The sequence below is a fragment of the Pseudomonas aylmerensis genome, from assembly GCF_001702265.1.
GTDB classification, from domain to species: domain Bacteria; phylum Pseudomonadota; class Gammaproteobacteria; order Pseudomonadales; family Pseudomonadaceae; genus Aquipseudomonas; species Aquipseudomonas aylmerensis.
This window is the reverse complement of the sequence record NZ_MAUE01000028.1, coordinates 56776-114260: the sequence shown is the minus strand read 5'-3', so window position 1 is coordinate 114260 and position 57485 is coordinate 56776. Positions and strand designations below refer to the sequence as shown.

The 57485-nt window shown below is 62.1% G+C and carries 52 protein-coding genes and 1 pseudogene (2 of these 53 only partly in view); 11 read left to right on the top strand and 42 right to left on the bottom strand.

The window, feature by feature from the left end:
* From acnA to BBG20_RS20075, 8 genes and pseudogenes are all read right to left on the bottom strand, one after another.
* Positions 1-2645 (bottom strand): annotated as a pseudogene (gene acnA, locus BBG20_RS20110) (aconitate hydratase AcnA); it reaches 10 nt to the left of the window's first position.
* Entirely contained in the window at positions 2642-3835 is a 1194-nt protein-coding gene (gene rocD / locus BBG20_RS20105) for an ornithine--oxo-acid transaminase (protein WP_065906365.1), read from the bottom strand. Before rocD ends, acnA begins: the two are co-directional and overlap by 4 nt.
* Positions 3836-3965: 130 nt before the next feature.
* On the bottom strand, positions 3966-5084 hold the full coding sequence (locus tag BBG20_RS20100) for a succinylglutamate desuccinylase/aspartoacylase family protein (RefSeq protein WP_065906360.1): 1119 nt from the start codon (positions 5082-5084) through the stop codon (positions 3966-3968).
* Positions 5085-5280: 196 nt separating this feature from the next.
* A complete protein-coding gene (locus tag BBG20_RS20095; protein WP_065906358.1) occupies positions 5281-6534 on the bottom strand; it encodes an OprD family porin in 1254 nt (417 codons plus the stop codon).
* A 111-nt stretch (positions 6535-6645) separates the two neighbouring features.
* Positions 6646-8289: an ABC transporter ATP-binding protein gene (locus BBG20_RS20090; RefSeq protein WP_065906355.1), complete on the bottom strand. Its 1644-nt coding sequence runs from the start codon at positions 8287-8289 to the stop codon at positions 6646-6648.
* Positions 8286-9164: an ABC transporter permease gene (locus BBG20_RS20085; RefSeq protein WP_016977188.1), complete on the bottom strand. Its 879-nt coding sequence runs from the start codon at positions 9162-9164 to the stop codon at positions 8286-8288. Before BBG20_RS20085 ends, BBG20_RS20090 begins: the two co-directional genes overlap by 4 nt.
* On the bottom strand, positions 9161-10102 hold the full coding sequence (locus BBG20_RS20080) for an ABC transporter permease (protein ID WP_065906353.1): 942 nt from the start codon (positions 10100-10102) through the stop codon (positions 9161-9163). The genes BBG20_RS20085 and BBG20_RS20080 overlap by 4 nt, the downstream gene beginning before the upstream one ends.
* Before the next feature lie 2 nt (positions 10103-10104).
* Positions 10105-11667, bottom strand: a complete 1563-nt coding sequence (locus BBG20_RS20075) for an ABC transporter substrate-binding protein (RefSeq protein WP_065906351.1) — start codon at positions 11665-11667, stop codon at positions 10105-10107.
* A 378-nt stretch (positions 11668-12045) separates the two neighbouring features.
* Here BBG20_RS20075 and BBG20_RS20070 point away from each other — a divergent pair, with 378 nt between their 5' ends.
* Positions 12046-12960, top strand: coding sequence for a LysR substrate-binding domain-containing protein (locus BBG20_RS20070; protein ID WP_065906350.1), 915 nt, complete (start codon positions 12046-12048; stop codon positions 12958-12960).
* A 24-nt stretch (positions 12961-12984) separates the two neighbouring features.
* Positions 12985-14418, top strand: a complete 1434-nt coding sequence (locus BBG20_RS20065; protein WP_065906347.1) for a serine hydrolase domain-containing protein — start codon at positions 12985-12987, stop codon at positions 14416-14418.
* Between the two features lie 214 nt (positions 14419-14632).
* Here the strand turns inward: BBG20_RS20065 and BBG20_RS20060 are convergent, their stop codons facing one another.
* Genes BBG20_RS20060 through BBG20_RS20045 form a run of 4 tightly spaced genes read right to left on the bottom strand, consistent with a single transcriptional unit; the run spans position 14633 to position 16440 of the window.
* Positions 14633-15100, bottom strand: coding sequence for a periplasmic heavy metal sensor (locus BBG20_RS20060; RefSeq protein ID WP_065906345.1), 468 nt, complete (start codon positions 15098-15100; stop codon positions 14633-14635).
* Positions 15097-15522, bottom strand: coding sequence for a hypothetical protein (locus BBG20_RS20055; RefSeq protein WP_065906343.1), 426 nt, complete (start codon positions 15520-15522; stop codon positions 15097-15099). Before BBG20_RS20055 ends, BBG20_RS20060 begins: the two co-directional genes overlap by 4 nt.
* Positions 15519-16097, bottom strand: coding sequence for an RNA polymerase sigma factor (locus tag BBG20_RS20050; RefSeq protein WP_065906341.1), 579 nt, complete (start codon positions 16095-16097; stop codon positions 15519-15521). The genes BBG20_RS20055 and BBG20_RS20050 overlap by 4 nt, the downstream gene beginning before the upstream one ends.
* Positions 16098-16128: 31 nt before the next feature.
* Positions 16129-16440 (bottom strand): YXWGXW repeat-containing protein, encoded by a 312-nt coding sequence (locus BBG20_RS20045; RefSeq protein WP_065906340.1) that lies wholly within the window; start codon positions 16438-16440, stop codon positions 16129-16131.
* 226 nt (positions 16441-16666) lie between these two features.
* Between BBG20_RS20045 and BBG20_RS32960 the strand changes: the two genes are divergently transcribed.
* A complete protein-coding gene (locus BBG20_RS32960; RefSeq protein WP_162946075.1) occupies positions 16667-16807 on the top strand; it encodes a hypothetical protein in 141 nt (46 codons plus the stop codon).
* On the opposite strand, the gene BBG20_RS20040 is transcribed toward BBG20_RS32960, so the two are convergent.
* Positions 16804-17052 carry a DUF1652 domain-containing protein gene (locus BBG20_RS20040; protein WP_065906338.1) on the bottom strand — a complete coding sequence of 83 codons (249 nt, stop codon included), beginning with the start codon at positions 17050-17052 and terminating at the stop codon, positions 16804-16806. The two genes, BBG20_RS32960 and BBG20_RS20040, sit on opposite strands and share 4 nt — an antisense overlap.
* 248 nt (positions 17053-17300) lie before the next feature.
* Between BBG20_RS20040 and BBG20_RS20035 the strand changes: the two genes are divergently transcribed.
* On the top strand, positions 17301-18245 hold the full coding sequence (locus tag BBG20_RS20035) for a sensor domain-containing diguanylate cyclase (RefSeq protein ID WP_065906447.1): 945 nt from the start codon (positions 17301-17303) through the stop codon (positions 18243-18245).
* 264 nt (positions 18246-18509) lie between these two features.
* Here BBG20_RS20035 and BBG20_RS20030 read toward each other — a convergent pair whose 3' ends face one another.
* From BBG20_RS20030 to BBG20_RS20005, 6 genes are all read right to left on the bottom strand, one after another.
* Positions 18510-18770, bottom strand: a complete 261-nt coding sequence (locus BBG20_RS20030) for a hypothetical protein (protein ID WP_065906336.1) — start codon at positions 18768-18770, stop codon at positions 18510-18512.
* A gap of 3 nt (positions 18771-18773) precedes the next feature.
* Positions 18774-19220 carry a GNAT family N-acetyltransferase gene (locus BBG20_RS20025; RefSeq protein WP_065906334.1) on the bottom strand — a complete coding sequence of 149 codons (447 nt, stop codon included), beginning with the start codon at positions 19218-19220 and terminating at the stop codon, positions 18774-18776.
* Positions 19221-19319: 99 nt separating this feature from the next.
* On the bottom strand, positions 19320-20219 hold the full coding sequence (locus tag BBG20_RS20020; protein WP_065906332.1) for a helix-turn-helix transcriptional regulator: 900 nt from the start codon (positions 20217-20219) through the stop codon (positions 19320-19322).
* 36 nt (positions 20220-20255) lie between these two features.
* Complete coding sequence (locus BBG20_RS20015) at positions 20256-20951, bottom strand: fumarylacetoacetate hydrolase family protein (RefSeq protein ID WP_065906330.1); 696 nt, start codon at positions 20949-20951, stop codon at positions 20256-20258.
* Positions 20952-21220: 269 nt separating this feature from the next.
* Positions 21221-21550, bottom strand: coding sequence for a hypothetical protein (locus BBG20_RS20010; protein WP_065906328.1), 330 nt, complete (start codon positions 21548-21550; stop codon positions 21221-21223).
* A gap of 92 nt (positions 21551-21642) precedes the next feature.
* Positions 21643-22083, bottom strand: a complete 441-nt coding sequence (locus tag BBG20_RS20005) for a carboxymuconolactone decarboxylase family protein (RefSeq protein ID WP_065906326.1) — start codon at positions 22081-22083, stop codon at positions 21643-21645.
* A 183-nt stretch (positions 22084-22266) separates the two neighbouring features.
* Here BBG20_RS20005 and pdxR (BBG20_RS20000) point away from each other — a divergent pair, with 183 nt between their 5' ends.
* Positions 22267-23652, top strand: a complete 1386-nt coding sequence (gene pdxR / locus BBG20_RS20000; protein ID WP_065906324.1) for a MocR-like pyridoxine biosynthesis transcription factor PdxR — start codon at positions 22267-22269, stop codon at positions 23650-23652.
* A 70-nt stretch (positions 23653-23722) separates the two neighbouring features.
* On the opposite strand, the gene BBG20_RS19995 is transcribed toward pdxR (BBG20_RS20000), so the two are convergent.
* Both BBG20_RS19995 and BBG20_RS19990 read right to left on the bottom strand, forming a co-directional pair.
* Positions 23723-26221, bottom strand: coding sequence for a TonB-dependent siderophore receptor (locus BBG20_RS19995; RefSeq protein WP_065906322.1), 2499 nt, complete (start codon positions 26219-26221; stop codon positions 23723-23725).
* A 1108-nt stretch (positions 26222-27329) separates the two neighbouring features.
* Positions 27330-27767, bottom strand: coding sequence for a DUF3995 domain-containing protein (locus BBG20_RS19990; RefSeq protein ID WP_065906320.1), 438 nt, complete (start codon positions 27765-27767; stop codon positions 27330-27332).
* A 92-nt stretch (positions 27768-27859) separates the two neighbouring features.
* On the opposite strand from BBG20_RS19990, the gene BBG20_RS19985 reads away from it, so the two are divergent.
* Together BBG20_RS19985 and BBG20_RS19980 are read left to right on the top strand one after the other, a co-directional pair.
* Positions 27860-28249, top strand: coding sequence for a DUF2946 domain-containing protein (locus BBG20_RS19985; protein ID WP_065906318.1), 390 nt, complete (start codon positions 27860-27862; stop codon positions 28247-28249).
* 93 nt (positions 28250-28342) lie between these two features.
* Entirely contained in the window at positions 28343-30469 is a 2127-nt protein-coding gene (locus tag BBG20_RS19980) for a TonB-dependent receptor (protein ID WP_065906316.1), read from the top strand.
* A gap of 599 nt (positions 30470-31068) precedes the next feature.
* Here BBG20_RS19980 and BBG20_RS19975 read toward each other — a convergent pair.
* A complete protein-coding gene (locus BBG20_RS19975) occupies positions 31069-32085 on the bottom strand; it encodes an ABC transporter substrate-binding protein (protein WP_065906315.1) in 1017 nt (338 codons plus the stop codon).
* Positions 32086-32218: 133 nt separating this feature from the next.
* Positions 32219-32668, bottom strand: a complete 450-nt coding sequence (locus tag BBG20_RS19970) for a hypothetical protein (RefSeq protein ID WP_065906313.1) — start codon at positions 32666-32668, stop codon at positions 32219-32221.
* Between the two features lie 418 nt (positions 32669-33086).
* Here BBG20_RS19970 and BBG20_RS31965 point away from each other — a divergent pair, with 418 nt between their 5' ends.
* From BBG20_RS31965 to BBG20_RS19960, 3 genes are all read left to right on the top strand, one after another.
* Positions 33087-33359 (top strand): hypothetical protein, encoded by a 273-nt coding sequence (locus BBG20_RS31965; protein ID WP_083221447.1) that lies wholly within the window; start codon positions 33087-33089, stop codon positions 33357-33359.
* Positions 33360-33471: 112 nt separating this feature from the next.
* Positions 33472-33702, top strand: a complete 231-nt coding sequence (locus BBG20_RS19965; protein WP_034104424.1) for a hypothetical protein — start codon at positions 33472-33474, stop codon at positions 33700-33702.
* 69 nt (positions 33703-33771) lie between these two features.
* Entirely contained in the window at positions 33772-34008 is a 237-nt protein-coding gene (locus tag BBG20_RS19960) for a DUF2789 domain-containing protein (protein ID WP_065906311.1), read from the top strand.
* Positions 34009-34015: 7 nt separating this feature from the next.
* Here the strand turns inward: BBG20_RS19960 and BBG20_RS19955 are convergent, their stop codons facing one another.
* The 14 genes from BBG20_RS19955 to BBG20_RS19895 all read right to left on the bottom strand — a co-directional run bounded on the left by BBG20_RS19955 (position 34016) and on the right by BBG20_RS19895 (position 49742).
* Positions 34016-34219: a hypothetical protein gene (locus tag BBG20_RS19955; RefSeq protein ID WP_065906309.1), complete on the bottom strand. Its 204-nt coding sequence runs from the start codon at positions 34217-34219 to the stop codon at positions 34016-34018.
* A 115-nt stretch (positions 34220-34334) separates the two neighbouring features.
* Complete coding sequence (locus tag BBG20_RS19950) at positions 34335-35567, bottom strand: methyl-accepting chemotaxis protein (RefSeq protein ID WP_404940347.1); 1233 nt, start codon at positions 35565-35567, stop codon at positions 34335-34337.
* Between the two features lie 545 nt (positions 35568-36112).
* Complete coding sequence (locus BBG20_RS19945; RefSeq protein WP_010564800.1) at positions 36113-36517, bottom strand: TraR/DksA family transcriptional regulator; 405 nt, start codon at positions 36515-36517, stop codon at positions 36113-36115.
* 338 nt (positions 36518-36855) lie between these two features.
* Positions 36856-37878 (bottom strand): ABC transporter permease, encoded by a 1023-nt coding sequence (locus BBG20_RS19940; protein WP_065906306.1) that lies wholly within the window; start codon positions 37876-37878, stop codon positions 36856-36858.
* A 59-nt stretch (positions 37879-37937) separates the two neighbouring features.
* Entirely contained in the window at positions 37938-39491 is a 1554-nt protein-coding gene (locus tag BBG20_RS19935; protein ID WP_065906305.1) for a sugar ABC transporter ATP-binding protein, read from the bottom strand.
* Between the two features lie 65 nt (positions 39492-39556).
* On the bottom strand, positions 39557-40486 hold the full coding sequence (locus BBG20_RS19930) for a sugar ABC transporter substrate-binding protein (RefSeq protein ID WP_065906304.1): 930 nt from the start codon (positions 40484-40486) through the stop codon (positions 39557-39559).
* Positions 40487-40534: 48 nt separating this feature from the next.
* Complete coding sequence (locus BBG20_RS31960; protein WP_083221446.1) at positions 40535-40714, bottom strand: hypothetical protein; 180 nt, start codon at positions 40712-40714, stop codon at positions 40535-40537.
* Positions 40715-40842: 128 nt separating this feature from the next.
* Complete coding sequence (locus tag BBG20_RS19925) at positions 40843-41871, bottom strand: Gfo/Idh/MocA family protein (protein ID WP_065906303.1); 1029 nt, start codon at positions 41869-41871, stop codon at positions 40843-40845.
* 136 nt (positions 41872-42007) lie between these two features.
* Positions 42008-43018 (bottom strand): Gfo/Idh/MocA family protein, encoded by a 1011-nt coding sequence (locus tag BBG20_RS19920; protein WP_065906293.1) that lies wholly within the window; start codon positions 43016-43018, stop codon positions 42008-42010.
* A 19-nt stretch (positions 43019-43037) separates the two neighbouring features.
* Positions 43038-44969 carry a 3D-(3,5/4)-trihydroxycyclohexane-1,2-dione acylhydrolase (decyclizing) gene (gene iolD, locus BBG20_RS19915; protein WP_065906291.1) on the bottom strand — a complete coding sequence of 644 codons (1932 nt, stop codon included), beginning with the start codon at positions 44967-44969 and terminating at the stop codon, positions 43038-43040.
* Positions 44970-45117: 148 nt separating this feature from the next.
* A complete protein-coding gene (locus BBG20_RS19910; protein WP_065906290.1) occupies positions 45118-45939 on the bottom strand; it encodes a TIM barrel protein in 822 nt (273 codons plus the stop codon).
* A gap of 25 nt (positions 45940-45964) precedes the next feature.
* Positions 45965-46753: a 5-deoxy-glucuronate isomerase gene (gene iolB, locus BBG20_RS19905; protein ID WP_065906288.1), complete on the bottom strand. Its 789-nt coding sequence runs from the start codon at positions 46751-46753 to the stop codon at positions 45965-45967.
* Entirely contained in the window at positions 46750-47643 is an 894-nt protein-coding gene (gene iolE, locus BBG20_RS19900) for a myo-inosose-2 dehydratase (protein ID WP_065906286.1), read from the bottom strand. The genes iolB and iolE overlap by 4 nt, the downstream gene beginning before the upstream one ends.
* A gap of 161 nt (positions 47644-47804) precedes the next feature.
* A complete protein-coding gene (locus BBG20_RS19895) occupies positions 47805-49742 on the bottom strand; it encodes a bifunctional 5-dehydro-2-deoxygluconokinase/5-dehydro-2-deoxyphosphogluconate aldolase (protein ID WP_065906285.1) in 1938 nt (645 codons plus the stop codon).
* A 284-nt stretch (positions 49743-50026) separates the two neighbouring features.
* Between BBG20_RS19895 and BBG20_RS19890 the strand changes: the two genes are divergently transcribed.
* Entirely contained in the window at positions 50027-50935 is a 909-nt protein-coding gene (locus BBG20_RS19890) for a MurR/RpiR family transcriptional regulator (RefSeq protein ID WP_065906283.1), read from the top strand.
* Between the two features lie 242 nt (positions 50936-51177).
* On the opposite strand, the gene BBG20_RS19885 is transcribed toward BBG20_RS19890, so the two are convergent.
* From BBG20_RS19885 to pdxR (BBG20_RS19865), 5 genes are all read right to left on the bottom strand, one after another.
* On the bottom strand, positions 51178-54282 hold the full coding sequence (locus BBG20_RS19885; protein ID WP_065906281.1) for an efflux RND transporter permease subunit: 3105 nt from the start codon (positions 54280-54282) through the stop codon (positions 51178-51180).
* The gene (locus BBG20_RS19880; protein WP_065906276.1) at positions 54279-55493 is read right to left on the bottom strand and encodes an efflux RND transporter periplasmic adaptor subunit; all 1215 of its coding nucleotides are present in this window, start codon (positions 55491-55493) and stop codon (positions 54279-54281) included. The genes BBG20_RS19885 and BBG20_RS19880 overlap by 4 nt, the downstream gene beginning before the upstream one ends.
* Positions 55486-56715 (bottom strand): TolC family protein, encoded by a 1230-nt coding sequence (locus BBG20_RS19875; protein ID WP_065906274.1) that lies wholly within the window; start codon positions 56713-56715, stop codon positions 55486-55488. The genes BBG20_RS19880 and BBG20_RS19875 overlap by 8 nt, the downstream gene beginning before the upstream one ends.
* A gap of 96 nt (positions 56716-56811) precedes the next feature.
* Complete coding sequence (locus tag BBG20_RS19870) at positions 56812-57150, bottom strand: hypothetical protein (RefSeq protein WP_065906272.1); 339 nt, start codon at positions 57148-57150, stop codon at positions 56812-56814.
* A 26-nt stretch (positions 57151-57176) separates the two neighbouring features.
* Positions 57177-57485, bottom strand: the 3' end of a protein-coding gene (gene pdxR / locus BBG20_RS19865) for a MocR-like pyridoxine biosynthesis transcription factor PdxR (protein ID WP_065906270.1). The gene runs 1113 nt beyond the window's last position; 309 of the gene's 1422 nt are visible here — the last part of the coding sequence; its start codon lies beyond the right edge, outside the window; the stop codon is at positions 57177-57179.

Genomic DNA, 57485 nt, shown 5'->3' with positions numbered 1-57485 from the left:
AGCGCTCCTGGGCGGGTTCGTTGCACGGTCTTGCGGATCACAAACGGCAGCACACCGCCGTGCTCAAGGTACCCAAGCTCTTGCAACGAGTCGAGGCGCAAAACCAGCCGGTGCGTGACAACACGGCCATCGGCGCGATCGATCTGCAGGGTGATCTGGTTCTCGCCAACCTGCAGGTGTTCCAGCCCCAGGAACGTCAAGCGCTCGCTGCCATCCAGCGCCAGGTCCTGCACCGTCGTCCCGGCGCTGAACACCAACGGCAACACGCCCATGCCGATCAGGTTACTGCGATGAATGCGCTCGATACTGCGCGCCACCACCGCCTTGATCCCCAACAGGCTCAGCACCTTCGCCGCCCAATCCCGGCTGGAACCGGCGCCGTAGTTGCTCCCGGCAAACAGCACGGTGGGCGTGCCGGCGTAGCTCTGCGCGGCCAGGTACAACGGCTGGTAGTCCGTGTGGTCGGCATTCCACGCCCACACACCTCGGCGTGGTGTTTGTGTCGGATCCAGCAGGTTGTTCAAGCGCGGGTTGGTGAAGGCCCCGCGCACCATCACTTCGTGGTTGCTGCGCCGTGTCGAGTACTGGTTTAAATCCGCCTCGGCCTCCCCCCTTTCGCGCAGCCAGGCACCGGCCAGGCTCTCGGAAGGGATGGTGCCCGCCGGTGAAATATGGTCCGTGGTGACGTTATCACCAAGCACCACCAACGCCCTCGCGTTGCGCACCGACAGGCGCGCCGCCGGCACGGGCGGCACCTGCGCCAGGTACTGCGGGCGGCGCAAATAGGTGGAATCCGGGTTCCAGGCAAATCTCACGCTGGCGTCGGCCTCCAGCGCCTGCCAGTGCGGCGTGCCCTGCCAGAGCAGTTCACTGCGTTGCTGGAACAACACCGGGCGCACCACCTGCGCCACGTGCGCCGCCACCTCGGCATCACTGGGCATCAGCTCCTCCAGATACACCGGCGTGCCTTGGGCATCCAACGCCAGCGGACTGCTGGACAGGTCGATATCAATGCTCCCGGCAATCGCATAGGCCACGCACAGCGCCGGCGAGGCCAGGTACCCGGCGGGGACTTTGGGGTTGACCCGTCCTTCGAAATTGCGATTGCCCGACAGCACCACCACCCCCTTGAGGCCTTGCTCGGCAAAGGCCTCCACATGGGCCTCCAGGCTTCCGGAATTGCCGATACAGGTCATGCAGCCAAAGCCCGCCAGGTCGAAGCCCAGCGCCGCAAAATCCTCCAACAAACCCGCCGCATCCAGATAGTCCGCCACCACCCGCGAACCCGGCGACAGCGAAGTCTTCACCCAGGGCTTGCGCCCCACGCCACGTGCCCGTGCACGACGTGCCAGCAATCCGGCCTGGATCATCTGCGCCGGGTTGGCCGTGTTGGTGCAACTGGTGATCGCCGCCATTACCACCGCGCCGTGGGTCAACGGTGCTTCAAAGGACGGCTCGAAGAATTGCTGCCCGGCCTCAGCGTGCACATGCTGATGAAACGAGGCGCCCGCCTGCGCCAGCGACTGGCGCTGATGGGGTTGGTGTGGCCCGGCCACACTGGGTTCAATCCGGGCCAAGTCCAGCTCGATCAGTTCATCGAACTGCGGCTCGGGCTCGCCGGCCTGGCGCCACAGCGACTGTGCCGCCATATAGGTCGACACCTTGGCCAACAATGGCGCCGGCCGCGCACTCAATTCCAGGTAGGCAAGGGTCTCGTCATCAAACGGGAAAAACACTACCGTCGCGCCATACTCCGGCGCCATGTTCGCCACGGTGCCCCGCGCCGCCCAACTCAACGACGCCAGCCCCGGCCCGGTGAACTCGACAAACTTGCCTACCATGCTGCGCTGGCGTAGCAACTCGGTCACGCTCAATGCCAGGTCCGTCGCCGTCACACCGGCCCGCAAGGCATTGCTGACGCGAACCCCCACGACCTGGGGAAAGGCAATCGGCACCGGCTCACCGAGCATCGCCGCCTGCCCTTCGAGCCCGCCCACGCCCCAGCCCAGCACGCCGATGGCATTGATCATCGGCGTATGGCTGTCGGTGGCAACCATGCAGTCCGGGTGCAGCAGCACGCCACCCCCGGCGGTCGGGCTTTCCCATACCACCTGGGCGATGGATTCCATGTTCATCTGGTGGATGATCCCCGTCCCCGGCGGGATCACCTTGAAGTTGTCCAGGCTGGCCTCGGCCTATTTGATAAACCGGTAGCGCTCGCTGTTGCGGCGAAAGTCGATGTCGAGGTTGGCGTCCACCGCGCCGGCTTCGGCGTAGTGCTCGACAATCACCGAGTGGTCGATGGTCAACACGGCCGGGATCGCCGGGTTCACCGCCGTCGGGTCGCCACCCAGTTCCGCGACCACATCACGCATGCCGGCAAAGTCCGCCAGGGCCGGCAGGCAGGTGGTGTCGTGAAACATCAGGCGGTTGGGCTGGAACGGCACCTCGCAGTCCGGCCCGCTGCCGGTGGCTCGCGCCAGCACCGACGGCAATGAGGCCGGGGCACAGCGGGCGATGTTTTCCAGCAGGATGCGCAGGCAATAAGGCAGCCGATGCAGCTGCACCGGGGTCAGCAGTTTATGCAGATCGATATAGGCGTAACGCTGCCCGCCGATGTCCAGATGGTTGAGAACGTCGCTCATAGTTGGCCGAACACCCGTTCGATACGCGCCAGGCCCCAATCCAGTTCCTCACGGGTGATGGACAACGGCGGCGCGATACGCAGCACGTTTTCATGGGTCTCCTTGGTCAGCAGGCCTTCGGCAAGCAACGCTTCGCAAATCGGCCGGGCATCACGGTCCAGCTCCACCCCCACCCACAAACCGCGACCACGCACCTCACGGATCGCCGGGGAATTCATCGCCCGCAGGCGCTCCACCAGGTAGTGGCCCAATTGCGCGCTGTTATCGATCAGGCCTTCATCTTCCAGCACGTTAAGGGCTTCCAGGCCAACGGCCGCCGCCAAGGGATTACCGCCAAACGTCGAACCATGGCTGCCGGCATCGAACAGGTCCATGATCGAATGGTCCGCGACAAACGCCGACACCGGCATGATCCCGCCGCCCAGCGCCTTGCCAAGGATCAGCGCATCCGGGCGAATGCCTTCGTGCTGGAAGGCAAACCACTTGCCGGTGCGGCCCAGGCCCGACTGGATTTCATCAAGGATCAGCAACGTGTTGGTGGCGTCGCACAGTGCACGCAGCTCACGCAGGAACCCGGCCGGCGGCACGCGAATACCGGCTTCGCCCTGGATCGGTTCGATCAGCACCGCGCAGGTATCAGCCGTGATGGCCTGGCGAAAACTCTCGATATCGCCAAACCGCGCTTCGGTGAAGCCGTCGCAGAACGGACCGAAGTCCGCCTTGTAGTCCGGCTCGGACGAGAAGCCGACGATGGTCGAGGTGCGCCCGTGGAAGTTGTTGTCGGCCACCACGATCTTCGCCTGGTTCGCGGCGATGCCCTTGACCCGATAGCCCCAGCGACGGGCGGCCTTGATCGCGGTCTCCACGGCTTCGGCGCCGCTGTTCATCGGCAATGCCGAATCGAAGCCGCTGATGCGGCACAGCGTCTTGAGGAAGTTACCCAGCGGCTCACTGTAGAACGCGCGCGACACCACGCTGATCTTGTCGATCTGCGCCACGGCGGCGGCGCGGATACGCGGGTGCACATGGCCATGACTGACGGCTGAATAGGCCGACATCATGTCCAGGTAGCGCTTGCCGTCATCGCCAATGGCCCATACGCCCTCGCCCTTGACGATGACCACCGGCAGCGGCGAATAGTTGTGGGCGCAGAATTGGTTTTCGAGGGCGATTGCCGGGTTGGGGTGCATGGAGTGTCCTGCCTGATAAAAATCTAAAATAGTGAGGATCTACTGCAGGCGCTGGCTGGCCGGCGATGGCGGTACGTCTGACACGCCGCTATCGCCGGCAAGCCGGCGCCTACAGTGATCGCCTTTCAATTCACGCACTCAGCAGCTTGCCGCTGCGGATCGGCGTGGCGCCGGAAACACGGCCCAAGGGGTCGCCCGGCTTCACAAAGCGCACATCGCGGCGCATGTACAACACGCCGGTGGTGTGGCTGTTGATCGTCACGGTCTTGCCACTGTGGGGATCGACGATATCGAACAACGCCTGCCCCGCTTCAATACGACTGCCCACCGCCGCGCGGTGCACCAGCACCCCGGCGCTCGACGCATAGAACTGCTCGCTGCCCGCCAGCGGCGTGGCCGGGTTGCGCAACGCAGGCAACGGTCGTGGGGTGCCTTCGATGGCGCCCAGGTGGGTCAGGTAATCAATGATCGCCGTGGCGTCATGGTCTGCCAGTTCATACGACACATCCCGCTGGCCACGGTGCTCCACGGTCACGGCGATGCTGCTGTCGGGAATCGGGAATCGCTCGCCAAACCGCTCGCGCAGATTCACCCACAGCAGGTAGAGCGCTTCATCAAAGGAATTGGCCTGGGAATCGGTAGCCAGCAGGGTCGCTTCGGCGCCGATGTAGCGCGCCAACGGCTCGATGGTCGGCCACACCGATTCGCCGGTGTAGAGGTGCATGGCCGCTTCGCGGGAGCAGTGCAGGTCCAGCACGATGTCGGCATCGTGGGCCAGCAGCATCAGGGTCTGCTGCAGCGACTGGTATTCGTCCATCGGCTGGGCGGCGCGCAGGCATTCGCCCCAGGCTTGGCGGATCAGTTCACGGTTGGCGTCGATATCCTGGCTGAGCAGGTGTTCGATCCTGCTGGCGATTTCCGGGTATGGCACCGGGAAACCACGGTTGTAATTGCGCCCACTGCCCAGCTCGAAGCGTCCGCTAGGTGCGCCCATGATGTATTGGCCCAGACCGGCCGGGTTGGCCACGGCCACCAGCACGATCTGCGCATTCAGGCGGCCGGCATTTTCCAGCGCGGCCAGTTGCCGGCGCAGGTGCGCAGCCACCAGCATCGCTGGGGTTTCATCGGCATGCAGCGCCGCCTGGATATAGATTTTTCGACCCGCACCCACTGCACCGTAATGCTCGCTTTCCACGTGCCTGTGGGTACCTTGTGTCGCTTGCAGCAAGGGGTGTTGATTAAGTTTCATAACGCAGGAGTCTCGATATTCGAGTGATGGTTCTGGAGAAAAGATGCTGTTGAAAAGAGTATCGAGACCGGGTGATCGCCTGTAAGGGCGGCCGGGGCTATCTTGATCTGCAAAACCGATCAGTTGTGATGCCAATCGGGGACAGTGTGATGAGCGGGCTTGCCCCGCTCATCACAACTAAGCCTCAGACACACGCTTACCAGAGCGCCAGGGTGTAACCCAGCAGCACGCGGTTCTCGTTGACGTCGTTGTAGAAGTTGCCCTTGGCCAGGGCGTTGCGCCAACGCATCGACACCCCCTTGAACGGGCCGGTCTGCACCACGTAGCTGATGTCCAGATCGCGTTCCCATTCGCGGCCTTCGCCGTTGAAGCCGATCACCTCGGCCGAATCACCCTTGGCATACTTGATCCCGAACAGCAGGCCCGGCAGGCCCAGGTCGGCGAAGTTGTAGTCGTAGCGAGCGTGCCAGGCGCGCTCCTTGGTCTGGGTGAAGTTGGTGAACTGGTACTCGGTGAACAGGTAGCTGATCGAACCATCCAGGTAGGTGAACGGCGTGGTGCCGAACTGCCGCTGGAAGCCGCCGCCGATGCTGTGGCCGCCATACTGGTAGGTCAGGCGTGTACTCAAGGCGCGGTTATCGACATCACCCGCGAGGCCAGCGCCGTCCTTGTCGGCCTTGAAGTAGCGCACGTCGGTCTTCAGGCTGCCCGGCCCCAGGCCAAAGCTGTTCTTGAAGCCGCCGTATTGCTGGTGGTAGATGCTGTCGAGCGCGGCGTAGTGGTAGCTGAGCAACGTGTTGGGGGTCAGCGAATAATCGCCGCCGGCAAAGCGGAACTGATCGCTCAGGGCCGTGCTTTTGTAGACCTTGCTGACCGTGGTCAGCTTCATGTCTTCGTAGTTGGTGGAATCGCGGTCCTTGGCCTGGTCCAACTGACCGAGGCTGAGCTTGAGGTTGCTGATGTCGTTGGACACCAGCTGCGTGCCACTGAACGACTGCGGGAACAGGCGGCTGGTATTGGGTTGCAGGGTCGGAAGATCCGGCACCAGGTAGCCCACGCGCAGTTCGCTCTTGGCGAAGCGTGCCTTGGCGGTCACGCCGAGCTTGGAGTAGCTGTCGGAAGCGCGCTTGTCGCTGTCACGCTGCAGCAAGCCGGTGCCGGATTTGTCCGGGCTGGAGTCGAGCTTCAAGCCGAGCATGCCCATGGCGTCCAGGCCAAAACCTACCGTGCCCTCGGTAAAGCCGGACTTGATCCCCAGCAGAAAGCCCTGGGCCCATTCGGCGCGCACCGACTGGCTGGCTTCTTCGCGGTAGTCACGGTTGAAGTAGTAGTTCTTCAATTCCAGCGTACCGCTGCTGTCCTTGATGAAATCTGCATGGGCGGCGAACGGGATCAACCCGCTGCTCACGACGCCCACGCCGGTGATGAGTTGAGTCAGGGATTTTTTCATTTTTTTAAGCTCCTGGCAGTGTCATGGTTGGGGGTTTTTATTGTTCTTCGGGCATGGCTTCGCCGTTCGCGCAAATCGGCGATTTGCGCGGCGGGTGACGTCAGTCCTGGGTTACAGCGCTAGCGGTACAGGGCCCTGGCGAATGCGGTAGCCACCGTTTTCAAGTTTCTCCAAGGGGCTGGCAGCGGCCAGCAGCTTGCGGGTATAGGGGTGCTGCGGGCGGTCGAAGATCTCATCGCGCGTGCCCATTTCCACCACCCTGCCCTCGCTCATCACCGCGACCCGGTGGGCGATGCGTTCCACCGCCGCCAGGTCGTGGGAGATGAACAGGCAGGCGAAGCCGTACTGCGCCTGCAGGCGTTCGAACAGCTCCAGGATCTGCTTCTGGATGGTCATGTCCAGGGCCGAGATCGGCTCGTCGGCAATCACCAACCGTGGGTGGCGCACCAGCGCGCGGCCAATGGCGACACGCTGGCGCTGGCCACCGGACAACTGATGCGGGAAGCGGTCTACAAACTGCTCGGCCAGGCCGATATCCAGCAGCGTCCTGGTGACGCGTTCACGCTTGTGCTCGGCGCTCATGCCCGGTACATGGCGCAGCGGTTCGGCGAGGATGTCGCCGATCTTCATGCGCGGGTCGAGAGACGAATACGGGTCCTGGAAAATCATCTGGCATTGCAAACGGTGTTCGCGGTTGCCCGACTTGAGGATGTCCACGCCCTCAAACTCGATGGCGCCGGCACAGGCTTTGTTCAGGCCGACAATCGCGCGGCCCAGGGTGGTCTTGCCGGAGCCGCTGCCGCCCACCAGCGCCAGGGTTTCGCCCGGTGCGATGCTGAGGTTGGCCGAATGCACCACGCGCTTGAACGGCGTGCGGCCCCACAGGCTGCGCGGGCCAGGGTGTTCGATGCACACGTCGCGGACCGTCAGCAGCGGGCCGTCGGCCTGGGGCAATTCCGCCAACACGCCACGGCGTGGCAAGGCTTCGAGCAACTGGCGGGTGTACTCGGCCTTGGGCGCCAGCAGGATCTGCTCAATGGTGCCCTGCTCCACCGCGCGGCCTTCGCGCATCACCACCACCTTGTCGGCGTAGCGCGCCACCAGGGACAGATCATGGCTGATAAACAGAATCGCCGTGCCCTGCTCGCGGGTCAGGTCGAGCATCAGCTTCAACACGTCCAGTTGCGCCAAGCAGTCCAGGGCCGTGGTGGGTTCGTCGGCAATCAGCAGCGCCGGGCGCAGCAGCATCACCGAAGCGAGCATGATGCGTTGGCGCATGCCACCGGAGAACTCGTGAGGGAACGCCGCCAGGCAACGTTCGGCGTCCTTGATGCCGATATGGCCGAGCATCTCCAGGCTGCGTTCGCGGATCTGCGCATCCGTGAGCTTGGTGTGCAGGCGCAGGCCCTCGGCCATTTGCTCGCCGATGCTCATGGACGGGTTCAACGACACCATGGGTTCCTGGAACACCATGCCGATCTTGGCCCCGCGCAGTTGGCGCAGTTGCTCGGGCTTGAGGCTGTTGAGGTCATGGCCCTGGAACCGCACCTGGCCGCCGCAGTGTTGCAGCGGTGGCGGCAGCAGGCCGATGGCGGCGCGGGCGGCCATGGTCTTGCCGCTGCCGGACTCGCCCACCAACGCGACGATTTCCCCCGGCGCGATGGTGAAGCTCAGGTCGTTGACCGCCAGCGGGCCGTGGGTGCCGACGCGGATTTTCAGGTGATCGACTGCCAGTAATACATCAGTCATGGTCATTTACTCATCCGTGGATCAAGGCGGTCACGCAAGGCATCGCCACACAGGTTGAACGCCAGCAACGCCATGGCGATGCAGACACCGGGAAACAGCCCCAGCCAACTGGCCGTGGCGATATACGGCCGGCTGGCCGCGAGCATGTTGCCCCAGGTCGCCGCCGGTGGCGGCACGCCCAGGCCGAGGAAGCTCAGGGAGCTTTCCGCGAGGATCGCCCAGCCGAACATGCTGGTGGCCAGCACGCACACCGGCGCCACGCAGTTCGGCGCAATATGGCGCAGCATGGTGTACAGCTCGGAATTGCCGATCACCCGCGAGGCCTCGACAAACTCCTTCTCGCGCAGCGACAACACCGTGCCGCGCACCACCCGCACCACCGACGGCGTATAGGCCAGGCTCAAGGCGAAGACGATGCCGTACAGGCTCGGACCGATGATCGCCATCAAGCCCAGGGCCAGCAGGATGCCGGGGAACGCCAGCAGTGCGTCGTTGATCATCATCAGGCCACGGTCGACCCAGCCGCGCAGAAAGCCGGCCAGCAAGCCGAGGAAGGTGCCGGCGATAATCGCCATGCTCACCGTCAGCACACTCACCCACAGGCTGGTGTGCGCGCCGATCATCAAGCGGCTCAAGACATCGCGGCCGTATTCATCGGTGCCCAGCCAGTGCGCGGCGGTCGGCGCCTGCAACCGCGCCAGCAGGTTCAGCGCCAGCGGATCATGGGGCGTCCATACCAGGCCGAGCGCGGCCATGATCAATAGCAAGCCCAACAGGAACGCACCGATCAGCGCATTCAACGGCGGCACGCGCCAGGCCCTGGGGGCACGCACCGGTGCAGGCAGTAGCACCTCGGGTGCAACAGGCAGTGGCTTATTCATAACTTAACCCTGGGGTCGAAGAGCGGGTACAGCAGGTCCACCAACAGGTTGACCAGCACATAGACAAAGGTCACCAGCAGCAGGCAGCCCTGCAGCACCGGGTAGTCACGGGCGTAGATGGCGTCGACCATCAGGCGGCCGATGCCCGGCAGGGTGAACACGGTTTCCAGCACGGCAATGCCGCTGAGCAGGTTGCCGAGGATCAGGCCGATAAGGGTCAGGGTCGGTGCAAACGAGTTGCGCAACGCATGGCGCCACAGCACCGCACGTTCCGACAGGCCCTTGGCGCGGGCATGGGTGATGTACTCCAGGCGCAACACCTCGATGGCACTGGCCCGCGCCATGCGGGTGATTGCACCCAGCTCCACCAGGGTCAGGGTGACGATCGGCAACACGATGAAACTCAAGGCCTGCCACGGTGACTGGCCGAACGACACGTAGCCCACCACCGGCAACCAGCCCAGCTTGATGCCAAACGCATACAGCAACAGCAGGCCGAGCCAGAAACTGGGGATCGACAGCAGCAGCGTGGCGGTCGACACCACGCCAAAGTCCAGTGCACTGTCCTGCTTCCACGCCGACAGCAAGCCGGCCGGCACCGCAATCAAGGCAGCCAGCAACACCGACACCAACACAATCCCGGCACTCACCTGGAAGCGATCGAGGATCAGCGGTAGCACCGCCTCATTGGTGGTGATCGAATGCCCAAGGTCGCCGCTGAGCACCGCCTTCAACCAGATTACAAACTGCACTGGCAGCGGCTGGTCCAGGCCCAGGGACGCGCGCGCGACCTCCAGGCTATGGGCGTCGGCCATGTCGCCAAGCATCAGCAGGGCCGGGTCACCAGGCACCAGGCGGATGATCGCGAACACCATCAGCGAGATCAGCAGCAAGGTCGGGACAGACATCGCCAGGCGTTGGGAGATAAAACGAAACATCCTCAATTGCTCCCGGAAGCAGGGACGCTGACGGTCCACAGGCGCGGCTTGGACACCGGCCAAGTGCGCAGGCCCTTGACGTAGTCACGGCTGGCGGCAATCGCGTTGCCGTTGTACATCGGGATCATCGGCACATCCTTGATCATCTGTTGGTGCAGTTGATCGAACAATGCCTGGCGCTTGGTAATGTCGCCTTCGCGCTGGGCTTCACGCAGCCATTCACGGGCCTGGGGGTTGTCCCAGACCTTGCGGGCTTCCTTGTCTTTGTCGCCGGTCATCGAATCGAAGCTCAGGGCCGGGTCGAGGCGCTCGGAGTACGGGAACGCCATCATCTGGTAGTTGCCGCTCTGGTAGCGCTCCAGTTGCGTGCCCCACTCCAGGGTCTCCAGCTCCAGGTTGATGCCGCTGGCCTTGGCCATGGCCTGCACGAATACGCCCATGTCGAAAATCGCGGCGTAGCGTTTGTTGACGATCAGTTTGATCGGCTCGCCCTTGTAGCCAGCCTCACGCAACAATTGCGCGGTCTTGGCCGGGTCGAAGGTGTAGCCCTGGTCTTCGACGGCCGTGTGGTAATGGCTGCCGCTGGCGACCATCGAGTTGTTGGCCTTGGAACGCCCGCCGGTGAGGGCTTCGACGATTTGCGCCGAATCCAGCGCATGGGCGATGGCCTGGCGCAAGCGCACATCCTTGAGCAGCGGGTCGCGGGTCTGGAACAGCAAGGCGTTGACCGACATGGTGCCGCTGGAGGTCACGCGCACGCCGGGGTTGGCCGCCAGTTCGGTGGCGTCCAGCGGGGTGACGTCGATCAGCAAGTCGACGTTTTTCGACAGCAAGGCGGCTTTGGCGGCGGCCGGGTCCGGGATCACCAGCAGGCGCACGCGGTCGAGGGTGGTGGATTTGTTGCCGGTGTAGCCATCGGGCTGTTGTTCATCGCGGGCGCTGTAGTTGGGGTTACGCAGCAGTTCGACGTATTGACCGGGCTTCCACTCGCCCAGCTTGAACGGGCCGGTGCCGACCGGGGCCTTCCAGCTGCCATCGGCGTTGAGCGAGTCCGAGGAGAGGATGCCGCTGCCGCCACACTCCGGCAGTGCGGTACTGGTAAGGAACAGGCCATTGGGCTTGTCGAGGGTGAACACCACGGTGAGTGGGTCCGGGGCGCTCATGTCGACGATCTTGGCGCCACCATGGCCATCGAATTCAGGCGCGCAGCGCCATTGGGTCTTGGGGTCGAGGAAGCGCTTCCAGGTCCACAGCACGTCAGCGGAGGTCAGCGCCTTGCCATTCTGGAACTTCACCCCGTCGCGCAGGTGGAAGGTGTAGCGCAGGCCGTCGTCGGACACCTGCACGTCCTTGGCCAGCAGCGGGCCGACGGTGGCGTCTTCACGAAAGGCCACCAGCCCTTCGGTGAGGTGCATGATCACCGCGTCGGAGTTGGTGTCGCGGTTGACACCGGGGTCGGTGCTGCGGATATCGGCGTTGAGCGCCACCTTCAACACACTTTCGGCGTGGGCAGTACCCGCCAGCGCCGCAGACAAAGCGCCTGCCAGGATTAAAGTCTTGTTCATGATAAATGCACCTTAAATGATCCTTACGCTTGGGGTTCGGACGCTGGCAGGACCCAAAAAGAGGCACGGCCGAACACCTGGATAGTTGTTGTTGTTTTAGTCGCCTTCACGGTCGGCGAATGTTCCTGGACCGATCTTATTCTTCACGCGGCAAGCTTGAGAAGAACGCTCCAGGTGATCAGGCTCGGCTTTTCCGATCACCTACCGAGCCGTTCACAACCTGCCCCCAGCCTACCGAAAAATCGGGGCCCGGAGCCGTTTGCGCGCGTTCAGAAATAATGAACCTGATCGGCCAAACCGATCTGTGCGCACCTGGAGGCATCAGATAAGCTGGCGGGTATTCAATGGTTCAAATGCTCAAACCCGAGGCCGTCCTTCATGACACTCACCCATCTTCGTGCGTTCTGTGCCGTGGTCGAAAAAGGCAGTTTCCGCTCTGCCGCGCGCCAGTTGGACGTGGCACAAAGCACCCTGACCCAATCGATCCAGACCCTCGAAAAAGAACTCGGCGTGGTCTTGCTGCAACGCTCGAACCAAGGCATCAACCTGACGTCGGCTGGCGAAGTGTTCCTGGTGCGCGCCCGTTCCATCACCCTCGATTGCGAACGCGCGCTGCTCGACCTGCAACCCTGGAAAGGCGAGCCCGAAGGCCATATCGACCTGGGCGTGACCTCCGAGCCCCTGGCCGAGCTGCTGGTGCCGGTGCTGAGCAACTTCACCCAACGCTTCCCGCGCATCCAGGTGCACGTGGCCAGCGGCACCACCAAGGGCCTGGTCGAAAAGGTCCGCGATGGTCGCCTGGATTTCGTGCTGTGCCCGCTGGCACCGAATGTCACCGATATCGACCTGTCCATCGACCGTCTCTACAGCTCCAGCGCCGGCATTATCGCGCGCAAGGGCCACCCGTTGGGCCAGGCCAGATCGGTGCGGGAACTGGTGGACTGCCAATGGATCAGCGTGCGCTCCACCGGTGTCATCGGTGGCGCGGAAAACCGCCTGGTCCAGCTGTTCCGCACCCAGGGCCTGGCGCCGCCGAAGATCGCGATTACCACCGACTCGCTGCTGGAAACCCTGCACATCGTCTCGGAAACCGACTACCTGACCATCGAACCGCGCATGCTGCCGGGGATGAAGCTGTTTTCCAGCGCACTCACCACCATCGCCATCGAAGAACCCCTGGCGCCCCGGGATGTGTGCCTGATCAGCCGCCGTTCAGCGCCCCTCACCGGGGTCAGCCAGGAACTCACCAGCATGCTGATTTCCTATTCCCGGCTGGTACACCGCAGCCGTTGATCGCCACCCTTGCCGAGCCTTTTCATGCCTCTGACTTCCTACGATGGTCTGCCGCGCGCCAGCGCCAGCAGCCTTGGTATTGACCCCGACCGTTTGATCGCGTTTCTGGATGAGGTCAAGGCCGCCGACCTCGACCTGCACGGCTTCATGCTGCACCGCCACGGCCACGTGGTTGCCGAAGGCTGGACGTGGCCGGTAGATCCCAATGAGCCACGCGTGCTGCACTCCATGGCCAAGAGTTTTACCGGCTGCGCCATCGGCCTGGCCATCCAAGAAGGCTTGCTCAATCTCGATGATCGGCTGGTGCGTTTCTTCCCCGATGAAGTCCCCGCGAACGCCGACCCGCGCCTGGCCGACATGACTGTCGAACACCTGCTGACCATGCGCACCGGGCACGCCAGCAACACCTCCGGCTCAGTGTGGCGCAGCATCAGCACCAGCTGGATCGCCGAGTTCTTCAAGATCCCCCTGGCCTACGCGCCGGGCAGCGAATACGTGTACACCAGCGCGGCCAGCTACATGCTCTCGGCGCTGATCAACCGCGTCACCGGCCAAACCCTGCACGACTACCTCAAGCCGCGCCTGTTCATCCCCTTGGATATTTACAATGAAACCTGGGACATCGGCCCGGACGGCGTGAACCCCGGCGGCAACGGCCTTACCGCCCCCGTGTCGGCGGCGCTGAAACTGGCGGTATTGCATGCCCAGAACGGTGTCTGGGACGGCCGGCAGGTATTGCCGGCGGCGTGGGTCCAGGCCGCTACCCAACCCCAGGGCGGCCCCGACAGCCGCTACGGCTACCACTGGATGATGAAACCGCGCCCAGCCTTCAGTGCGCTGGGGGTGTTCGTGCAGATGGCCGCGGTGTACCGCGAACACAACGCAACCTTGGTGCTGGTAGGTGGGATGAAAAACTCGGCAGAGATCGTGCCGTTTATCGAGCGTTATTTTCCCGCAGCCTTCAGCGAGGATTGCAGCGTGAAACCCGAAGCCGATTCACGGCTGGAGCAACGGCTGGCGAGCATGGCTGAGCAGCCTCTATTGGTTTCAGACTGCCCGGCGCCCGAGGATTCGATACGCGTATTTGTCGTGGCCGAAAACGGGCTTGGCGTGCGCCAACTGTCGTTCGCGTTTACAGGTCATGTACTCACCTTCGAACTGACCGACAGCCAGGCCACCCATCGCTTGCAGATCGGCATCGACCACTGGCTCACAGGCCTCACCAGCATGCCGGGTCGTGCGTTGCACCATGGTTATGAATTCAACCACGCACAGATCGTGGCCGGTGCCCGCTGGTTGGATCAAAAGACGCTGGAGATGACCTGGATCTATCCGCAGACCGCATTCAGGGATCGGGTGAAATGTGTGTTTGAAGGCAACACCGTGAGCCTCGCCCGCACGGTGAACGTCAACAGCGCAGAGCGAGAGCAGGAAGTGCTGGTAGGCAAACGTCTGTAGGTCAACCCGCTCACCACATAAAATCTTAGAACCTGGCTGGGCGTAACACCCAGGTGCCGGCATCGCCGACAAGCCAGCTTCTAAAGGTTGACCGTGGTCGCCATGCGAACCCTTGGGTTACTTTGGGCTGGGCCGGCATTCCGGCTCCTTTCCAAAGTGACCCGCTGTAAAAGCGCAACCCATGGCAACCGCGACCGCAGCAACGAATATGGACTCAAGACCGAGGCTTCTTCCCCCGCTCCTGCCCGCGCAGGTACAACGCCTCCACCAGTTTCTGCCGTTCATCCTGCGGCAAGGTCCCGGCAAACTGCGCCAGGGTGCCATCCACCAGCGCCCTTAGCGCTGCATCCGCCTCGCGCGCCTTGGCCAACTCGGCCACCAACACTTCATGGTCCAGCGTGGGTGCCTCCAGTTGCTTGATCACCCCCATGCGCGCCTCACGTCCGGCCATGATCAACGGCTGGCTGTCGGCACTGTTGCGTCGCAGCAACTGGCGCAGTTCCCTGCGCCGCTCCGGTGGCAGGTTGATCATGGCCTGGCGCAGGCCGTGCTGGTTGACCAGCACTTGCGCCGGTTTGGCGCTGGCCATCCAGTGGTAAAGGCCACCGCCGACCCCGCCGATCAAAAACACATTGAGCAACACCGAAACGAACAACCACGGTTTAAGGGATCTGACGGTCATTGCTCGGTTTCCTCAGCGTTGACGGTAAAGACGACTTCGGCGTCGCCCTGGTCGAAGACACTGGGCAGCACTTCGGATGACAACATGGGCAACGGCACGCTCATGGACGCCACCAGCATCCCGGTGACGATGCCGGCAATGCCCACGCCGACCAGGCCGGCGGGCGATAACCAGCTGGCGTAGCGTGACCAGAATGAGCGTGGCGCGGATTGACGTATCTGCCGCACCAGCGCCGGGTCGGGCAACGCGAGTTGATGGCTGTCCAACTGATGGTCGAGCCAGCGCGCCTGCTGCAGGGCGTCGCGCGCATGCAGATTGCCGCTGTCGAGCAACGCCTGGGCGGCGCGCTGTTCGGTGTCGGGCCAGCGCTGCAGGTCCGCCCCGTACACGTCGGCCAGATAAGCAAAGCGTTCGGGTGTCATGATTTTCCCCTTCCTGGGCGGGCAAGCCCGGGTGTGTCGGCAAGTTGACTGCGCAACTGGCGTCGGGCCCGCGACAGCAGGCTCTCCAGTGCCTCGACGCTGATATTCATCAGGGCCGCGGCGTCGATATTCGACAGCTCCTGGTAGTACTGCAGCACGATGGCTTCGCGCTGGCGTTCGGGCAAGGCCGCCAACGCGGCGGCCATGCGGGCACTGCGGTCCAGGGTTTCCAGCTGTTCATCCGGTGGCGGCGCACTGTCCGCCAGTTCTGCCGTGTCCTCGTCGCTCAGCGGGCGCTCCTTGCGCCGGCGCAGGCGGTCGTGACACAGGTTGAGCGCGACCCGGTGCAACCAGGTGTCGAAACGCGCCTCGCCACTGCGCCAGTTGGCCGCCTGGCGCCAGATACGCAGGAAGCTTTCCTGGGCCACGTCCTTGGCCTCATCGGCATCGCCCAGGATCCGACTGGCGAGCGCCAGCAAACGCGGGAGCTTGCGCGTCACCATTTCGTTGACGGCGGCAGGTTCGTTATTGCCGATACGCGCCAGCAGTTCAACGTCCGGATCAGAGTCTTTCAATCGGGTAGTTCTCGGGGCCAAGGGTCAAGTTTCAGCGGATCCAATGCCCTTCGCGCCAGTACCAGTTCGGACCATGGGCTTCCCAGTGGCCGGGCTCCCAACGCGCATTGCGCATCACCGGCTGCCAGTGACCCGGCACCCAACCGTAGCCGCGCCCTTCCCAGCGCCAGTGGCCTCGGTCCCAGGCGTAGCCGGGGCGCTGGGCGGGAATCACTTCCACACGCTGCGGCGGCGGTGCCTGCTGGATGATGATTTCGGTCTGGGCAAAAGTCGGGGTGCTCACAAACGCGGCGAGCGCCAGCGGAGCAAGCAAGGAAAAACGCAATTTGGCCAGGGGTCTCATGGCAACTCCTTCATGCAACCGGCGAAAGTGCGGGTTGCTGATGGGTTGAACGGCAGGTGCGCAAAAAATCCGTCGCGGGCCGCGCGGATTTATTTTCGGGCAGTGCTCGCCAGCAGTATTGCGCAGGGAATGAGAGGGCTTGATGAAATATCTGAAAGCTTCGCGACGGATTTACGCGGGTGGCCGCGTTGAAGGATTAACGCAGGTAAAACCAAGAGGAAACACCATGTACCGTCGCCTTACCATGCTGGTTGCCGCCCTGCTGATCGTCAGCCTCAGCGGTTGCGTGATCCTGCCGGAGCACCGCCATTGCTGCTGGCGCTACTACGGCGCGCTCGACACGCCCAGCCACACCGTCGACAGCTAACTGACCGCCGCAAAGCCACGGCGCCCGGCCTTGAGCTCGGTGCGCAGTTCGCCGATCAGGTTTGCGATGGAACGGATGCTGTCCAGACCCTCGGGGGACACGCGCGTCAGCAGCAGGTCGACGCGTCCGGACACTGGCTCGAACACGCTGATGCGCAGCGAACCGTCGCTGTTCACCGTGCAATCGCACGCAAGCGGCAGGAAGCCGGAGGCCATGATGCGGTTGAATTCGACGATGGAAATCATGATAAGTCCCCTTCCCTGGGCCTCACCCGGTAGTTGTGATGCAGACAGAGTAGATGAGGTTTTGCAGGGGATGGGGCTATTCGCGCAAAAGTGCCAACCCTGACTCATTTTGCCCCGGAACCGCCGGTTCGCTGGCGTCAGAAAAGCGGTCAACCAGACCTCTCGCCTACTGCCAAAGCCCGGGCTTGACTCCAGGCGTGGATCAAAAGACGCTCTTGGCTTTTGGCCATCATCTCGAGCATTCCAGCATGCGCATCGCCCCTCCGAGCCAGCCCGACAGTGACGTGTACAAGACGCTATTGGAGTCGACCAAGGCCATCCCCTGGCGCATCGATTGGCAGACCATGACCTTCAGCTATATCGGCCCGCAGATCGAGGCATTGCTCGGCTGGACCCCGCAAAGCTGGGTCAGCGTCGATGACTGGGTCGAACGCATGCACCCGGATGACCGCGAATACGTGGTGAATTTCTGCGTGTCGCAATCGCGCGCCGGCGTCGACCACGAGGCTGATTACCGCGCACTGACGGCGAATGGCGACTACGTGTGGATTCGCGACGTGGTGCATGTGGTGCGCAAAGAGGGTGAAGTCGAGGCACTGCTTGGCTTCATGTTCGATATCAGCGAGCGCAAGAAGACCGAAGAACACCTGGTGCGCCTGCAGAAACAACTCGAGGAATATTCCTACCAGGACGGCCTCACCGGCATCGCCAACCGGCGCATGTTCGACACCGTGCTGGAGCGCGAATGGGCCAGCGCCCAGCGCAGCCAGTTGCCGCTGTCGTTGATCATCCTGGATATCGATTTTTTCAAGCAGTACAACGACCACTACGGGCATATCAAGGGTGACGAATGCCTGCGCCAGGTGGCACGCACACTGTCGCAGGCGGCCAATCGCCCACGGGATTTCATTGCGCGTATCGGCGGTGAAGAGTTTGTGTGGCTGCTGCCGGAAACCGACGCGGCGTCGGCCCGGCAAGTGGCACAACGCTGCCTGCATCTGATCCGCCAGCAGCAGATCGAACACGGCTTTTCGCCCGTCGCCAACCAACTGACCTTGAGCCTGGGTGTCGGTACGCGGATCGTCACACCCGAGAGTGCGATGCTGGGTTTTGTCGAAGACGTCGACAAGTTGCTGTATCAAGCCAAACGTAATGGACGCATGCGCGCAGAGTTTGCCGAGGGTGAAGTTTGACGCCGAGGTCAAATCACAGGCAAAAAAAATCCCAAGTAGCTGATGGAAACTTGGGATTTAAAAATGCATAAACCGTGGGAGGTGAACGCCCGGCAATATTACCGATTGTAAAAAGCCGTAACAAGATTATTTTAATCCTTTCGTCGGATTAAAAGTGTTGTAAGTCATTCAATAACCACACTTTTTTAAAGGGAGTCAGCGGTATTAATGCCACTTTTTGGTGCAACTTCCGCTATATATCCACGTATAAGAAAGGGTTATTGATTAATTCGGTGCGCCTCTGCTGATCGACTGTTCGCTCAACTGTTTGCAGCTATCGCGAAGTTCAAGGCTGCCGGACACTGCCACACTGGCAACCCGCTCAACTTGCCGACACAGTGCCAGGCGCTCGGCGGCCTCCTCGCGCTGGCGATCCGCCTTGGCGTTGAGCTGCATGAAATACCCCCCGAGCAGCACCGCCACGCACAGCACCCCGACCGCATAGTAGCGCAGGCTGTTGGACGGCTGCGGCTCAAGGGGCCTCATGGTTTAGTCCACCCTGCTCTTTTCATAACGCACGTCGTCACCCTCGACCCGGCCCACTACCGACCAGCCCAGGCGTTGGTAGAAACCGTTGGCGCGAATGTCGGCACCACCATCGGTGATCAGGAACAGTCGCTGGTGATGCTTGAACAGCGCCGCCTCGGCCACGGCCATCAACTGGCGTCCAAGGCCAAGGCGCTCGTGCGACGGCAAGACGAACATTGCAAACACCTCTCCCTGCGCCAGGTCGACCATGGCAAACGCCACCGGCTGGCCCTCCACCTCGGCAATCCAGGCACAGGGCGCTGCCTGGATAGTGTCGGCCAGCACCTGCGGCGTGATGCCCAGTTCGGCCATCTGCTCGCGGCTCAAGTGGTTATGCACCACCGAGGTGCGGATGGCAAAAAGCGTGTCGATGTCATCCGTCGTCGCCACGCGGATACGTGTTTGCATACTGGCCTCCCTGATGAAGTGCGCAATTGTATGCAAATAGAAACACACCGATTGTCGTGGATTTGTAAAACGCCTTAACAGGCAGCGGCAGGCCGGCCGCTATGCACTGGATTGACGCCTGAATTGCCCCGGCGCCATGCCGTGAGCCTTGCGGAAACAGCGGGAAAAGTACGCCTCATCGGTAAACCCACAGCGATGTGCAATCACGCCAATCATCTGCGTGCCGTTGAGCAACAGCGTGCGCGCCAATTGCATGCGGCGGTCGAGCACCAGTTGCGAGAAAGGCTTGCCGGTTTCCTTGCGCAGCAGGTGGGTCAGGTAGTTCGGCGACAAAAAGGCCGCGGCGGCCGTATCGGTCAGGTTGAGGGTCGGTTCATGCAGGTGCTCGCGGATATGCGCCTGCACCCGCGCCAGGGCATCCTTGCGCCCGCGTCGGGTGGCGTTGTTGGCAGCGAACGCCTGTAACGGCTCGGCATATTGCTCGCAGACCAGGCCGATCAGCTGGAACAGATAGCCCTTGAGGCGCTCGCGCGCGCCGAAAGTGCGATGGGCATCCAGGTCGCGCATATGCGCCAGCCAGGTTTTGACCTGCTCGAACGTGGCATCGTCGAGGATGAAGTCCAGCTGTTCCTGGAAGCGAAACGGCGACAGTTCCGGCGCCTGGCCGATGGGGATGTCTTCCAGGTCCAGGGGATCGCACGTCAACTGCGGCAGGAAAAACGCCTGGCTGAAGTTGATCAACATGAACTCGCCATCCTCGGGATGCGGGATCACATGCAGCCGATGCGGCAGGATGAATGCCAGGGCATTACGCGGGAACGGCCGCACCGCGCCGCCGATATGCTGCACGGTGTCGCCGCCAAGGTTGATCTGGATCTGGAAATACTCATGGCGATGAGGACTGGTCAGCGCCGCCCTGCCGCGTTTGTCGCGGATGTAGAAGTCGGGGCGGTCGCTGCGCTGCTCCATGCCGTAAGTGGTGACGCGAGTGCCTGGCATAACGGTCTCTCGGATGGCCTGGGCACCACTGTAGCCTCAACCCTGGCCGAGGGTGAAACGCAACTCGCCAAGGCCGTCGATGCCGGCGCTGAGCACATCACCGCGCTGCACCGCGCCGACACCGGCGGGCGTGCCGGTGAAGATCAGGTCGCCGGGCTTGAGGGCTGCGGATTTGGAGGCGTGGCTGATCACTTCGCTGACGTTCCAGATCAAGTCCGCCAAGTCGCCGACCTGACGGAGCTGACCATTGACCTTGAGCCAGATTTTGCCGCTGGACGGATGCCCGACGGCGCTCACCGGTTGCAACGCGGTGGTCGGTGCGGATTCGTCAAAAGCCTTGGCCCATTCCCACGGACGCGAGAGCTTTTTCGCCTCGGCCTGCAGGTCGCGGCGCGTCAGGTCGATGCCGACGCCATACCCCCAGACGTGGGACAAGGCGTCTTCAGGATTGATGTCCACCCCACCCTTGCCGATCGCCACCACCAGTTCGACTTCGTGATGCAGGTCTGCGGTCAGCGGCGGATAGGCGATCACACCCTCGGCCGGCACCACCGCGTCTGCGGGTTTCATGAAGAAAAAAGGCGGTTCGCGGTCCGGATCGTGCCCCATTTCGCGGGCGTGTTCGCTGTAGTTGCGGCCGACGCAAAAGACCCGGCGCAAGGGGAAGCGCGCGTCGCTGCCCTTGACTGCCAACGAGGGGGGTTGCGCGGGGGTGAAGACATACTCGGTCATGGTCTGTGCCTCTTGGTTTGCCTGGCACCAGTATGGCGAGGGTGCCCGCGACGAAGTTGGACAGGCTTACGCAGATTTTGCACTGGGCGGTGTTTGCTCCTGCGGCGCACTGCCCGGCATCATTCGAGCCTGTGCAGTCCATGCACTTCAACCTGGGCTGGCGCGCCGCTGAATACCTGTCCCAGGCGAACCGATGGTTTATCGCCACGGCGAACGTATTTTTCCAGGAAGATGCCGGCTCACCGCAGTCTTTTTTAAACCGCCGGAGGTTATTTGCGCGCCACTTTATAGCGCAGGCAATCCTGGTAGAAACTCTGGCGAATCGCCTCGGGCTTGAGCCGTGAACGGCTGTCATAGGTCTGTTCGGTGATGCCCATGGCCATCATGCGCATCCACGATTTGCTGAACTTGATGGTCTGGATCTTCTGCCGCGCGGCATACAGCGACACGCCCGACAGCTTGAGTTCCTGGGCCCTGGCGGCAGTGCCGGCGCCCCAACTGCACATGTACTTGTCACCCTCGCGCAGCTCCCGTGCCTGCACGGCAGCCGCGCCGCCGGCCAATGAGCAGGCGATCAGCATGATTCCAACAGTGCGCATTTGCTTCCTCACCTAACCACCTGAAAATAAAAGTGATTTTGGCGAGGATTTGCCTACAGGGGGGCCATTAAATTGCCTTCTTGCGCAATGTTTCAGGCCGCCGCTGCCGGCGTGGTGCGAAAGGTGACGCCAAGGCGGTTAAAGGCGTTCATCAGGGCGATGCCGTAAGTCAGGTCAGCCAGTTCCTTGGCATTGAATTCGGCGGCGGCGGCAGCGTAGTCCGCGTCCGACACATCACTGCGGGTAACGGCTTCAGCGAAGGCCAGGGCGATGCGTTCCCGCGCGGTAAACACGTCGCGGGCATCGTGCCACACCGGCACCAGCACCAGTTTATCCACGGCCAGGCCTTGCTTGAGCAGGTCCCGCGAGTGCATGTCGATGCAGAACGCGCAGCCGTTGATCTGCGAAACGCGCAGGTACACCAGGTCGATCAGCGCCTTGGGCAGGCCGCTGTTCTGCAGGTAGACGTAGACGCCGCCGAAAGCCTTGTAACCTTCCGGGGATGCTTGGGTGTAATCGAGGCGAGTGGTCATGGTAAATCCTGTTGCGGTTGAGTGAAGGGGCCATCTTGCGGCGCCATGGCTCACCTCTGAAGAGCCAAGAATGGCGCTGATGCATAGACCATGATGGCCTGGTCATTTAGTGCATTTATGGCACTTGGGAATGGGTCATGGCCCCGGTAGAGTGAGATCAGCCACGACCTGGAGCCAGGCCCCATGTACACCCTGCCCCCGCCGGATCTCACCGACGCCGAACCGATCTACCGCCAGCTTTACTGGCGTTTTCGCAGTGCCATTGCCGAAGGGCTGCTCAAGCCGGGCGAGCGCGTACCGGCGGCGCGGGCCCTGGCCAAGGAGCTGGGGCTGGCGCGCGGCACCATCGACAGCACCTACTCATTGCTCACCGCCGAGGGCTACCTGGAGTCGCGCGGCCAGGCCGGAACGGTGGTGGCCCAGGGTATCGAGGCCGCCCTGCCCACGCGCGTGGTGGCCGCGCCCTACCACGCGGTGCGCCGTCAGCAGCCGGTGCTGCCCTTCCAGATGGGCCTGCCCGCGCTGGATGCCTTCCCGCGCAAGATCTGGTCGAAAATCGCCGCCCGCTGCGTGCGCGCCACGCAACTGGCCGACATGGCCAACCCGCCGGTCCAGGGCCTGCCCGCGCTGCGGACCGCCATCGCCAGCTATTTGCAGGTGGCCCGGGGTATCCACTGCACGCCGGAGCAGGTGTTTGTCACCTCGGGCTATCGCAACACCTTGAGCTTGATCACCCACGCATTGCTCAAGCCCGGCGACCGGGTGCTGGTGGAAGACCCGGGCTACCCGCCGACGCGCTCCCTGCTCGAGTACCTGCACATCAACACCGTGCCGCTCCCGGTAGACGCCGATGGCCTGTGCGTGCGCCATGCCGGCGACGCCCGCGCGGCGATCGTCACCCCCGCTCACCAGAGCCCGCTGTGCGTGTCGCTGTCACTGCCGCGTCGCCTGGAGTTGCTGGAGTGGGCCACGCGCCAGCAGGCGTGGATCATCGAAGACGATTATGACGGCGAATACCGTTATGTCAGTCGCCCGCTGCCTGCCCTCAAGAGCCTGGACCGCGAGGGTCGCGTGCTGTACGCCGGCACGTTCAGCAAAGTGCTGTTCCCCGGCATTCGCCTGGCCTACCTGGTGGTGCCCTCCTCCCAGGTTGCGCACTTTGTGCAGGTGAGCCAGAGCTTTCTCGGCCATTGCCCGGAACTGACCCAGGCGATCGTCGCCAGCTTTATCGCCGAGGGGCATTTCGCCCGCCATATCCAGCGCATGCGCAAGCTCTATGGCGAACGCCGCGACGCCACCGCCAACGGCCTGCGCAAGGTGTTGGGCGAGCATATTGGCATCGATGCGCAGCCGGGCGGGATGCACCTGGTCCTGCGGCTCAAGGCTCCACTATCGGACCGTTTGCTGGTGAAGAAGCTGGCCGACGCCGGCATTTTTGCCGAGGCCTTGAGCGATTGGAGCATGGTGCAGCAAACCGGCCCCGGCCTGCTGCTGGGCTTTGCCAATATCGATTCCCAGGCCAGCGCCGAGGCCTTGGGTCGACGTCTCCTCGAATGCCTTACGGGCTAGCGTTCACGCGCGCCCTGACAAGCCTTGGCGATGCTGCTCGCGTACGTGTTCGCCAAGGCCTTTGTTCAGATCACCACTGGTAGGTCGCGCTCGCCTGCACCGTGCGTTGCGAGCCATACCAGCACCACGAGTACGAGTAGCAGGAGGCGACGTACTCTTTGTCCGCCAGGTTAGTGGCGTTGAGCGCCAGGCGCAGGTTGTCCTTGAGGTTGGCGATGTTCGGGATGTCGTAGTGCACCGCCGCGTCGAACAGCGTGTAGCCCGGCACCTTCAGGGTATTGGCGGTATCGCCCCAGGACGAACCGACATAGCGCGCGCCGGCGCCGACGCCGAAGCCCTTGAGGTGGCCGTCGTGGAAGGTGTAGTCGGCCCACGCCGAAGCGGTGTGGCGCGGTACCGCGTAGGTGGTGGTGCCTTCGGCGTCGATGGCAGGGCCTACGCCGATATCGCTGATCGGTGCATAGCGCACGGTGCTGTTGGACTTACTGATACGGTTATCCAGGTAGGCATAGGCCGCGGTGATATCCAGGTTGTCGTTGAGGCTGGCCTTGCCTTCGAGTTCAAAGCCTCGCGACTGCACTTCGCCGTCCTGGCTCTGGCAGCGACCGGAACCGCACAGGTGAGTCGGATCCGGGTCGGTCGTGAGTACATTGGTCTGGCGCAGGTCGAAAATCGCCGCGGTGATAAAGCTGTTGCTGCCCGGAGGCTGGTACTTGATGCCGATTTCGTATTGCTTGCCTTCCGTCGGCTTGAACACCGAACCGCCATACCCGGTGCCCGACTGCGGGTTGAACGACTCCGCATAGCTGGCATATGGCGCCAGGCCATTGTCGAACAGGTAGACCAGGCCGACCCGGCCGGTAAACGCCTTGCTGTCCAGGGAAGACTTGGTCTTGGCACCGGTACTCAGGGTCTGCGTGCTGTTGTCGGTGCTTGCCCAGTCATAGCGACCACCCAGCAGCAGCACCCACTTGTCCCACTTCATCTGCTCTTGCAGATAAACGCCGGTCTGTTCACTGCGCGAGGTGCCATCCGTGGTGTACGCCGGTACCGGGACGGCCGCGCCATAGACCGGGTCGAAAATGTCGAGGGTCGGCCCGGCGGTGTAAACGCCCGAACCGGACTTGGTGTCGGTGCTGGTGTTCTGGTAATCGAGGCCCATCAACAGCGTGTGCTGCAACGGCCCGGTGTCAAACTTGGCCTGCAGCTGGTTGTCGAGGGTGTAGGCATCCATGTCGACGTCACTGGCGATGGTCGAGCGTCGGATGGTGCGGTAGTCCGTCAACAAGTAGTTGCTGTAGAGGCTGCGGTACTGGCCCTCGGTGCGCAGGTAACGCGCGTTCTGGCGCACCGTCCACACATCGTTGAAGTGATGTTCGAACGCATAACCGAGGGAGTAGTACTCGCGGTCGCTTTTTTCGAAATTCTTCTCGCCGTCGTAGAAATCCACATCGATCTTGCGCCCGGTGGGGCTATGCAGCACCGAGCCCCACGCCGGGACCGAACCGTAGGACGCGCCCTTGGGGTCCTTCTGGAAATGCCCGAGCAAGGTCAGCGAGGTGTCCTCATCCGGGCGCCAGGTGAATGCGCTGGACAGCGACTGGCGGCGAGTCTCGGTGTGTTCGACCTGGCCGTCCGCATCATCGAAAAGGCCGGCGACGCGGTAGGAATACACGCCTTGATCATCGATCGGGCCGCTCAGGTCGAAGGTGGTGCGTTTCTTGTTGAACGTGCCGTATTCAACGCCCACTTCGTGGAACGGTGTATCCAGCGGGCGCTTGCTGACCATGTTGACCACCCCGCTCGGCGTGCCCTGCCCGTACAGCACCGAGGCCGGGCCGCGCAGCACTTCGACGCGCTCCAGGTCGAACGCGTCTTTTTGTGGCAAGGCGTCACGGCTCGATGGCATCCGCAAGCCGTCCAGGTAGGTGGCCGGGGCAAAGCCGCGAATGGTCAGTTGGTCCAGGCGCGACGCGGTGGCGCCACGGGTTTCCGGGATCACGGCGGCGCTGTAGCGCAGGATCTGGTTGAGGCTCTCGGCATTTTGCGCGCGCATCTGGTCTTTGGTGACAATCGAGATCGACTGTGGGGTCTCGATCACCGCGGTGTCGGTCTTGGTCCCCGACAAACTGCGCGTCGCGACATAACCGGAGACCGGCCCGGTAGGGCTTTCGCTCTGGTACGCGCCGCTGATGGTGGTGGCCTGCAACTCCATGGAGCCGCCGCTCTGCGGGATGGCCTCCAGGCGGTAGCGATCGGCGGAGAGCTTCAGGGCCTGCAGGCCGCTGCCGGCGAGCAACTGGGTCAGCGCCACGTCGATATCGTATTGCCCGCTCAGGCCGTTGCTGTGCTTACCCCGCGTCAGGCTTGCGTCGAATGCCAGCACCAGGCCCGCCTGCTCGGCCAGGCTGTTGAGAGCCTGGCTCAAGTCGCCAGCCGGAATCTGAAAACCACGCACCGCGCGGCTTTCTTCGGCGAAGGTGGTCTGGACGGTCAGCAACGGCACGGCGGCAAAGGCTATCGCCACTGAAAGGGCCAGTGGATGCAAAGGACGAGCGAGGCGCGACATGGGAAATCCTGTGTAGGAGAGGTTCTATAAACCATGACGGCCATGTCCGAAAATCGGGTAGTAATGAGATAAGTTTTTATTTGAGATTCATTCTGCCAGCGCAGCTGCAATCAGCTGCGGCGCTTTTTTGTGTGGCTTCGGGGAGTGTTTTTTTGAGGCTTTTTCCCTCGATGGGTGGGCCTTTTCTGATTTTTTGAACCGCTCATCCAGCGTTTTTTTCCTGCGGCAGAATCCGACGCCTTGCCCTTTGCCGAGACGTCACGGACGCTATCAAGTACGGGTGCAGGGCGATGGTTCTGCGCAACAGCTGGACGCTTTGTTTTCGCGCCCTACGCACAGCCAAGGAACATTACGATTTCAGGATAAGAATGAAATACTGGAATGAACTAGAGAGAAATATAGTCTTCGAGAAGTTATTCATCAAACCTGTAGAGATTGGAAAAATCGCATTATTTTCTTTGCAGATAGAATAGGAGGGCAAAGGCTATCACACTTGCAGAGTGGGGATTGATTGCCATGGCATTCGCGACTTGAAAATACAAAACCTAGACATTCGAGAAGTGTTTTTCTTGAACATCACACCCACTGAGGATCAGTTTTACTTTCAAGCAATCAACAAAAATGCATCAATTGAATTCAAGGCCAAATACATATCGCCTTGCGACCCAAATATTTATATAAACGGAGCTGATGATTATTTTTTGAGTTCAAAAATACATAATGGCTTCCTATGCCCCATAGCCAGCCTCCATTCGCCCCCTCACCCAGTTCCACTTTTGATTAAACCACTCCGCGTAAGCCGCTCTAGCATTGGCACTAATCAATGATTTACTTAGAAACAGAGCTTGATGAAGCTTTAGAAAAGCCATGGATCAAAAACAGAAAACTTAATACCGATGAGTTGAAGGTATTAATAATATCTCTTTGCGAACTTTTTTACGCCGCTGGGTGCGATTCTCCCGACCGATTGAAAACTCCCGACAACTTGACCGTATTTTATCTGAAACGACGGGATATCCATTTAGGATGACGGACATAAGCTTGTCGTTCTTGATTTACATGGACGACCATGACTGCGTCAGTTGGGCTTAGGCTAACGAAGCCAAGTTCACCCCCACGCCACAACCAACAACCCTACCCCCAACACCAGACACAACGGCGAATAAAAATACGTATCCAGTCGGGCAAACCTCGACCCGCCGACTTTCTTGAAGAACCCTACCAACTCCGAATCCCCAATCGCCCTGGCAAACATCACCACGGCAATCGCGCTGATTCCCCATTGCAACGCCCCATGGGACACCGCCGAGAAGTACAAGCCCGCTCGCAGGCACACCAGCAGCGCGATTGCCACCAGCCCCATCGCTACCAGAAAGGTCCCCAGCGCCGAGGGTTTGAACGCCGGGCGTGGGCCGCTGGCGAATTCACCGGGTAGCTGGGGGATGGCGGCGAGACTGCCGAGTTTGCCACCGGCGGCCCAGTACAGGTGCACCATGCTGATACAGGTGAATACGCCGACGATCCATCGTGCGATGACAAAGCTCATGACGGTTCTCCCTGAAAAGATGCGAGACAGGATAGTCGCCCTGAGATTTTTTGCAGGCATTTCGTCGGCGGCTGATGGTAAAGTGCCGCCCCATGAAAATCGCCCGTGCCGACCGCTCGCTCATTGCCTGGATGCTTTATTGCTGCGTCCTGTTCAATGTGTTCGCCTGCAGTATTGGTCATGGGCAGATGGTCGGGATGCAACTCAACGGCATCGGCGGGCAGTTCTGTACCGTCGACCCGCGTACCCAGGCACCCAAGCCGTCCAACTCCGCCGATGAGCAGTTGCCGACGCTGTCCAAGGCGTTTGGTTGCCCGTTGTGCTCGACCGGCGGCATGGGCCCGGCGCTCAATTCCAGCCTGAATGTGGCGGTGTTGCCGCAACCCCATGCGCCACCACCGGCGATCGTTGCTGCCGCTGACATCCCTGCCCGTTTCACCTGGCCCACGGCCCACCCGCGTGCGCCACCCGCCCTCGCCTGATCCTTCGCGTTCCGATCTGCACTGACCACCGTTTCCGCAAGGAAGAACGGGCGGCCGTGCGTTGTTTTCGAGCCAAGTTTTTCAGGATTGAACATGAAACATTTACCTCTGTTGGCGGGCCTTTTCGGCTGTCTGCCTGTCTGCACCTGGGCCATTGAACTGGCGCCTACCACCGTTGATGGCGAACAAACCGCCGAGCCCGGCCTGGCCCTGGACCAATCCAGCGGCGTCGCTTCGCGGCTGGGCTTGAGCGTGCGGGAAACCCCGGCGTCGGTGGCGATTGCCAATCGCAACGATATCGAGCGCCATGGGGCGAAGACCTTCCGCGATGCGGCCAACACCCTGCCCGGCGTCAACGCCAGCGCGCCGCCGGGGTTTGGCGGGTTTGTGTCGTATCGTGGCTTCACCAGCAACCAGATCACCCAGATGTTCAATGGCATCAACGTCGCCACGGGCCTGGCCCGACCGGTGGATGCCTGGATTTATGACCGGGTGGAATTGGTCGGCGGCCCCTCCTCCCTGATCAACGGCGCCGGCTCCGTGGGGGGGTCGCTCAACTACGTGACCAAGTTGGCCACCCGCGAGGAACAGGCCGCCGAGGCCCAACTGACCTACGGCAGCTACGACACCGTCGGCATGGCCTTGGGGGTCAACCACGCGCTCACCGACCCTGGCGCCGACGTCCAGCACTACGCGCGCCTGGATGTGAGCCGCAATACCAACCACAGCTACATCGATCGCGACCAGCGCGACGCCTGGAGCCTGGCGTTTTCCCTGCTCAGTGATCTCACTCCCAACCTTTCGCATACGCTGGCCCTGGAATATCAGGATGAACACGAGGACAGCCCCTATTGGGGCACACCGGTGCTCAACCCCAAGGCCGGCGAGCTGAAGATCGACAAGCACAACCGTTTCAACAACTACAACGTCGCCGATGGCCGTTACGAGCAACGCACGATCTGGGCGCGCTCGATCATCGACTACCGTATCAACGACAGCACCACCCTGAAGAACACGCTCTACCACCTGGACAGTCAGCGCGATTACCGCAACCTGGAAACCTACCAGTACAACGCCGACAACAGCGCGGTGAACCGCTCTACTGCCTATCAGGTGCGTCATCAGGGTGAACAGCACGGCAACCAGTTCGAACTGCGCCACGAAGACAGCCTCTTCGGCTTGTCGACCACCTGGTCCGGCGGCTTTGAGTACAAGGTCAACAGCACCACCAACACTCCGCTGAATGTGTCGGGCAACAGCACGGTGGATCCGAACAATTTCGATCCAGGGCACTTCTACGACATCCCGCGCACCCGGGAAAGCTTCGGCAAGGACAAGACCAGCGAAGTCACCACCAAGGCGCTGTTCGTGGAGAATCGCCTGGGTCTGACTGACAAATTGTCGCTGCTGACCGGTCTGCGTTATGACGCCATCGACCTGGATGTCACCAACCACCGCGCGGTGACCGCCAGCAACCCAAGGCATTTCACCCGCAGCTGGGAGCCGGTGACCGGCCGTGTGGGCTTGACGTACCAGTTCATCCCCTCGGCCAATGTCTATGTGCAATACAGCACCGCTGCCGAGCAACCGAGTACCACCACGCAAGTGTTCGATGTATCGACGGGCAAACAGTGGGAAGTGGGCAGCAAGTTCGATTATCTGGACGGCCGGGGCTCGGCCACCGTGGCGGCCTACACAATCGAGCGCAAGGATTTTGCGGTTACCGATCCGCAAGACCCCACCAGCAGCATTCCGGTCGGCGCGCAGTCGTCCAGAGGCATCGAACTGGCCAGCTCCTTGCGCATCACGCCAAGGCTGCTGGCAGAAGGCAACTTCGCCTGGGTAGATGCCGAGTACGACGAGTTCAACGAGAAAATCGCCAGCGGCGCGGTGGTCTCGCGCAAGGGCAATACGCCCACCAACGTGCCCAAGCGCGTGGGTAATGTGTGGCTGACGTATGATTTTGCCGAGGATTGGCAAGGCGGCGTGGATGCACGGTACGTGGCGCAGGTGTACGCGGATAACGCCAATACCCAGACAGTGCCGGCTTACACGCTGTTCGGGACGTTCCTGCGCTACAAGGTCGACGCACACACCTCGATCACCGGTCGCGTGCGTAACCTGACGAATGAAGTCTATGCCGAGTTTGCCCATGTCTCCCCGGCGTACTACCTGGGCGCCCCGCGCACGTTTGAGCTGGCAGTACAGACCAAGTTCTAGCCTTGGAATACACCCCAAATGTGGGAGCGGGCTTGTGATTCGGGGCGCGGCAGCGGCATTTGAGTGGTCGGATCAACCCGGTTCCAACCTTGGAATACCTGCAAAATGTGGGAGCTGGCTTGCCTGCGAAGGCGGTGGGTCAGCCACTACCTTCAGCGACTGGCACACCGCTTTCGCGGGCAAGCCCGCTCCCACAGTTTTGATCGTTGTTTGGGCTTGGGGCTAACGGTGCTGCACCGACATTTTCACCGACGGCACAAGCCGGTTCCAACCTTGGAATACATCCCAAATGTGGGAGCGGGCTTGCTCGCGAAGGCGGTGGACCAGTTAGCATATTCATCAACTGACACACCGCTTTCGCGAGCAAGCCCGCTCCCACAGTTTTGATCGTTGTTCGGGCTTGGGAGTCGCGGTGCTGCACTGGCATTTGAGTTGCAGGTACAACCCGGTTCCAACCTTGAAATACATTGCAAAATGTGGGAGCTGGCTTGCCTGCGAAGACGGTGGGTCAGCCACTACCTTCAGCGCCTGACACACCCCCTTCGCAAGCAACCCCGCTCCCACATTGTCGATCATTCTCCGGACTTGATGCCCAAGGTCTACTTGAGGCTAGCCTCGACCTTCTGTGCCACATCCTCGGGCAGCCACGCCTTCCACACTTCCGGGTGTTCCTTGAGGAACACCTGCGCAACTTCTCGAGGCGCGGTGTGATTTTCGCTCATGGTTGCCAGGGCTTTGTTCAGCGGGTCAATCGGGAACTCGACCTTCTCGAAAAAGCTGGCAATCTGCGGATGTTCCTTCTGGAATGGCGTGGACACGCCGATACTCAATTTGGAAGCCAGCGAGCGAGTCGGTTTGGGATCAGGGTTGTCCGCATCCGTCAGCGTCTTCCACGCCTCGGCGTCAAACGGTGGCTCTTCCAACTGGATCAGCTTGTAGCGCCCCATCAACGGCGTCGGTGACCAGTAGTAAAACAGCACCGGTTTGCCACGCCGAATAGACGAGGCAATCTCGGCATCCAGCGCTGCGCCGGAGCCGCTGCGGAAGTTCACATAGCTGTCATCCAGGCCGTAGGCCTTGAGTTTCTGCTTGTTGACCACTTCCGAGGTCCAGCCGATGGGGCTGTTGAGAAAGCGTCCCTTGCCCGGGGATTCCGGGTCCTTGAACACGTCCTTGTATTGCGCCAGGTCCTTCACGCTCTTGAGGCCCGGCGCCAGCGGCTTGATGCCCTTGGCCGGGTCGCCCTTGACCACGTATTCCGGCACCCACCAGCCTTCGGTGGCTCCTTTGACCGTATCTCCCAGACCCACCACTTTACCTTCGGCCTCGGCCTTGACCCACACCGGGCTCCGGCCGGCCCACTCTTCGCCGATGACCTGGATATCATTCTTGGCCAGCGCGGTTTCCAGGGTGATGGTCGTGCCGGGCAAGGTGTCGGTAGGCAAGTCGTAGCCCTTTTCGACAATTACCCGCAGTACTTCGGTAATCAGGCTGCCGCTTTCCCAGTTCAGGTCGGCGAAATGTATCGGCGCCTCGGCTGCGGATACCGGCAACGCCGCCACGGACAGGCCGAGGGTCGTCAGGGATGCAGCCAACAACGTTTTCAATCCTTTCATGCCTTCGCACCTCGCGATAATGCAGCAACCAGCGGGCGGCTTTGCTGACTATGCGCGAAGCCTCTGAATAGTTAAGTCAACTCAACTGTAGTAGAGGTTCCGGGAGACAACGGATGTTCGTGGTATGGGCGGATTACTCGCTGGCCTTGAAGGTCACCAGTTCACCCTTGCGCCACTTGGCGGCCTTGCCGGTCACGGCCTTCAGGGTTTTGGTCAAGCCTTCCTGCAGTTGCTCATTCGCGGCAAACACCAGCATCACGCTGTGGCCTTCCTTGAAGACGATGCCCTGGCCGTCGGCCGAAGACACAAAGGCATAGTCGCCCAGGCCATACACCGTCAACTTGATGTCGCGAAACTTCAACTCAAACTTGCCGCCTTCACGACTGGGCAATACTGCCGCGCGGAAATGATCACCCACTTTGAGTTCCAGGCGGGGTTTGTCATCCACCACCATCGCCGCTTCGGTATCGATTTCGGCGATGTAGATGCCTTCCGGCGTCTGTTCAGTGATGTAGACAAAACGGGATTGAAACTGCTTGACCAACTTTGCGCGCAAATCACCCAGCACAAATAACGCGTGCATATCCAGATTACTGACTGCCAAGGAAACGCCCCCACATCGAAAAGAGCGCTGTCCGCCAGAGCGGGCAGCACAAAAAAACGGCCATCACGGCGCGTGCATACAACACATTCACATTGAAAAAACTGAAGAAGATCCCGCTGTCGCGCCATAAGACTAGTACAGACGTACGCGATGGACCTTGTGCAAGGTCATCAGGCACCACAGGAGATCACAGGTTCCACGGTCCGAGAATACGGACCGACCAACTTCAGAAGATAACCCAGTTAAAAATGCAGTTTTCCGACACCCAACACAAAAATACATACCTGGCATGGAACCGCGCGCCAGCTGCCGACGACAATACTAAAACAGCTGCACCGATCAAAACTACTCAAAACGCTGCAGATGGGTCAACCGAATTGATCGAAAGGAACAGTCCATGCAACGACCAACCTACGACACTCTGTCCTCGAACACTCGTTCATCATGCCAGGACGAGGCGCAATACTACCGCTTGCGCGGCTACGACGGGTACTCGGATTCAGTTCTTTACCAAGTGGTACCGGCCGGCCGCAACTTCTTTCATATCCGAGAAGTGCTCAGCGGTCGAATCCGAGGCTTTCGCAGTAACCATATCAAGGCGTGCGAACTGGCCAAAGAGCTCGAGGCCGTCCTGCATCAGCCGCATGGAGGCATCGTTTCGTCACCTTGATGACTTTACTGCGCCGCCGACCCGCAACAACTGCCATACTGGCCCGTCCACTGAACTTTGTCCCTCCGGGCCAGGTTTCACCAGTGCAGTTATCTCCAAGGGAAGGCTATACGTGACGGAATTTGATATCGGCGAATTTTTCATCCATGGCGATGCACGAGAGGTAGACGGTGAGTTTCAAGCGGTGATCGTGATGCGGGCCAAGCCACCGCTGACCACTGTCACCACCCACCAGGTGGAAAAAGACCGCTGGTTCAAAACCGTGGACGCCGCCGCCATTGCTGCCAAGGACGCCGCCAAGGCGCTCAAGAGCGCAGTCGATGCCGGTGCGCTCAACTCCTGAGCAACAAATTCGAACTCCGCCGCGCCACGAACCTCCCATGCATAACGACCACCCTGCATGGAGAACGATATGGACGCGCCAATCCCAACACTTGAAACCCTGTTTGATCAACTGGGCCTGGACTCATCCCCAGAAGCCATCGATACGTTCATTGCCAGCAACCCGTTGCCCGAGGACGTGAAACTGATCGATGCTCCCTTCTGGACGCCCCAGCAAGCGGCATTCCTGAAGGAAGAGCTGCGCGATGACGCCGAATGGGCGATCGCGGTGGATGAGCTGAATCAACGCCTGCATCAACCTCACTAAGCGCAGATCAATGCAGGCTGTCGGACTGCTCCAGGCGCAACAGCGCCTGCCAGGCCGCCCTGCATTCCTCGGCTTCATCACGGCTGGCGAACGCCGTGCCGCGCTGCTCACCGTTGAGCAATACGACCCAGCAGGCTTTCTGACCCAGTGCCCGCAGGGTCGGCGGTACGCCACTGCCAATCATCACGGCGACATCGACTTTGGTTTGCATGGAGTTTCTCCGCAACATTAGTTAGCTGGCTAACAATGTTGGCCATGCTACGGTTTTCTTCCAGTAGGAAAAAGCTATCCCCGGAATAGCTCCCTTGCATAAACCGCAATAATCCTCAACGCCCGCCCTTCACGCCCTCGGGTTTATAACCCAGGCGCAAGCCGCCCCAATGCCGGCCCTTGACCATGATCGGCACCGACAGGTCATGCATCAGCTCACCGGTATCGCGGGTGTAAGTCTGCAGCAAGACCGCCTGCTGATGGCTGCCGCAGCGAATCCCGGTGCGGTCCTCGAATTTGCGCTTGGTGCGATTCTGCACCGCATCCACTTGGACATCGCCGGTCAGCGCCTGGGAAAACGCCTTGTTGTGCGTCGGCACATAGCCTTGCGGCGTACACGCAATGGCGAATACCAGGCCTTCATGACTTGGCAGCAACGCCTCCTGGATTGCCGGCAACACTTGGTCGGTGTAGCCATCGAAACGGCTGTGGTACTTGCTTGGCTGGGTGTTGGGAATCAGCGTGTAGCTGCGGTCGAACAGGTCATCCAGGCTGATACGGTTCTGCTGCACATCAGCCTCGAATTGCGCGGCAATCCGGCTGGCGCCTTCGCGCGCCAGGTCGTAGATGCGCTGGTGATAGTCATCCAGCCCGACTTCCGCCAGGCGTTCGCTGATGGTTTCGGCCTGGCCTTCCATCTGCACGGCAGCCTCGGCCAGTTGACGGGTTTGCTGGTCGCTCACGGCCAGGTCGCTGCGCATCTGTTCCACGGCATGGAACAGGCTGTCGAGCTGGGTGCGGTTGGTGTCGGTGCCCTGGGCGATTTCATTGACCTGGCCTTCGACACTGGCGGCCAGGCTGGCAATGGTGTGCAAGTGCTCGCCAGCATGCTCCACCTGCTCGACGCCGGTGTGCAAATCCGCCGACAGCTGGCGAATCTGTTCTACCACCTGGGCCGTGCGTTGCTGGATATCGGCCACCATCACCCCGACCTCATCAGTCGCCGTCGCCGTGCGACCGGCGAGCCCGCGCACTTCATCGGCCACAACCGCGAACCCGCGCCCATGTTCACCGGCCCGCGCGGCTTCGATGGCCGCGTTGAGCGCCAGCAGGTTGGTCTGGCTGGCGATGGACTGAATCACCAGGGTCACCCGCTGGATTTCCTCGCTGCGCTGGCTCAAGGCTTCGATCAGCTCGCGGCTGGCATTCGCGCGCTGGCTGAGCTGGTGCATGCGGGTGATCGACTCGGCCAATACTTCCCGGCCTTCAGTGCTGCGTTGATGGGCCTGGCTGGCCGCCCCGAGGGCTTCGCGGCTGAGTTGCGAAGTGAGCTGTTCGGTGCCGATCATCACTTCGGCACTGCTGACAATCTGCTTGGCCGCGCCCAGTTGCGACTGCAGGCGCGCCGCCAGTTGCTTGACCGAATAGGCCACGCCGGCTGCGGAGAGTGCGTTATGGCTGGTGGTGTAGGACAGGTCGCGCGTCAGCTCGCCCATTGCATCGATGGCGTCGGCCGTTGCCACCTGGGGTGTACGTTTTTTCAGGCTCGGCAGCCAGATCACCAGCAGCGCCAATGCCAGGCAGAGGTAGATCGGCAGGCTGGCGAACGTCAGGCCCAGCAGTACCAGCACCAGGGCGGCGCTCTGCAAAAGTGGCGTCAGCCAGCCGGGCAACCCGCGCACCACCGTGTGGGGTGGCACTGCTGCGCCCATCAGAGATCCGTCTCCAGCCATCTTCGTTACCCCACTGCTTGTCGTTATTGTCGCTGCATTAAACGCCACTATCGGGCCATTATCCATGGGCCTTTAGTGGGGTGGCTTGCAGCAGATCAATAGACGGGGTGTAACGGGTCTTTCTCCGGGGAACCGCGCAGGCGATCCCCCGCTTCAACGCATCAGGCTTGGCGCTGGTGCTTGTCGATCTGCTCGTGGCGCTCTTGCGCTTCGATGCAGTACTTGGTGGTCGGGCTGATCAGCAGGCGCTTGAGGCCGATAGGCTCGCCGCTGTCATCACACCAGCCGAAGGAATCTTCCTTGATGCGTTCCAGGGCACGCTCAAGCTGCGGCAGCATGCGCTGGTCGCGGTCAATGGCGTTTACCAGCCAGGTACGCTCTTCTTCTACAGAAGCGGCGTCAGCCGGGTCGGCCGGGGTGTCCAGGCTTTCAATGGCGATACGGTTCTGTTCAATGCGCTCGTGGTGTTCCACTTTCATGTCTTGCAGCAGCTGCTCGAAAAAAGCGTGCTGTTCGGCATTCATGTAGTCATCCGCCGGCATGGCCAGCAACTTTTCCTTTGTCATTGATTTCTCTATAAAAAATACGTGCATTAAGGCGAATAAGGGAGCGTTCCGGAAGGCCTGTGCAGGTCTCGGAAAGGCGCCGTCCATTTCAAGCGCCACCCGGCACTCAATTTACGAGGGGCGGCAGTCTAAGGCCGACTTGAGGGCTCAGCAACTGAAATGACAGGCATTTTTTCCGATATAACCCCAAAAGGCACCAGGACGGGCTTGGCGAATGGTTATCGGAGTGCGTTTATAGCAGGAAATTTCATAAAGCAGCTATAAGCCGCAAGCTACAAGCGACAAGCTGTAAGGCTCATTCAACTGGCAGCGTGCGACTTATCGCTGGTAAGCGCCGTTCAGCGTTTGAGTTTGCGCTTGTTGCGGTACTGGTCGATCACCACCGCGACCACGATGATCAGGCCCTTGATGATGTCCTGGATGTACGCGTCCACCCCGACAAAGGTAAACCCGCTGGCCATCACCCCGAGGATCAGCGCGCCGATCACGGTGCCGGTGATGCGCCCTACCCCGCCCGCCAGGCTGGTGCCGCCGATCACCGCGGCGGCGATCGCATCCAGCTCATAGGACATGCCCATGCCGGCCTGGCCGGTGGCGGCGCGCGCCGAGGCGACCACGCCAGCCAGGCCTGCGAGCAACCCGGCAATGCTGTAGACGATGATCAGGTGGCGCTTGACGTTGATCCCCGAGGTGCGCGCCGCCTGCATGTTGCCGCCGATGGCGTAGGTGTACTTGCCGTACTTGGTGTAGCGCAGGGCGATATGGAAAATCACTGCCACCACCAGGAAGATAATCACCGGCATCGCCCCGTGACCAATGGCCGTGTACGAATCCGAGAGCATGCTCACCGGCTGGCCTTCGGTGTAGTAACGCGCCAGGCCACGGGCCGAGACCATCATGCCGAGGGTGGCAATAAAGGGCGGGATACCGGTGACGGCAATGATACTGCCGTTGATCGCACCCGCCAGCAGCCCCACGCCCAGGCCCATTGCCACCGGAATCCACACCGGCAAATCGGTTAGCGAAGGGAACACCGCGCGGGAAAAGTCGGAAGTCTGCGCCAAACTGGCGGCAATCATCGCCGACAGCGCCAGCACCGAGCCCGAGGACAAGTCGATCCCCGTGGTGATGATCACCTGGGTCACGCCAATCGCGAGCAGACCGATGATCGATACCTGCAGGATCATCAGCACCAGGCGCTGGGAGTTCATCAGGAAGCTTTGGTCACGCACGATCCAGCCGAACAGTTCAAACACCAGGCCGATACCAATCAGCACCAGGAAGATGCTCAGTTCGGTCGGCAGCCGCCGACGATGCTTGGTCGGGACCGTCGCAGGCTTGTTATCTGTTATCGCGTTCATCACCCATCACCTTCTTATTCTGTGGCACGGGCCAACCGCAGGCCCGCGCTGGCTATGCTTCAGTGGACCGCCGTCATACCGGAGGCCAGCTGCATGACTTTTTCCTGGGTCGCCTCGGCGCGGTCCAGGGTGCCCATCAGTTCACCTTCGTGCATCACCATCACACGGTCGCTCATGCCCAGCACTTCAGGCAGCTCGGAGGAAATCATGATCACCGCCATGCCTTCGCTGGCGAGGAAAGAGATCAAGCGATAAATCTCGGCCTTGGCACCCACGTCGATGCCGCGGGTCGGCTCGTCGAGGATCAACAGCCGTGGGTTGGTCATCAGCCAGCGCGCCAGCAAGGCTTTCTGCTGGTTGCCGCCCGACAGCGTGTCGATGCACTGCTCCAGGGACGGCGTCTTCACCCGCAGCTTCTTGCACATGTCTTCGCACAGTGCACGCAGGGCTTTCTGCTGGATAAAACCGTTGCCCGAATAATGTGGCAGCACGGCCATTTCCATGTTCTCCAGCACCGACAGGCACGGGAACAGGCCACTGAGCTTGCGGTCCTCGGTCAACAGCGCGAAGCCTTTTTCGATGGCCATGTGCGGGTCGCTGATGCGCACCGGCTTGCCGTCGAGTTCAATCTGCCCGCCGTCGCTTGGGGTGATGCCGAAAATGGTTTCCGCCACATTGGTGCGGCCCGAGCCCATCAGCCCGGCGATGCCGAGAATCTCGCCGGCATGCAAGTCGAAGGACACGTCCTTGAACACGCCATCCAGGCGCAGGTCGCGCACCGACAGCAGCAGCTCGCCGATGGGCGTCTCGCGCACCGGGAACAGCTGGCTCAGCTCGCGCCCCACCATCATCGAGATCAGGCTGTCGCTGTTCATGCTGTCGGCGCGTTGCAGGCCGATGTACTGGCCGTCGCGGAACACCGCGACTTCATCGGCGATGGCGAACACTTCATTCATTTTATGCGTGATGTAGACGATGCCTTTGCCCTGCGACTTGAGGTCGGCAATGATCGAAAACAGGTGGGCCACTTCCTTTTCGGTAATGGCTGAAGTCGGCTCATCCATGATCAGGATGTCGGAGTCATAGGACACGGCCTTGGCAATCTCGACCATCTGCCGTTCGGCGATGCTCAGGTTGCCCACCTGTTCCTCAGGGTCCAGGTTGATGCGCAGACGCGCCAGCAACTCGGCGGTGCAGCGGTGCATTTCGCGGTGGTTGACCATGTGCAGGCTGTTGAGCTGCTCGCGGCCGATCCAGATATTTTCGGCGATGCTCATGTGCGGCATCAGGTTGAGTTCCTGGTGGATCATCGCGATCCCCGCCTTCTGCGCCGCCAGCGGTGTTTCAAACACGATCGGCTTGCCACGCAGGCGGATTTCCCCGGCGTCGGGCTGGTAGATGCCGGCGATGATCTTCATCAACGTCGACTTGCCCGCACCGTTCTCGCCCATCAGCGCCAGCACCGAACCTGGGCGGACGCGCAATTGCACATCGGCCAGGGCCACGACGCCGGGAAAGCCTTTGCTGATATTGAGGATTTCCAGCAGGTAGGGTTCTTCCGGCAGCAGGGGCTGGAGACCGGGCGGCTGCACGACAGTGGCTTGAGCAAGCATAGGGAGGTACTCCATCTGCAGGGCGGCCAACGCCGCCCTGCCGGCTTATTGTTGTTATGTCAGGGCTACTTGAAGTCTTTGACGTTGTCCGGGGTGATCAGCTGGAACGGGATCACCACGTTCTGCTCGATCGGCTCGTTCCTGGCCATCTTGCGCGCCGTCTCCACCGACTTGTCCGCCTGGCCCTTGGCATCCTGGAAGGCCGACACGGTCATGTCACCCTTGGTGATCGCATTCAAACCGTCCGGCGTGCCGTCGACACCGGCGATCAACACGCCCTTCTTACCTGCCGACTTCAAGGCCATGGCGGCGCCGATCGCCATCTCATCGTTGTTCGACAGCACCGCCTGGAAGTCGCGACCCTGGGTCAGCCAGTCGTTGACCAGGGTCATGCCCTTGTCACGCAGCCAGATCCCGGTCTGCTCCTGTTCGACCTTGATGCCTGGGTACTTGGTCAGGACCTCCTTCACGCCCTTGGTACGGTTGGTGGTGGAGTTGTTCGCCAGGTCACCCAGCAGGATCACAATGTTGCCCTTGCCGCCGAGTTTTTCCGCGATGTACTGCATCTGCAGCTTGCCAGCCTCGACGTCGTCGGAGGTCACTGCCGCGACACCTGGGGCCAACGTTGGGCTGTCAGGGCGGCGGTTGACGAACACCAGCGGGATTTTCGCCGCCGTGGCGGCCTTGATGATGTTGCCGGTCGAGGCGGTGTCGACCGGGTTGACGATGATCGCGTCGACTTTCTGGCTGATAAAGTTCTCGACCTGGCTCAATTGCTTGACCACGTCGGCACGGGCGTCTTCGAATTGCAGCTGCACGCCGTCACCCTTGGGGTAGGACTTGGCTTGCTTGTCCATGTCCTCGCGCAGGTACGTCAGGAAGGTGTCATCGAACGCCGACATGCTCACGCCCACCTTGATATCGGCAGCGCTGGCGAAACCACTGGCGAGCAGCATGGACAAGGCCAGCGCGGTATAACGGATCGGGGTCTTCATGAACGGTCTGTCTCCACTTTCTTGTTGGTTTTTTGGACGTTGCGTTTATCAGAGCGAGGATGACGGCAATCGAACGATCGGTGCACCCGGAATGCAGCAGACCAGCGCGCCTTTGTTCTCGACGCACAGCACATTCAGGAAGGAAAAGTAAAACGGCCGGGCGCGGGGCAGGCCGCGTGGCGTGTGGGCAGGGCGTAAAACTCGCAGTACAGCGTTGAAGATTTTCATCTGACGGTACCTGGTTGTTTTTGATCTTGTTTTTGTCGAGTCGTCCGAAGCGGGTTCGAGACGTACTTTATGCAACCTGCAAAAGACTTTATTGGAAAATAATTTCCATATCAACCTGTTTTAGAATTTTATTCTATTTTTGTTGAAACCACCTGCTGGCGCTCGGCGCTCAGGCGTGCAGCGTCCAATATACGGGTGGTTTCCAACGCGTCATAGGCATCCACCGGCAATGGCCCCTGCCCTTGCACGGCGGCTTGCAACTGGCGATAGAACTGGGTCCAGCAGCCCTTCTCCGAGGGCACGCGCTCGCGCTCCTCACCCTGCTCGAACCAGCCCCAGCGCCGATGCTCCTCGGCGCCCCAGTGCTCGCCTTCGGTCTTCGGCGATTTGCCCGCCATCAGCGCTTCTTCCTGGCCGTCCAGGCCTTCGACGGTGTAGCAGCCCAACGTCCCGCTGACGCGAAAGCGCGGGGCCTGGCTGTTTTGCAGGGCGTTGCCCCACAGGTGTGAAACCACGCCATTGGCATGGGTCAGGGACACGAAGAAACCGTGATCGAGGCTGGGATATTCCGGGCTGAACTGCAATTGCGCGAAGACCCGGTCCACCGGACCGAACAACTGCAAGGCCTGGTCCACCAGATGGCTGCCGAGGTCGCGCAGCCAGCCGCCCCCGCTGGCGTTGCCGACTGCCTGCGGGCTGTAGCGTTCGACGCGGGATTCGAAGCGGGTGATCGCGCCCAGGGCGCCGGCGTCGATCAGCTTGCGCAAGGTCAGGTAGTCCGAGTCCCAACGCCGGTTCTGATAGACGCTGAGCAGCACGCCCTGGCGCTCGGCGGCGGTGATCAGCGCCTGGGCCTGTTCGGCATTGCTGGCAAAGGGTTTGTCGCTGACCACCGCGACACCGTGCTCGATGGCTTCGAGCACCAGCGCCGGGCGCCCTTTGAGAGTGGTGGAAATCACCAGCGCGTCGACACCGGCTTCGACGATCTGGCCGATGCTGTCGAAGGCCTTCACACCTGGATGGTCAGTGCTCAATTGCTGGCGGCGCTCGGGTGAGCGCGTCACCACGCCGACAAAGGTGGCGCCTGGCAGCGTGGCAATCAGCGGCGCATGAAAGAAGCGCCCTCCGTGGCCGTAGCCGACTAGTCCGATTCGCATGATCAACTCCTTGATTGAAGTGCAAACCCAATCAACTGTGGGAGGGGGCTTGCTCCCGATGGCGGAGTGTCAGTCAACCAGTTGTTATCTGACCCACCGCTATCGAGGGCAAGCCCCCTCCCACATTGACCGAGTGTTAGCCGTAGAACGCAGGGCGATCCGGCAGGCTGACCTTCACAATCTGCTCACTGCCCTGGGCCTCGATACACGCATCCGCCGCCACGGCGGCAGCAAAACCATCCCACGCCGACGGCCCGCCGACATGCCCCGCCCGCACGCTGTCGATAAAGGCCTGCAACTCGACGTCATACGCGCCGATAAACCGGTCCTTCCAATCCATCAGAATCGCATTCGACAGCTTGGCGCCACTGCGCAGTTGCACCTGGGACGGCTCCGGCAATTTGGCGATGCCGGTCTCCCCCACCACTTCACACTGGATGTCGTAGCCGTACTGGCAGTTCACAAACACTTCGACGTCGATGCGCGTGCCCTTGACCGTCTCCAGCAACACGATCTGCGGGTCGCGCAGGTGGGCCAGGGCCTTGCTGGTCTTGCGTGGGAATACCACTTGGACCGACACGTAGTCGTCGTTGAGCAACCAGCGCAACACATCCAGCTCATGGATCAAGGTGTCGGTAATCGCCATGTCGGTCTTGTAGTTCTCGCCCACCGTCGGGTTGCGGTGCGCGCAATGCAGCATCAACGGCTCGCCGATCTGGCCGCTGTCGATCACGGCTTTAAGGGCGCGGTAGCCTTCGTCATACGGGCGCATGAAGCCGACTTGCACCAGGCGTTTGCCGTAGGCGACTTCGGCATCGACGATCTTGCGGCAGCCTTCGGCAGTCACCGCCAGCGGTTTTTCGCAGAACACCGGCTTGCCGGCGGCGATGGCGGCGAGCACAAACGCTTCGTGGCTCGGGCCCCAGGAGGTCACCAGCACCGCCTCGACCTGCGGCGAGTTGATCAACGCAAGGCCGTCGGGATAAACCTCGGCGGTAAGCTTCAGGTCCGCGACCACCTTGGCGGCCTGCTCCAGGTTGATGTCGGTCACCGCCACTACCTGGCTATTGAGCAGGGTCTGGCTGCAACGGCGAATATGGTCGCGGCCAATGGCGCCGGTACCGATCACTCCAAGCTTCAAAGACATGCAAACACTCCTCTTGTTATTAGTACTGCCGGGCCTTCGCCAGGTGTTCATTGAGTTTTTTCGCCGCCGCGTTCGTGCGTTCGCTGGTCGACACCTGCGCCACGCCGACGCGCCACCACGACAGGTAGCCGTGGACCATCGTCTTGGGCAGGACCTTGATATCGATCAGTGTCGACACGCTTTGCGTGCGGGCATCGGCCAGGGCCGCTTCCAGTTGTTCGACGCTGCTGACCTTGTAGGTCTTGCAGCCATAGGCCGCCGCGCTCATGGCGAAATCCACCGGCACCAGGCCGCCATCGAGCTTGCCGCTCTCGGGGTTGCGGTAGCGGAATTCGGTGCCGAAGCTGTCCATGCCATTGCCGATCTGCAGGTTGTTGATGCACCCGAACGCCATGTTGTCGAGCAGCACCACATTGATCTTGCGCCGCTCCTGAATCGAGGTGGCCAACTCCGAGTGCAGCATCATGTAGGAGCCATCGCCGACCAGCGCATACACCTCCTTGCTCGGCTCGGCCAGTTTCACCCCCAGGGCTGCGTTGATCTCGTAGCCCATGCACGAGTAGCCGTATTCGACGTGATAGGTGTTCACACCCTTGCTGCGCCAGGCGCGCTGCAGGTCACCGGGCAGGCTGCCGGCGGCGGCGACGATGATTGCGTCGTCGGCCAGGTGCTGGTTGAGCACGCCGAGCACGCGGCTCTGGGTCAGGCATGAGCCGGTCAGCTCGATAAACTCGCGCAGCACGGCGCGGTCCAGGTGGTCATCCACTTCGGGCACGAAGTCGTCGCCCTGGTATTCGACCTGGTGCACACGCTCGACTTCGGCGTCCAGCTGGGCCTTGGCGTCGCGTACCTGCTCGCCCCAGCCGGAACGGTAATCACCGAGGGCCTGGGCCAGGGCTTCGAGGCCGACCTTGGCGTCGGCCAGCACTTGCACGCCGTCGAGTTTTACCGCGTCGCAGGGGCTGATATTGAGGTTGAGAAACTTCACGTCGGCGTGCTTGAAAAGCGACTTCGACGAGGTGGTGAAGTCGGTGTAACGGGTGCCGATACCGATGATCAGGTCCGCCTCGGGAGCCAGCAGGTTGGCGGCCAGGCAGCCGGTTTCACCGATGCCGCCGACGTTCAGCGGATGGCTGGAGACCACCGCGCTCTTGCCGGCCTGGGTTTCGGCGAAGGGAATGTCAAAGCGTTCGGCAAACGCCTGCAGCGCGGCATTCGCGCCGGAATACTTGACCCCGCCCCCGCAGATGATCAGCGGTTTGCGTTTGCCCCGGAAAGCCGCCAGCGCATCGCCGATCATCGCCGTGGTCGCCGGACGGCGGTCGATACGGTGCACGCGTTTTTGCAGGAAATAATCCGGATAATCCCAGGCTTCAGCCTGCACATCCTGCGGCAAGGCCAGGGTTACCGCGCCGGTTTCCGCCGGGTCGGTGAGCACGCGCATGGCATGGATCGCCGCGGTCATCAGCTGCTCGGGGCGGTTGATGCGGTCCCAGTATTTGCTCACCGAACGGAAGGCATCGTTGGTGCTGATGCTCAGGTCGTGGAATTGCTCGATCTGTTGCAGCACCGGGTCGGGCTGGCGGCTGGCGTAGACATCGCCGGGCAACAGCAGCAGCGGGATGCGGTTGGCCGTGGCGGTCGCGGCGGCGGTCAGCATGTTTGCCGCGCCCGGCCCGACGGACGCGGTGCACGCGTAGATCTTGCGGCGCAGGTGCTGCTTGGCAAACCCGATGGCGGCGTGGGCCATGCCCTGCTCGTTGCGGCCCTGGTGCACCACCAGGTCACCGCTGTCCTGCTCCAGCGCCTGGCCGAGGCCCAGCACATTGCCGTGGCCGAAAATCGTGAAAACGCCGGCCACGAACTTGCTCTGTACGCCATCGACTTCGATGTATTGATTATCCAGAAACTTCACCAGGGCCTGGGCCATGGTCAATCGTGTTGTACTCATGTTCGCACCTTGTGTGAATGCAAATCTGTCGATCAACAGTGATCCAGTGTGGGAGCGGGCTTGCTCGTGAATGCGGTGTGCCAGATACACAATCCTTGACTGATACACCGCCTTCGCGAGCAAACCCGCTCCCACCGTTCGGTCCGCGTCAGGTCCGGGTGCCTTGCAAGTGCGCGATGCTCGCGCCCAGCGCCTGTTGGATATCCGCCAATGCATGCACGCTTTCGGCAAACGGCTCGAACGACAGGTAGCCGCTGTAACCGCTGCTGAGCAAGGTGTCGATCTGCGCCGCATTGCCGAGGATGTCGCCCTCGCCCACCAGCACGCGGTGGCCGTCACGGATCGAATTCAGCGGGGCCTCGGCATCCTCCACCCCGGAGATATGCACCAGGCCGGTCAACTGCGGGAAGAATTCCTGCTCGCTCGCCAGGTGATGGTGAAAGGTGTCGTGCACCAGGCGGAATACATCCAGCCCGCCGATGGACTGGATCGCGTCCACCGCCACGCGTTTGCGGCGCAGCGCACACTCTTCAAAACCTAGCGGCTCGATAAAACCGAGGATGCCGTACTCACGCAGGATCGGCGCCAGTTCGCTCAATGCGGTGCGCAACCCGGCAGCGCGCTGGGCCTCGTTGCGGCTATCGCCGCGCTCATTCAATGGGCACATTACCAGGCCCTGGGCGCCGCATTCGCGGGCATAGGTGGCGAGCGTGATCGCCTGGGCGCGGCGCTCATCGTTCCACACATCAAAGGGGTACAGCGCGTTGATCGACAGCACGGTGATACCCTGCACTGCGCAGAGTTCACGCACGCGACTGGCCGGGGTGCCGTATTCGATGTCGTGGCCCTTGAGGTCGTTGCGGATCTCGATGGCATCGCACTTGAGGGACGCCGCCAACTGGATGAAATCCGGCAGGGACAGGTTGGGCGCAACCATGCGATTGAGGGCAAAACGTAGAGGCGACTTCATTATTGTTGTTCTCCGCTCAAACCGATTAGAGATCCAGCAGCCAGCTGTGCTGCGGGTCGTTATGGAAATGCCAGGCGCGCTTGGGGCCGGCCATCACGTTCAGGTAATAGGATTCATAGCCGTACGGCACGCTGACCGGGTGATACCCCTTGGGCACCACCACCAGGTCGCTGTTTTCCACGGCCATGGCCTGGTCGATGCTGCGATCGTCGGTGTACACGCGCTGGAACACGAAGCCCTGGGGCGGGTTGATCTGGTGGTAATAGGTTTCTTCCAGGAAGCTCTGGTGCGGCAGGTCGTCGGTGTCGTGCTTGTGCGGCGGGTAGCTCGACGAGTGCCCGGACGGCGTGCGCACTTCCACCACCAGCAGCGAATGGGCCGGCTCGCTGTCGGGCAGGATGTCGCACACATAGCGAGTATTGGCAGCCTTGCCGCGCACGCTGCGCTTGCAGTCTTCAGGCCGGATCAGGCGCGGGGTGTAGCCGCTGGCACCCGGCGCGGCGCACACCGCAATCTGCACATCGCTCAAGGCGGTGACCTGGGCGTCGGTGCCCGGCGGCAGGTAGGCGGCGAACGGGGACTTGTCTTCGAACACCGACTGGCGATCGCCGAGGTTCTGCCAGCTGAAGCCCTCGCCTTCGATGTTCACCCGCCCGCTGAGCAGCACCAGGCACAACTCCTGGTCGCCGGCGGTGACCGGCAGGGTTTCGCCCAGGCTCAGGCGGTAGGCGGCAAAGCCCACGTACTCCAGGCGGCCCTCTTCCAGGGCAACCATGGTTTGTCCGCGTTTACTGCTTTTGACCAGCAAGCTCATGGTGCAGTCCTCTCGCTCAGAAGTGCGCGCAAGGTGTCGTAACCCTTTTTCGCATAGATATAGCTGGGCGCCACGGCCGGGTCCTGCTCGGCCTCCACCACCAGCCAGCCCTCGTACTTCGCGGCCAGCAGCTCATCGAGCAACGGCGCGAAGTTGATATCACCGTCGCCGGGCACAGTGAAGGTGCCGTTGACGATGCAGTCGGGGAAGCTCCACATCTGGTTGCGTGCCAGTTGCACCACGGGTTTGCGCACATCCTTGAAGTGCACGTGGCAGACGCGGTCGATGTGCTTGCGCAGCACCTCGAGGGGTTCGCCGCCGCCCATGTAGCAGTGCCCCGAATCGAACAACAGGCCGACTTCCGGGCCGGTGCGCTGCATCAATTGGTCGATGTCTTCCGGGGACTCGACGTAGGCGCCCATATGATGGTGGTAGGCCAGGCGCACGCCTTGGGACAGGGTAAAGCGTGCCAGCTCGGTGAGTTTGTCGGCATAGTCCTGCCAGGCCTGCTCGCTGTGAAAACGCGGGCGTTCGATCAGGCGGATGCGTGAGCCCTGGATCGAGTCGGCGACTTCACCGTACACCAGCACCTTGGCGCCATTGAGTTTGAGCAACTCGACATGCCCGGCGATGGCTTCGATTTCCTCGGCCACCGAGCGGCGGGCCAGGCGGCTGGAGTACCAGCCGGAGACCAGCGCCAGGTCGTAGGGGCGTAGCACATCGCCGACGCCCTTGGCATCCTTTGGGAATTTGCCGTTGAGTTCAAAACCTTCGTAGCCGATGTCCTTGCCTTCGCTCAGGGTGGTGCTCAGGGGCGTTTCTCCGCCCAGGGCCGGCAGGTCGTCGTTACTCCAGGAGATCGGGTTGATGCCAATTCGGATTGCGGGCATGGCTGCACCTTTATTATTTTCAGGTATCACTGAGATCTGCTTAATGTGGGAGCTGGCTTGCCTGCGATACAGGCAACTCGGGCCTTCAAATACACCGAGGTGATGCCTTCGCAGGCCAGCCAGCCCCCACACTGGACTGCATTTCAAATGGGCGGCTGGGTTCAGCCCCTGGCACTGCGCCAGGCGTTGATCAGTTGTTCGAAGGTGGCCTGCACTTGTTGGATCAGCGTTTCATCGTCGATCTCCCCCGCCATCCACGCGCGGCTTGGCTCCTGGAAGATCGTGCGACCCACGGCGAAACCCCGGCAGGTGGTGCTGTGGCTGGCTTGCTGGAAGCCATCGGCGAGAAACTCGGCCGAAGCGTTCAGGCCCAGCAGCACCACACCACGGCAGTACGGGTCGCGCTCCTGGATCAGTTCGTCGAGCTTTTTCCAGGTCGCGGCCGACTGCGCCTCGATCTTCCACCACGCCGGGTAGATCCCCAGGTTGTACAGGCGCTTGAGGCTGCGGTAGAGCACATCCGGGTACGTGGACGGGTGATCCTTGGGCGGGATGACTTCCAGCAGCAGTTCATGCCCACTGACCAGCGAAGCCTCGTACACCGCCTTGAGTTGCGCCTCCTGTTCCAGGCGCAGCAGCGGCTCGTCGTCGGGGTGGAATTGCACCAGGCACTTGATGATCTGTTCCTGCGGCCAGGCAATCAGGTTGCTGCCGACCGAACGGCCATGCTCGAACGCCAGCGGGCGCGAGTTCTGCACTTCCACCGGGCGTGCAATCCACCAGCCCCGGCCGCTGGCGGCGTTGAGCGCGTCCTGGCCGAAACGCTGGTCGGCCAGCAGGCCCACATCGGCCTCGATACCTTGCTCGGCAAGCTTGTGTTCCACGCGTTCAATGGCCTGGATAAACAGCTGCTTGATGTCACTGATCCGGCTCGGGTCCTGGCCACCGCGTTGCGCCAGGTCCACCAGTTGCCAGCGGTGGTCGAAGGCAAACACGAACAGCTGCTTCCAGGTCTTGCGCGGCACGCTGACACGGTGCAGGCGTTGCAGGGTCACGTCCTGGTCCGGGCGGGTAATCGGCACCGGGCTGTTGAACAGGTATTCCAGCTCCGCCGGGGTCGGCATTGCCGGGGCGCAGGCGTGCCGGGACACCACCAGGCCACCGCAGGCATTGGCCAACTGGCTGCAGCGTTCATCGCTGGCATCCTTCAGCCAACCGCTGAGGAAGCCGGACATAAAGGCATCGCCGGCGCCGAGCACGTTGAGCACTTCAACGCGCACGCCGGGATAAATCTCACCGTCCTCCAGGCGCGCGGGGATGGCACCGTGGATCACCGTGCAACCCTGCGGACCGAGCTTGACCACCAGGGTCGCCGGGGTCAGTTCACGTACGGTACGCAATGCCGTGAGCAGGTCTTCACTGCCGCCGGCGATGAGGAATTCTTCTTCGGTGCCGACGATCAGGTCAAAACGCGGCAGGATTTTCTGCACGTGCTGGCTGACATTCTGGTCGGCGACAAACCGGGTCTCGCCATCGGCCTTGCCCGCCAGGCCCCACAGCACCGGGCGGTAGTCGATATCCAGCACGCGCTTGACGTTGTGCTTGGCCGCGTAGTCGAGGGCCTGGATGCTGGCCTTGTAGACGCCGTCGGTGGAGAAATGCGTACCGGTAATCAGCAGGGCCTTGCTGGAGGCGATAAAGGCTTCGTTGATGTCTTCGGCACGCAACGCCATGTCGGCGCAATTTTCGCGGTAGAACACCAGGGGGAAGGTTTCGCGGTCCTTGAGGCCGAGCAGCACCAGGGCGGTGAGGCGCTCCGGGTCGACCTTGATGCCGCTGACATCGCAGCCCTCGCGGGCCAGGGATTCCACCAGGAAGCGGCCCATGTGGTCGTCCCCGACCCGGCTCAGCATCGCTGACTTGAGCCCAAGCCTGGCAGTGCCGAAGGCGATGTTGGCGGAGGAACCGCCGAGGTATTTGGCAAAGCTGGACACGTCCTCAAGCCGTGCACCGACTTGCTGTGCATAGAGGTCGACGCCCAGGCGCCCGAGGCAAATCAGATCCAATTGACGCCCACTGGCAAAACGAGTCTGGCCCATGCTGGCTCCTGTTATTTTTATCAGCCTGCGTTGTGCCGCCGTGGCGACGGCAAACGCTCTTGGTGGGAGCAGACTAGAACGTCCGGCGACTGCAATCAATATTTATTCCATAATTATTTTTAGTGGAATATTTTTTCCAATACGCCAGCATAGGGGCACGCCAGCCCCCGTGCATCGTTTCAGCAAGCCACCGGGGCCGTGATGCCGGGGTATTTTTTTGCGCCTACCCTGTAGACTTGCGCCACCCATCAGCGCATCAGAAGAACACGCCAGAAGGATTGCCCATGTCCCGCACCGATCCCGAGACCACCCTGGAAGGAACCATCGCCAGCCCTCCGATCAATGCCGAACGCCTGTTGCAGCTGATCACCGACGAATACGAAAGCCTGCCGCGCCAGCTCAAGCGCATCGCCAGCTACATGAGCCAGCAGAGCGACCGGATCATGGTCGACCGCATCAGTGATATCGCCCGTGAATGCGAAGTGCATCCGTCGGCCATCGTGCGGTTTTCCCAGCGTTTCGGCTTCAGCGGGTTCAGTGAAATGCAGGCGCTGTTTCGCGAGGCCTACACCCACAAGACCACGCCGGTGCAGAACTACCAGCAGCGCATCCGCAGCATGATCGCCAACAAGTCGCAGAAGGCCAGCGGCGGCGACCTGGCGCGTGAATGCGTGAATGCCACGCTGTCGGGCATCGAGCGCCTGGGTCTGGAGCTGGATGACACGGCCTTCGAGAAAGCCGTGGACCTGGTGGTCAACGCCGACAATATCTACGTGGTTGGCGTGCGCCGCTCCTTCGCGGTCGCCGACTACCTGGTCTACAACCTGCAGCACACCAACAAGCGCATCCACTTGATCTCCGGGCTGGGCGGCAGTTACCGCGAGCAGATGCGCAGCGTGCGCGCCAATGACCTGGTGATTGCGATCAGCTTCACGCCCTACGGCAAAGAGACCCAGCACTGCCTGCGCATTGCCCAGCATCACCAGGCCAAGACCCTGATCATCACCGACAGCAACCTGTCGCCGCTGGCCAAGCGAGCGAACGCGGTACTGTTGGTGAATGAGGGGTCGTCGTTTGCGTTCCGCTCGTTGAGCGCCACCTTGTGCCTGTGCCAGGCCTTGTTTATTGCGGTGGCGTACCGGTTGGAATTGAAGGTCGATGAGATCCACGAACAGGTCGGGTTTGATGACTGATCCCAACGGCACGGGGATTGTGCTGGAAACCGGGCTTGTCGTGGTGAGTGGGCCTGTTGTGGCGAGCGGGCTTGCCCCGCGTTGGGCTGCGTAGCAGCCCCAAAACGGATCACCAAGATATAACCTGGCACACCGCATTCTGCTTGATAAGGGCTGCTACGCAGCCCAACGCGGGGCAAGCCCGCTCGCCACAAAACCGATTCCCACAACCGGCCAGCGCTCCACAGCCATAGTGGGTGTGCTTATCGCTGATTTCGGCGCATCAGGCGGTACGCCGCAGGAATGACAAACAGCGAGAGCAACGGCGCAGTGAGCATGCCGCCGATCATCGGCGCGGCGATGCGGCTCATGACTTCGCTGCCGGTGCCGCCGCCGAGCAGAATCGGCAATAGCCCGGCGATGATGACCGCCACAGTCATGGCCTTGGGGCGCACGCGCATGACCGCGCCTTCGGTGATCGCGGCCAGCAGGTCATGGTCCTGGCGCTCGGCCCAGGCGTTTTTCAGGTACAGCAGCATGATCACGCCAAACTCCGCCGACACCCCCGCCAATGCGATAAACCCCACCCCGGTAGCCACCGAGAGGTTGTAGCCCAGCGCATACAGCAACCATACGCCGCCGGTCAGCGCGAAGGGCAAGGTGGCGATGATCAGGAGCGCCTCGTCGATCCGCCGGAACGTCAGGTACAGCAACACGAAGATGATCAGCAGCGTAGCCGGCACCACCAGTTTCAGGCGTTGGTTGGCGCGCTCGAGGAATTCGAACTGCCCCGAGTAGCTCAGGCTCATCCCCGGCTGCAGTTGCACCTGCTGGTCGATTGCCGCACGCAGGTCCTTGACCACCGACGCCAGGTCGCGGTCACGCACGTCGATGTAGACCCAGCCCGAAGGCCGCGCGTTCTCGCTCTTTAGCATCGGCGGGCCATCGTTCACCTTGACCTGCGCGACAGTGCCGAGCGTGATCTGGCTGCCCAACGGCGTGTAGATCGGCAGGTTGCGCAGCGCCTCCAGCGAGTCACGCCATGCCTTCGGATAGCGCAGGCTGATCGGGAAGCGCGCCAGGCCTTCCACGGTTTCGCCGACGGTCTCGCCGCCCACCGCGCCGGACACGATCGCCTGCACATCCGCAATATTCAGCCCATATTGCGCAGCGGCCACGCGGTCGATGTCCACGTCGATATAACGCCCGCCGGTCAAGCGCTCAGCCAGTGCCGAACTGACGCCGGGCAGCGTTTTCGCGACCTTCTCCACCGCCTGGGTCACCGCATCGATCTGCATCAGGCTGGTGCCCGCGACCTTGACGCCAATCGGGCTTTTGACCCCGGTGGCGAGCATGTCGATGCGGTTGCGGATCGGCGCAATCCAGATATTGGTCAGCCCCGGCACTTGCACCACGCGGTCCAGCTCCTTGACCAGTGCGTCCGGGGTCATGCCGGCGCGCCATTGATCCCTGGGCTTGAACTCGATGGTGGTCTCGAACATCTCCAGGGGTGCCGGGTCGGTGGCGGTTTCGGCACGTCCGGCCTTGCCGAACACATGGGCGACCTCAGGCACACTCTTGATCAGGCGGTCGGTGCGTTGCAGCAGCTCGCCAGCGGTTTGCGTCGACAACCCCGGCAAGGCCGAGGGCATGTAGAGCAGGTCGCCTTCGTCCAGCGGCGGCAGGAATTCGCCGCCAAGCCTCGACAGCGGCCACAACGCACTGGCCACCACCAGCAAGGCCACCAGCAGGGTCAGGCGCGGCCGGTGCAGCACTGCATCGAGGGCCGGTTGGTAGAGCTTGATCAGCCCGCGATTGAGCGGGTTGCGCTGTTCATCGGGAATGCGCCCGCGAATCCAGTAGCCCATCAGCACCGGGATCAAGGTCACCGACAACCCGGCCGCCGCCGCCATGGCGTAGGTCTTGGTGTAGGCCAGCGGGCCGAACAGGCGACCTTCCTGGGCTTGCAGGGTGAACACCGGGATAAACGACAACGTGATGATCAGCAGGCAGAAAAACAGCGCCGGCCCGACCTCCACGGCGGCCTCGGTCATGACCTGCCAATGCTCCTCGCCCTTGAGCACCCGTCCGGGATGGGCGTGGTGCCAGGCCTCGATCTTCTTGTGGGCGTTCTCGATCATCACCACCGCCGCATCCACCATCGCACCAATGGCAATCGCAATGCCGCCCAGGGACATGATGTTGGCGTTGATTCCCTGCACCTGCATGACGATAAAAGCGATCAATACCCCCACCGGCAACGAGATGATCGCCACCAGCGACGAGCGCAGGTGCCAGAGGAATATCCCGCACACCAGCGCCACCACCAGGAACTCCTCCAGCAGCTTGTGGCTGAGGTTGTCCACGGCGCGGTCGATCAATTTGCTGCGGTCGTACGTGGTGACGATCTCCACGCCGGGCGGCAGGCTGCTTTTCAGTTGCTCCAGCTTGGTCTTGACGGGGGCGATGGCTTCGCGAGCATTCTTGCCGCTGCGCAGGATCACCACGCCGCCCACCGCTTCGCCCTCGCCGTCCAGTTCACTGACGCCGCGGCGCAGGTCCGGACCGAGTTGAATGCTCGCCACGTCGCCAAGGGTCACCGGTACGTTGTCGGTGGCCAGGCGCAACGGAATCGCGCGAAAATCCGCCAGGCTTTTCAGGTAGCCGGAGGCGCGCACCATGTATTCGGACTCGCCCATGTTCAGCACCGAGCCGCCGGTTTCCTGGTTGGCCTTGCCGATCGCCTCCGTGACCTGTGCCTGGGTGATGCCGCGATTGGCCAGGGCCAACGGGTCGAGCTGCACCTGGTATTGCTTGACCTGGCCGCCGATGGTTGCGACTTCCGCCACATTGGGCAGGGTCTTGAGTTCGAACTTGAGGAACCAGTCCTGCAGCGCGCGCAGTTGTGCCAGGTCGTGCCGACCGCTGCGATCCACCAGCGCGTACTGGTAGATCCACCCCACGCCGGTGGCGTCCGGGCCCAACGCGGGCTTGGCCGACGCCGGCAAGCGTGCCTGCAATTGGCTGAGGTATTCCAGCACCCGCGAACGCGCCCAGTACAGGTCGGTGCCTTCGTCAAACAACACATACACGTAGCTGTCGCCGAAAAACGAAAAGCCGCGCACGGTCCTTGCACCCGGCACCGAAAGCATCGTCGTGGTCATCGGGTAGGTGACCTGGTTTTCGACGATCTGCGGCGCCTGGCCCGGGTACGGCGTGCGGATGATCACCTGCACATCCGAGAGGTCCGGCAGTGCATCCACCGGCGTGTTCTGCACCGCCCACAGGCCCCACGCGGTAACAAACAGCGTGGCGAGCAGGACCAGGAAACGGTTGGCCACGGACCAGCGAATCAACCGCGCGATCATGGCTGCCTCCCCGGTTGCAGGCTCATGTCAGAAGGGCCGGACGAGGGGGCGCTTATCCCGCGCAAGCTGGCCTCGGAATCCAGCAGGAATTGGCCGGAAGCGACCACCTGCTGGCCTTCCTGCAATCCGCTGATGATGACGCTCTGGTCCTGGCTTTCTGTGCCGACCTCGACCTCGACCGGTCGATAGTGCCCGCCCTCCTCGGCCAGCATCACCAACACGCGCTTGCCGGTGCGGATCAGCGCCTCGCTCGGCACGCGCAATACCGATTGTGTGGAAGATTGCGCCAGGCGCACCTGCGCGGTCATGCCTGGGCGCAAGGCGCCGTCGGGGTTGCGCAGCTCGACGCGCACCTGCACGGTACGGCTGTCTGCGGCGGTGGCTGGCAGGATCGCGCTGACGCTGCCGTTGAAGGTCTTGCCCGGCCACCCGACAAATCGACTCTGCACGGTCTGTCCCACCGCCACTCCCGCCGCCTGGGCCTGCGGCACCGCGACTTGCAGCCAGACCGGGTCCACGCCGTTGATGCGTGCCAGGGTCTGCCCGGCCGCGACCGTCATGCCTTCGCGCACGTCCAGGGTCTGCAACGCACCGGCCAACGGGCTGGTGATGGTCAACACCGATTGCACCCGGCCGCTGCGTTCCATGCGCGTGATCACGTCGGCGGGCATGCCGCTCAGGCGCAGGCGCTGGCGCGCAGCGGCCAACCAGCTGGCATCACCGCTGCGGCGCACGGCCAGGAACTCCTCCTGGGCAGCCACCCATTCGGGGATCAGCAGATCCGCCAACGGCGCGCCGGCCTGGAGCACATCACCCGGCGCGCGGGCGTAAACGCGCTCGACAAAACCCGCCGCACGCGCCTGCACCACGGCCACGTCACGCTCGTTGAACGCGAGGATGGCGGACAGCTCCAGCGTCGGCGTGAGCACGTCCCGGCTCACCGTCGCCAGGCGCACACCGAGGTTCTGTGCCACCTGCGGATCGATCTGCACGGCATGGTTGTCGGCGGTGCTCTCGGCATAGCGCGGCACCAGTTGCATGTCCATGAAGGGCGACTTGCCGGGCTTGTCGAATTTCTGCTGCGGGTACATCGGGTCATACCAGTACAGCGCGGCTTTATCCGGCAGGGCGGCGGCAGGTTTCTGCGCCAGCCAATAGCCCGCCCCCACGCCTGCGGCCAGCAGCACCACAGCGAGCAATCGATTAATCATTGGCGGGTTCCCCATAGGCAAAATACAACTGCGCACCCACCAGGGCACGCTGTTCGATGACATCAATCTGCTTGAAACGCGCGTCGACCAGTTCGCGACGGGCACTGACCAGCGCCATCAACTCGGTCTTGCCGGCGCGATAGCCGGCCAGGCTCAAGGCGACCTTTTCCTCGGCCAGCGGCACCAGGCTGTCCTGGCTACGCTGCACGGCGCGGTCGAGGCGCTGATAGGTGGCCAGGTCGTCGTCGAGCACCTGGGTGTGTTCGCGGGTGGCGGCTTCGCGTTCGGCATCCAGTTGGTCCAGCTCGGCCTGCCGGGCGGCAATCCCGGGGTTTTGCCGGCGGCCGGGGAAAATCGGCAGGTCGAAGCTCAATTGCAGGCTGACCATGTCGCCGTACTCGCGACCGCGATGCTGGTAATCCACCTCCCAACTCCAGTCCGAGGTCTTTTGCGCCTTGGCTTCGCGCAGCCGTGCCTCGGCCTCGCGGGTGCGCGGCGCAAAGGCTTGCAGTTCGGGGTGCTGGTGCAGGTTGTAGGGATGGGCGAGTGGCCAATTCGGCCATTGCCCGCTGGGGGCTTCGCTCGCCGCCGCACCGATCCAGCGCTTGAGGGCGGCGCGGGCCTGGGCGCGCTGTTCGGTCAACGCGTCCTCGCGCTCGGCCAGTTCAGCCGCTTCCTGGCGCGGGATGACAGCATCCGAGGGCTGGCCACGGCCGCCGGCCAACTGGGCGCGGACGCTGTCCTGCAGCAGACGATTCTGTCGGTAGAAGTCCTGGAACAAGGCGTCCTTGCGCTCCACCGCATAAGCGCGAATCCACGCCTGGGCAGTGGCCTGGCGCACATTGAGGCGCTCGACGCGCCCTTCGGCCGCCGTGCGCGCCACGGTCGCGTCGGCCAGTTCGACCCGCGCCTTGCGCTTGTCACGGCTGGGCACCTGTTGCTGGATACCGACCATTTGCTCGGTCATGTCATCGCCATACAACGTGCCGCGATCGGGCCCGCCGATGGGGAAGTTTTGCAGGCCTACGACGAGTTTCGGGTCGGGCAATTCACCGGCCGGAATCGCCGCCTGCGTCGCCGCCTGCAGCTTGGCCGACTCGGCCGCGAGCGACGGCGCAGTGGTTTGCGCCAGGCGCAGGGCGTCATCCAGGGTCAGCGCGGACGCCAGCAGCGGCCACGCCAGCACGCCCACCGCCAGGGCGCGCATGTAGAGGGAATTCATGCTGAAGATTCCTGTTCTGTTCCACTGCGCGCCGGGTTATGCGGCGCACAGCAAGGCCATCCCGAAGGCGGGATGAGACTTCAGGTGCAACAGGAATCAGTAGCGGGGTGGGCGCCAGACGCCGGACGGCGTGCGGTCGGGGATAAAGTCCGAGGTAGTGCTGAAAAGCTGCGCCGACGCCAGGGTCACAGGCGCCTTGAGCAGCGGCACCGACAGTTGCAACAGGCCGCCGGTCTTGCATTCCTGGCCGGGCTTGCAGGCCTTGCCATGATCCACGCCGTCCTGGCAGCAGTCAGGGGTCATGTCGGTCATCATCGGCATGTCCGCCATCTTCATCGGGCAAGGCTCGGTGCTCGACGGCACGCCCGCCATCCCGGTCAGGGGAAGCGTGAGGCTTAACAGCAGGACCAGGATCAAACGCAGAAGGCGGCTCATGGGGCGCGAGTCTAGCCAAGCGGGCGTTAAGCCGCCATTAACAATTTCGCCAACGCGCGACCATGGAAGCGGATCTGCGCGAGGGTCAACGCGGTGTAGCCGATGATCACCGCCGGCGGCAGGCGCGCGTCCCGGCAGAACGTGCCCAGGGGCTGCAAGGTCAGGCCGACAGCGGCGGCACGGGTGCAGAAATCTGGCTCTTCGACCCCCGCCGGCAACCACAGTACAAAGTGCAGGCCCGCCTGCTGGCCGCTGACCCTGAACTGCCCGCCCAGGCATTCCAACAGCGCATCGCGCCGCGCCTGGTAAGCCTGGCGCGACGCCCGCAGGTGACG

Coding starts and splice junctions, on each gene's coding strand:
- BBG20_RS19890 (WP_065906283.1), top strand. CDS start 50,027: ATGTCCCGCACCGATCCCGAGACCACCCTGGAAGGAACCATCGCCAGC.
- BBG20_RS19895 (WP_065906285.1), bottom strand. CDS start 49,742: ATGGGCCAGACTCGTTTTGCCAGTGGGCGTCAATTGGATCTGATTTGC.
- BBG20_RS19940 (WP_065906306.1), bottom strand. CDS start 37,878: ATGAACGCGATAACAGATAACAAGCCTGCGACGGTCCCGACCAAGCAT.
- BBG20_RS19945 (WP_010564800.1), bottom strand. CDS start 36,517: ATGACAAAGGAAAAGTTGCTGGCCATGCCGGCGGATGACTACATGAAT.
- rocD (WP_065906365.1), bottom strand. CDS start 3,835: ATGCACCCCAACCCGGCAATCGCCCTCGAAAACCAATTCTGCGCCCAC.
- BBG20_RS20060 (WP_065906345.1), bottom strand. CDS start 15,100: ATGACCGTCAGATCCCTTAAACCGTGGTTGTTCGTTTCGGTGTTGCTC.
- BBG20_RS19955 (WP_065906309.1), bottom strand. CDS start 34,219: ATGCAAACCAAAGTCGATGTCGCCGTGATGATTGGCAGTGGCGTACCG.
- BBG20_RS19990 (WP_065906320.1), bottom strand. CDS start 27,767: ATGAGCTTTGTCATCGCACGATGGATCGTCGGCGTATTCACCTGTATC.
- BBG20_RS20065 (WP_065906347.1), top strand. CDS start 12,985: ATGCCTCTGACTTCCTACGATGGTCTGCCGCGCGCCAGCGCCAGCAGC.
- BBG20_RS19980 (WP_065906316.1), top strand. CDS start 28,343: ATGAAACATTTACCTCTGTTGGCGGGCCTTTTCGGCTGTCTGCCTGTC.
- BBG20_RS20070 (WP_065906350.1), top strand. CDS start 12,046: ATGACACTCACCCATCTTCGTGCGTTCTGTGCCGTGGTCGAAAAAGGC.
- BBG20_RS19950 (WP_404940347.1), bottom strand. CDS start 35,567: ATGATCGGCACCGAACAGCTCACTTCGCAACTCAGCCGCGAAGCCCTC.
- BBG20_RS32960 (WP_162946075.1), top strand. CDS start 16,667: ATGTACCGTCGCCTTACCATGCTGGTTGCCGCCCTGCTGATCGTCAGC.
- BBG20_RS20035 (WP_065906447.1), top strand. CDS start 17,301: ATGCGCATCGCCCCTCCGAGCCAGCCCGACAGTGACGTGTACAAGACG.
- BBG20_RS19970 (WP_065906313.1), bottom strand. CDS start 32,668: ATGCACGCGTTATTTGTGCTGGGTGATTTGCGCGCAAAGTTGGTCAAG.
- BBG20_RS19880 (WP_065906276.1), bottom strand. CDS start 55,493: ATGATTAATCGATTGCTCGCTGTGGTGCTGCTGGCCGCAGGCGTGGGG.
- BBG20_RS19870 (WP_065906272.1), bottom strand. CDS start 57,150: ATGAGCCGCCTTCTGCGTTTGATCCTGGTCCTGCTGTTAAGCCTCACG.
- BBG20_RS19885 (WP_065906281.1), bottom strand. CDS start 54,282: ATGATCGCGCGGTTGATTCGCTGGTCCGTGGCCAACCGTTTCCTGGTC.
- BBG20_RS19985 (WP_065906318.1), top strand. CDS start 27,860: ATGAAAATCGCCCGTGCCGACCGCTCGCTCATTGCCTGGATGCTTTAT.
- BBG20_RS20085 (WP_016977188.1), bottom strand. CDS start 9,164: ATGAATAAGCCACTGCCTGTTGCACCCGAGGTGCTACTGCCTGCACCG.
- iolD (WP_065906291.1), bottom strand. CDS start 44,969: ATGAGTACAACACGATTGACCATGGCCCAGGCCCTGGTGAAGTTTCTG.
- BBG20_RS20025 (WP_065906334.1), bottom strand. CDS start 19,220: ATGCAAACACGTATCCGCGTGGCGACGACGGATGACATCGACACGCTT.
- BBG20_RS31960 (WP_083221446.1), bottom strand. CDS start 40,714: ATGAAAATCTTCAACGCTGTACTGCGAGTTTTACGCCCTGCCCACACG.
- pdxR (WP_065906324.1), top strand. CDS start 22,267: ATGTACACCCTGCCCCCGCCGGATCTCACCGACGCCGAACCGATCTAC.
- BBG20_RS19935 (WP_065906305.1), bottom strand. CDS start 39,491: ATGCTTGCTCAAGCCACTGTCGTGCAGCCGCCCGGTCTCCAGCCCCTG.
- BBG20_RS20015 (WP_065906330.1), bottom strand. CDS start 20,951: ATGACCGAGTATGTCTTCACCCCCGCGCAACCCCCCTCGTTGGCAGTC.
- iolE (WP_065906286.1), bottom strand. CDS start 47,643: ATGCCCGCAATCCGAATTGGCATCAACCCGATCTCCTGGAGTAACGAC.
- BBG20_RS19975 (WP_065906315.1), bottom strand. CDS start 32,085: ATGAAAGGATTGAAAACGTTGTTGGCTGCATCCCTGACGACCCTCGGC.
- BBG20_RS19960 (WP_065906311.1), top strand. CDS start 33,772: ATGGACGCGCCAATCCCAACACTTGAAACCCTGTTTGATCAACTGGGC.
- BBG20_RS31965 (WP_083221447.1), top strand. CDS start 33,087: ATGCAACGACCAACCTACGACACTCTGTCCTCGAACACTCGTTCATCA.
- BBG20_RS20080 (WP_065906353.1), bottom strand. CDS start 10,102: ATGTTTCGTTTTATCTCCCAACGCCTGGCGATGTCTGTCCCGACCTTG.
- BBG20_RS20045 (WP_065906340.1), bottom strand. CDS start 16,440: ATGAGACCCCTGGCCAAATTGCGTTTTTCCTTGCTTGCTCCGCTGGCG.
- BBG20_RS20095 (WP_065906358.1), bottom strand. CDS start 6,534: ATGAAAAAATCCCTGACTCAACTCATCACCGGCGTGGGCGTCGTGAGC.
- BBG20_RS19930 (WP_065906304.1), bottom strand. CDS start 40,486: ATGAAGACCCCGATCCGTTATACCGCGCTGGCCTTGTCCATGCTGCTC.
- BBG20_RS20040 (WP_065906338.1), bottom strand. CDS start 17,052: ATGATTTCCATCGTCGAATTCAACCGCATCATGGCCTCCGGCTTCCTG.
- BBG20_RS19925 (WP_065906303.1), bottom strand. CDS start 41,871: ATGCGAATCGGACTAGTCGGCTACGGCCACGGAGGGCGCTTCTTTCAT.
- BBG20_RS20100 (WP_065906360.1), bottom strand. CDS start 5,084: ATGAAACTTAATCAACACCCCTTGCTGCAAGCGACACAAGGTACCCAC.
- BBG20_RS19910 (WP_065906290.1), bottom strand. CDS start 45,939: ATGAAGTCGCCTCTACGTTTTGCCCTCAATCGCATGGTTGCGCCCAAC.
- BBG20_RS20090 (WP_065906355.1), bottom strand. CDS start 8,289: ATGACCATGACTGATGTATTACTGGCAGTCGATCACCTGAAAATCCGC.
- BBG20_RS20020 (WP_065906332.1), bottom strand. CDS start 20,219: ATGCCAGGCACTCGCGTCACCACTTACGGCATGGAGCAGCGCAGCGAC.
- iolB (WP_065906288.1), bottom strand. CDS start 46,753: ATGAGCTTGCTGGTCAAAAGCAGTAAACGCGGACAAACCATGGTTGCC.
- BBG20_RS19875 (WP_065906274.1), bottom strand. CDS start 56,715: ATGAATTCCCTCTACATGCGCGCCCTGGCGGTGGGCGTGCTGGCGTGG.
- BBG20_RS20055 (WP_065906343.1), bottom strand. CDS start 15,522: ATGACACCCGAACGCTTTGCTTATCTGGCCGACGTGTACGGGGCGGAC.
- BBG20_RS19920 (WP_065906293.1), bottom strand. CDS start 43,018: ATGTCTTTGAAGCTTGGAGTGATCGGTACCGGCGCCATTGGCCGCGAC.
- BBG20_RS20030 (WP_065906336.1), bottom strand. CDS start 18,770: ATGAGGCCCCTTGAGCCGCAGCCGTCCAACAGCCTGCGCTACTATGCG.
- BBG20_RS19995 (WP_065906322.1), bottom strand. CDS start 26,221: ATGTCGCGCCTCGCTCGTCCTTTGCATCCACTGGCCCTTTCAGTGGCG.
- BBG20_RS20075 (WP_065906351.1), bottom strand. CDS start 11,667: ATGAACAAGACTTTAATCCTGGCAGGCGCTTTGTCTGCGGCGCTGGCG.
- BBG20_RS20010 (WP_065906328.1), bottom strand. CDS start 21,550: ATGCGCACTGTTGGAATCATGCTGATCGCCTGCTCATTGGCCGGCGGC.
- BBG20_RS20005 (WP_065906326.1), bottom strand. CDS start 22,083: ATGACCACTCGCCTCGATTACACCCAAGCATCCCCGGAAGGTTACAAG.